The 57671-nt window shown below is 39.2% G+C and carries 59 protein-coding genes and 1 tRNA gene (2 of these 60 cut by a window edge); 57 read left to right on the top strand and 3 right to left on the bottom strand.

Features of this window, described 5'->3' with window-relative positions; genetic code table 11:
• The 45 genes from DX933_RS08765 to trxB all read left to right on the top strand — a co-directional run.
• Positions 1 to 1112, top strand: the 3' portion of a protein-coding gene (locus tag DX933_RS08765; protein ID WP_123316064.1) for a sensor histidine kinase. 31 nt of this gene lie to the left of the window's left edge; 1112 of the gene's 1143 nt are visible here — the last part of the coding sequence; the start codon falls outside the window, past its left edge; its stop codon occupies positions 1110 to 1112.
• Between the two features lie 148 nt (positions 1113 to 1260).
• Positions 1261 to 1953, top strand: a complete 693-nt coding sequence (locus DX933_RS08760; RefSeq protein ID WP_123316063.1) for a response regulator — start codon at positions 1261 to 1263, stop codon at positions 1951 to 1953.
• Between the two features lie 394 nt (positions 1954 to 2347).
• The gene (locus tag DX933_RS08755) at positions 2348 to 3190 is read left to right on the top strand and encodes a DegV family protein (protein WP_123316062.1); all 843 of its coding nucleotides are present in this window, start codon (positions 2348 to 2350) and stop codon (positions 3188 to 3190) included.
• A gap of 124 nt (positions 3191 to 3314) precedes the next feature.
• A complete protein-coding gene (locus tag DX933_RS08750) occupies positions 3315 to 4745 on the top strand; it encodes a DEAD/DEAH box helicase (protein ID WP_123316061.1) in 1431 nt (476 codons plus the stop codon).
• Between the two features lie 21 nt (positions 4746 to 4766).
• Positions 4767 to 5450: a ComF family protein gene (locus tag DX933_RS08745; protein WP_123316060.1), complete on the top strand. Its 684-nt coding sequence runs from the start codon at positions 4767 to 4769 to the stop codon at positions 5448 to 5450.
• A gap of 37 nt (positions 5451 to 5487) precedes the next feature.
• A complete protein-coding gene (locus DX933_RS08740) occupies positions 5488 to 5907 on the top strand; it encodes a TIGR03826 family flagellar region protein (RefSeq protein ID WP_123316059.1) in 420 nt (139 codons plus the stop codon).
• A 234-nt stretch (positions 5908 to 6141) separates the two neighbouring features.
• Positions 6142 to 6405, top strand: coding sequence for a flagellar biosynthesis anti-sigma factor FlgM (gene flgM / locus DX933_RS08735; RefSeq protein ID WP_123316058.1), 264 nt, complete (start codon positions 6142 to 6144; stop codon positions 6403 to 6405).
• 46 nt (positions 6406 to 6451) lie between these two features.
• Positions 6452 to 6943 (top strand): flagellar protein FlgN, encoded by a 492-nt coding sequence (locus DX933_RS08730; RefSeq protein WP_123316057.1) that lies wholly within the window; start codon positions 6452 to 6454, stop codon positions 6941 to 6943.
• A gap of 32 nt (positions 6944 to 6975) precedes the next feature.
• The gene (gene flgK / locus DX933_RS08725; RefSeq protein ID WP_190279466.1) at positions 6976 to 8430 is read left to right on the top strand and encodes a flagellar hook-associated protein FlgK; all 1455 of its coding nucleotides are present in this window, start codon (positions 6976 to 6978) and stop codon (positions 8428 to 8430) included.
• A gap of 8 nt (positions 8431 to 8438) precedes the next feature.
• Entirely contained in the window at positions 8439 to 9332 is an 894-nt protein-coding gene (gene flgL, locus DX933_RS08720; RefSeq protein ID WP_123316055.1) for a flagellar hook-associated protein FlgL, read from the top strand.
• Between the two features lie 58 nt (positions 9333 to 9390).
• The gene (locus DX933_RS08715) at positions 9391 to 9954 is read left to right on the top strand and encodes a DUF6470 family protein (protein WP_123316054.1); all 564 of its coding nucleotides are present in this window, start codon (positions 9391 to 9393) and stop codon (positions 9952 to 9954) included.
• Positions 9955 to 9976: 22 nt separating this feature from the next.
• Positions 9977 to 10426, top strand: a complete 450-nt coding sequence (fliW, locus tag DX933_RS08710) for a flagellar assembly protein FliW (RefSeq protein ID WP_123316053.1) — start codon at positions 9977 to 9979, stop codon at positions 10424 to 10426.
• Positions 10427 to 10430: 4 nt separating this feature from the next.
• Positions 10431 to 10673 (top strand): carbon storage regulator CsrA, encoded by a 243-nt coding sequence (gene csrA / locus DX933_RS08705; RefSeq protein ID WP_123316052.1) that lies wholly within the window; start codon positions 10431 to 10433, stop codon positions 10671 to 10673.
• A 69-nt stretch (positions 10674 to 10742) separates the two neighbouring features.
• Complete coding sequence (gene flaG / locus DX933_RS08700; protein WP_123316051.1) at positions 10743 to 11099, top strand: flagellar protein FlaG; 357 nt, start codon at positions 10743 to 10745, stop codon at positions 11097 to 11099.
• Positions 11100 to 11114: 15 nt separating this feature from the next.
• Complete coding sequence (locus DX933_RS08695; protein WP_123316050.1) at positions 11115 to 12587, top strand: flagellar hook-associated protein 2; 1473 nt, start codon at positions 11115 to 11117, stop codon at positions 12585 to 12587.
• A 47-nt stretch (positions 12588 to 12634) separates the two neighbouring features.
• Positions 12635 to 13033 carry a flagellar export chaperone FliS gene (gene fliS, locus DX933_RS08690; RefSeq protein ID WP_123316049.1) on the top strand — a complete coding sequence of 133 codons (399 nt, stop codon included), beginning with the start codon at positions 12635 to 12637 and terminating at the stop codon, positions 13031 to 13033.
• Positions 13033 to 13386, top strand: a complete 354-nt coding sequence (locus tag DX933_RS08685; RefSeq protein WP_123316048.1) for a flagellar protein FliT — start codon at positions 13033 to 13035, stop codon at positions 13384 to 13386. The genes fliS and DX933_RS08685 overlap by 1 nt, the downstream gene beginning before the upstream one ends.
• A gap of 317 nt (positions 13387 to 13703) precedes the next feature.
• Complete coding sequence (gene hpf / locus DX933_RS08680; RefSeq protein ID WP_123316047.1) at positions 13704 to 14261, top strand: ribosome hibernation-promoting factor, HPF/YfiA family; 558 nt, start codon at positions 13704 to 13706, stop codon at positions 14259 to 14261.
• A 300-nt stretch (positions 14262 to 14561) separates the two neighbouring features.
• Entirely contained in the window at positions 14562 to 14789 is a 228-nt protein-coding gene (locus DX933_RS08675) for a hypothetical protein (protein WP_123316046.1), read from the top strand.
• A 254-nt stretch (positions 14790 to 15043) separates the two neighbouring features.
• Positions 15044 to 17560, top strand: a complete 2517-nt coding sequence (gene secA, locus DX933_RS08670; protein ID WP_123316045.1) for a preprotein translocase subunit SecA — start codon at positions 15044 to 15046, stop codon at positions 17558 to 17560.
• Positions 17561 to 17640: 80 nt separating this feature from the next.
• Positions 17641 to 18742 (top strand): peptide chain release factor 2 gene (prfB, locus tag DX933_RS08665; RefSeq protein ID WP_123316044.1). Its coding sequence is split into 2 segments (ribosomal slippage): positions 17641 to 17712 and positions 17714 to 18742, totalling 1101 coding nucleotides; the frame shifts between segments, so codons are not numbered across the junction.
• 221 nt (positions 18743 to 18963) lie between these two features.
• The gene (cccB, locus tag DX933_RS08660; RefSeq protein ID WP_123316043.1) at positions 18964 to 19305 is read left to right on the top strand and encodes a cytochrome c551; all 342 of its coding nucleotides are present in this window, start codon (positions 18964 to 18966) and stop codon (positions 19303 to 19305) included.
• A gap of 389 nt (positions 19306 to 19694) precedes the next feature.
• Positions 19695 to 20381 carry a cell division ATP-binding protein FtsE gene (gene ftsE / locus DX933_RS08655; RefSeq protein WP_123316042.1) on the top strand — a complete coding sequence of 229 codons (687 nt, stop codon included), beginning with the start codon at positions 19695 to 19697 and terminating at the stop codon, positions 20379 to 20381.
• Positions 20371 to 21264 carry a permease-like cell division protein FtsX gene (ftsX, locus tag DX933_RS08650; protein ID WP_123316041.1) on the top strand — a complete coding sequence of 298 codons (894 nt, stop codon included), beginning with the start codon at positions 20371 to 20373 and terminating at the stop codon, positions 21262 to 21264. The genes ftsE and ftsX overlap by 11 nt, the downstream gene beginning before the upstream one ends.
• Before the next feature lie 56 nt (positions 21265 to 21320).
• The gene (locus DX933_RS08645; protein WP_123316040.1) at positions 21321 to 22781 is read left to right on the top strand and encodes a murein hydrolase activator EnvC family protein; all 1461 of its coding nucleotides are present in this window, start codon (positions 21321 to 21323) and stop codon (positions 22779 to 22781) included.
• A 204-nt stretch (positions 22782 to 22985) separates the two neighbouring features.
• Positions 22986 to 24452, top strand: coding sequence for a S41 family peptidase (locus DX933_RS08640; RefSeq protein WP_123316039.1), 1467 nt, complete (start codon positions 22986 to 22988; stop codon positions 24450 to 24452).
• A 399-nt stretch (positions 24453 to 24851) separates the two neighbouring features.
• Entirely contained in the window at positions 24852 to 26036 is a 1185-nt protein-coding gene (locus DX933_RS08635) for a PDZ domain-containing protein (protein WP_123316038.1), read from the top strand.
• Between the two features lie 675 nt (positions 26037 to 26711).
• Positions 26712 to 27236 carry a cupredoxin domain-containing protein gene (locus DX933_RS08630; RefSeq protein WP_123316037.1) on the top strand — a complete coding sequence of 175 codons (525 nt, stop codon included), beginning with the start codon at positions 26712 to 26714 and terminating at the stop codon, positions 27234 to 27236.
• Positions 27237 to 27251: 15 nt separating this feature from the next.
• Complete coding sequence (locus DX933_RS08625; RefSeq protein WP_223805924.1) at positions 27252 to 28730, top strand: cbb3-type cytochrome c oxidase subunit I; 1479 nt, start codon at positions 27252 to 27254, stop codon at positions 28728 to 28730.
• Positions 28711 to 29334, top strand: coding sequence for an SCO family protein (locus DX933_RS08620; protein WP_123316036.1), 624 nt, complete (start codon positions 28711 to 28713; stop codon positions 29332 to 29334). Before DX933_RS08625 ends, DX933_RS08620 begins: the two co-directional genes overlap by 20 nt.
• 13 nt (positions 29335 to 29347) lie before the next feature.
• Entirely contained in the window at positions 29348 to 29902 is a 555-nt protein-coding gene (locus DX933_RS08615; RefSeq protein WP_123316035.1) for a hypothetical protein, read from the top strand.
• A gap of 703 nt (positions 29903 to 30605) precedes the next feature.
• The gene (locus tag DX933_RS08610) at positions 30606 to 31637 is read left to right on the top strand and encodes a multicopper oxidase domain-containing protein (protein WP_123316310.1); all 1032 of its coding nucleotides are present in this window, start codon (positions 30606 to 30608) and stop codon (positions 31635 to 31637) included.
• 219 nt (positions 31638 to 31856) lie between these two features.
• The gene (uvrB, locus tag DX933_RS08605; protein ID WP_123316034.1) at positions 31857 to 33839 is read left to right on the top strand and encodes an excinuclease ABC subunit UvrB; all 1983 of its coding nucleotides are present in this window, start codon (positions 31857 to 31859) and stop codon (positions 33837 to 33839) included.
• 29 nt (positions 33840 to 33868) lie between these two features.
• On the top strand, positions 33869 to 36748 hold the full coding sequence (gene uvrA / locus DX933_RS08600; RefSeq protein WP_123316033.1) for an excinuclease ABC subunit UvrA: 2880 nt from the start codon (positions 33869 to 33871) through the stop codon (positions 36746 to 36748).
• A 172-nt stretch (positions 36749 to 36920) separates the two neighbouring features.
• The gene (locus DX933_RS08595; protein WP_123316032.1) at positions 36921 to 37274 is read left to right on the top strand and encodes a YojF family protein; all 354 of its coding nucleotides are present in this window, start codon (positions 36921 to 36923) and stop codon (positions 37272 to 37274) included.
• Positions 37275 to 37295: 21 nt separating this feature from the next.
• On the top strand, positions 37296 to 37982 hold the full coding sequence (bshB2, locus tag DX933_RS08590; protein ID WP_123316031.1) for a bacillithiol biosynthesis deacetylase BshB2: 687 nt from the start codon (positions 37296 to 37298) through the stop codon (positions 37980 to 37982).
• 125 nt (positions 37983 to 38107) lie between these two features.
• Positions 38108 to 38302, top strand: a complete 195-nt coding sequence (locus tag DX933_RS08585; protein ID WP_123316030.1) for a PspC domain-containing protein — start codon at positions 38108 to 38110, stop codon at positions 38300 to 38302.
• The gene (locus tag DX933_RS08580; RefSeq protein ID WP_123316029.1) at positions 38302 to 38661 is read left to right on the top strand and encodes a phage holin family protein; all 360 of its coding nucleotides are present in this window, start codon (positions 38302 to 38304) and stop codon (positions 38659 to 38661) included. Before DX933_RS08585 ends, DX933_RS08580 begins: the two co-directional genes overlap by 1 nt.
• A 172-nt stretch (positions 38662 to 38833) precedes the next feature.
• Positions 38834 to 39769, top strand: coding sequence for an HPr(Ser) kinase/phosphatase (gene hprK, locus DX933_RS08575; RefSeq protein WP_123316028.1), 936 nt, complete (start codon positions 38834 to 38836; stop codon positions 39767 to 39769).
• Between the two features lie 12 nt (positions 39770 to 39781).
• The gene (lgt, locus tag DX933_RS08570; protein WP_123316027.1) at positions 39782 to 40627 is read left to right on the top strand and encodes a prolipoprotein diacylglyceryl transferase; all 846 of its coding nucleotides are present in this window, start codon (positions 39782 to 39784) and stop codon (positions 40625 to 40627) included.
• Positions 40628 to 40658: 31 nt separating this feature from the next.
• Positions 40659 to 41300 (top strand): pyrophosphatase PpaX, encoded by a 642-nt coding sequence (gene ppaX / locus DX933_RS08565; protein ID WP_123316026.1) that lies wholly within the window; start codon positions 40659 to 40661, stop codon positions 41298 to 41300.
• Between the two features lie 39 nt (positions 41301 to 41339).
• Positions 41340 to 41876: an acyltransferase gene (locus DX933_RS08560; protein WP_123316025.1), complete on the top strand. Its 537-nt coding sequence runs from the start codon at positions 41340 to 41342 to the stop codon at positions 41874 to 41876.
• Positions 41877 to 42128: 252 nt separating this feature from the next.
• On the top strand, positions 42129 to 43787 hold the full coding sequence (locus tag DX933_RS08555) for a glycerol-3-phosphate dehydrogenase/oxidase (RefSeq protein ID WP_397316219.1): 1659 nt from the start codon (positions 42129 to 42131) through the stop codon (positions 43785 to 43787).
• A gap of 158 nt (positions 43788 to 43945) precedes the next feature.
• A complete protein-coding gene (locus DX933_RS08550) occupies positions 43946 to 44959 on the top strand; it encodes a tetratricopeptide repeat protein (protein ID WP_123316024.1) in 1014 nt (337 codons plus the stop codon).
• 129 nt (positions 44960 to 45088) lie between these two features.
• Positions 45089 to 46042, top strand: coding sequence for a thioredoxin-disulfide reductase (gene trxB, locus DX933_RS08545; RefSeq protein WP_123316023.1), 954 nt, complete (start codon positions 45089 to 45091; stop codon positions 46040 to 46042).
• Positions 46043 to 46248: 206 nt separating this feature from the next.
• Here the strand turns inward: trxB and DX933_RS18425 are convergent, their stop codons facing one another.
• On the bottom strand, positions 46249 to 46407 hold the full coding sequence (locus DX933_RS18425; RefSeq protein WP_190279465.1) for a hypothetical protein: 159 nt from the start codon (positions 46405 to 46407) through the stop codon (positions 46249 to 46251).
• Between the two features lie 34 nt (positions 46408 to 46441).
• Here DX933_RS18425 and DX933_RS08540 point away from each other — a divergent pair, with 34 nt between their 5' ends.
• The 5 genes from DX933_RS08540 to DX933_RS08520 all read left to right on the top strand — a co-directional run bounded on the left by DX933_RS08540 (position 46442) and on the right by DX933_RS08520 (position 50182).
• Entirely contained in the window at positions 46442 to 46906 is a 465-nt protein-coding gene (locus tag DX933_RS08540; RefSeq protein ID WP_123316308.1) for an NUDIX hydrolase, read from the top strand.
• 49 nt (positions 46907 to 46955) lie between these two features.
• Positions 46956 to 47846 (top strand): RNase adapter RapZ, encoded by an 891-nt coding sequence (gene rapZ, locus DX933_RS08535; protein ID WP_397316216.1) that lies wholly within the window; start codon positions 46956 to 46958, stop codon positions 47844 to 47846.
• A gap of 1 nt (position 47847) precedes the next feature.
• Complete coding sequence (locus DX933_RS08530; protein WP_123316021.1) at positions 47848 to 48801, top strand: gluconeogenesis factor YvcK family protein; 954 nt, start codon at positions 47848 to 47850, stop codon at positions 48799 to 48801.
• Between the two features lie 34 nt (positions 48802 to 48835).
• The gene (gene whiA / locus DX933_RS08525) at positions 48836 to 49783 is read left to right on the top strand and encodes a DNA-binding protein WhiA (RefSeq protein ID WP_123316020.1); all 948 of its coding nucleotides are present in this window, start codon (positions 48836 to 48838) and stop codon (positions 49781 to 49783) included.
• 132 nt (positions 49784 to 49915) lie between these two features.
• On the top strand, positions 49916 to 50182 hold the full coding sequence (locus DX933_RS08520; RefSeq protein WP_123316019.1) for an HPr family phosphocarrier protein: 267 nt from the start codon (positions 49916 to 49918) through the stop codon (positions 50180 to 50182).
• A gap of 199 nt (positions 50183 to 50381) precedes the next feature.
• Here DX933_RS08520 and clpP read toward each other — a convergent pair whose 3' ends face one another.
• Positions 50382 to 50969: an ATP-dependent Clp endopeptidase proteolytic subunit ClpP gene (clpP, locus tag DX933_RS08515; RefSeq protein ID WP_123316018.1), complete on the bottom strand. Its 588-nt coding sequence runs from the start codon at positions 50967 to 50969 to the stop codon at positions 50382 to 50384.
• Between the two features lie 436 nt (positions 50970 to 51405).
• Between clpP and DX933_RS08510 the strand changes: the two genes are divergently transcribed.
• Positions 51406 to 51479: transfer RNA gene (locus tag DX933_RS08510), tRNA-Arg, on the top strand.
• A 308-nt stretch (positions 51480 to 51787) separates the two neighbouring features.
• Complete coding sequence (locus DX933_RS08505) at positions 51788 to 52774, top strand: diaminopimelate dehydrogenase (protein WP_123316017.1); 987 nt, start codon at positions 51788 to 51790, stop codon at positions 52772 to 52774.
• 62 nt (positions 52775 to 52836) lie between these two features.
• Here the strand turns inward: DX933_RS08505 and DX933_RS08500 are convergent, their stop codons facing one another.
• Complete coding sequence (locus DX933_RS08500; RefSeq protein WP_223805923.1) at positions 52837 to 53373, bottom strand: shikimate kinase; 537 nt, start codon at positions 53371 to 53373, stop codon at positions 52837 to 52839.
• Between the two features lie 234 nt (positions 53374 to 53607).
• On the opposite strand from DX933_RS08500, the gene rpoN reads away from it, so the two are divergent.
• The 5 genes from rpoN to DX933_RS08475 form a co-directional block, all read left to right on the top strand.
• Positions 53608 to 54891 carry an RNA polymerase factor sigma-54 gene (gene rpoN, locus DX933_RS08495; protein WP_123316016.1) on the top strand — a complete coding sequence of 428 codons (1284 nt, stop codon included), beginning with the start codon at positions 53608 to 53610 and terminating at the stop codon, positions 54889 to 54891.
• 5 nt (positions 54892 to 54896) lie between these two features.
• Positions 54897 to 55145: a glutaredoxin family protein gene (locus tag DX933_RS08490; RefSeq protein ID WP_223805922.1), complete on the top strand. Its 249-nt coding sequence runs from the start codon at positions 54897 to 54899 to the stop codon at positions 55143 to 55145.
• A 249-nt stretch (positions 55146 to 55394) separates the two neighbouring features.
• Entirely contained in the window at positions 55395 to 56423 is a 1029-nt protein-coding gene (locus tag DX933_RS08485) for a sugar-binding transcriptional regulator (protein ID WP_123316015.1), read from the top strand.
• Between the two features lie 43 nt (positions 56424 to 56466).
• Positions 56467 to 57474: a type I glyceraldehyde-3-phosphate dehydrogenase gene (gene gap, locus DX933_RS08480; protein ID WP_123316014.1), complete on the top strand. Its 1008-nt coding sequence runs from the start codon at positions 56467 to 56469 to the stop codon at positions 57472 to 57474.
• Positions 57475 to 57637: 163 nt separating this feature from the next.
• A protein-coding gene (locus DX933_RS08475; RefSeq protein WP_123316013.1) for a phosphoglycerate kinase crosses the window boundary here: on the top strand, positions 57638 to 57671 show its beginning. It continues 1151 nt past the right edge of the window; the window shows 34 of its 1185 coding nt (coding positions 1-34); it begins with the start codon at positions 57638 to 57640; its stop codon lies beyond the right edge, outside the window.

Raw genomic sequence — 57671 nt, 5'->3', positions numbered from 1 at the left:
TGGATTATATTATTGATGAAATGGTAGAGGTAGTCGAAAAGAGTAAAGATGAAATATTCAATATAAGCGAAGAAGCTCGAGTGGAGCATGAAGAATTACGCCGTGAGCTTCGTGAGACAAAGGAAAGTGTCCTCGTGCATATTGATGAAGGCGATCAATTGGAGCAGCGTGTGCGCTATTCACGGCAACGGCTTTCAGAGGTCAGTAAATATTTTGACCGTTATTCTGAGCAGGAAATCCGTGAAGTATACGAAAGTACGCATGATATGCAGACAGAGCTTGCGATGCTGCGCCAGGAAGAAAAAAGTCTTCGCCTAAAACGGGACGAGCTGGAGAGAAGGATTCTTTCGCTTGGCCAGACAATTGAGCGTGCCAATGGCTTGGCAAGTAAAATCACTGTCATTTTAAATTATTTAAATGACGATTTTAAAAAGGTCAATGAGATGCTGGAAGAAGCGAAGGAAAAACAGGAGTTTGGTCTGAAAATCATTGAAGCTCAGGAAGAAGAGAGAAAGAAAATCTCTCGCGAAATTCATGATGGACCAGCCCAAATGCTAGCGAATATTTTATTACGATCGGAGTTGGTAGATCGAACATTCCGTGAAGGTAGCACTGACGATGCGTTAAAGGAAATTAAAAGCGTCCGAAAAATGATCCGTTCTTCCCTGTATGAGGTTAGAAGAATCATTTATGATTTGCGACCAATGGCATTGGATGATCTTGGCTTGCTTCCGACTATAAAACGGTACCTTGCAACAACTGAAGAATATAATCAAATCCGAATTGATTTTACTTCCATCGGGGAGGACAAACGTCTTTCGCAGCCATATGAGATTGCATTTTTCCGCCTTGTCCAAGAGGCAGTCCAAAATGCAGTCAAACATGCAGAGGCTTCACATATCCGAGTGAAATTGGAAATATACAAAGATCGTATTACCATGATTATTCAGGATAATGGCAAAGGCTTTGATCCAAAGCAAAAACGTGATAAATCTTTTGGGCTCATTGGTATGAGAGAACGCGTTGAGATGTTTGAAGGGAAACTGACAATTGATTCTGCAATTGGAAAAGGAACCCGAATTACAATCAAGGTACCATATAAACCAAATTAAGGGTATAATAAATAGAAAGTAATATGGTTGGCAACCAATTGTGTTTTACCATTGTTCAACACAAAAAAGAGATAAATAAAACAGCATGCATCTATCATAGCAATAGGTAACATTTGATCAGGAACAATATTTGGGAGGAACGGAGAAAATGAACACAACGAAGCCAATAAATATTATCTTAATCGATGACCATAAGCTATTTCGTGAAGGAGTCAAGCGTATCCTGGAATTTGAACCACAGTTTAATGTTGTCGCAGAGGGCGATGATGGCGCAGTAGCGAATAAGCTTGTAAAAGAATATAGTCCAGATGTTGTCTTAATGGATATCAATATGCCAAACATGAATGGTGTACAGGCAACAGCGGATTTGGTAAGACATTTTCCAAAAACGAGAGTCATTATATTATCTATTCATGACGACGAAAGTTATGTTACACATGCATTGAAAACTGGTGCACAGGGATACCTTCTGAAGGAAATGGATTCTGACTCCCTGATCGAAGCAATTCGAGTTGTCAGTGAAGGAGGTTCTTACCTGCATCCGAAGGTAACACATAATCTCGTGAAAGAATACCGTCGCTTGGCAGAGGAGAACATTACTAGTATTGCCGATAGTGGCGTTGAATTCCGTCGACCACTTCATTTGCTGACGAAACGTGAATGCGAAGTTTTACAGCTTTTGGCAGATGGTAAAAGTAACCGGGCTGTTGCAGAATCACTTTATATTAGTGAAAAAACAGTTAAAAATCATGTCAGTAATATTTTGCAAAAAATGAATGTAAATGATCGCACCCAAGCTGTAGTATCAGCAATTCGCAAGGGCTGGGTCGAAGTACTATAATATAGTGAAACTTCAATCCGTGGGGGTCATACAGCGGGTTAATCTGTGATAAAAAATGTGAAACGAAGTGTATGCGTACACGGGGCCACTGCGATTCATTGTTAGCATCATGCTGCAGTGCAAATCAATCGTGTAAATGCAAGTTGGATTTTGAAATGAATCCAACTTGCATTTTTTGCTTTTTCAACCTCCTATTCTATTGTGGATACCTTGGTTGTGATAAATGGCTATAGCGTCTTATATCGAGTAGAAACATACATATGCATGTCACCTATGACGGAAGATGCAGTTGAACCATATTTTGCAGGTGATTTTTCCAGTTCAATCATGTAGAATGATAGGATAAGAATAGAAGCTATTAACTTATATAGGAAAGAAGGGAGGGGACATGAATATGAAGGTTGCAGTGATGACGGATAGTACCGCTTATATCCCAAAGGAGCAACGGGATAAGCTTGGCATACATATGGTTCCCTTGAGTGTCGTATTTGGAGACAGTACATACGAGGAAGAAATTGATATAACTACGGATGAATTTTATGAGAAAATGAGAGATGAAAAGGAATTACCAAAAACCTCTCAACCATCAATCGGCTATATCACTTCAAAGCTGGAAGAGCTTGCTAAAGCCTATGATGCGGTTATTTCTATCCATTTATCAAGTGGGATTAGTGGCACGTATCAAGCAGTTATAAGTGCTGGAGACATGGTAGAAGGTATTGATGTATATGCCTATGATTCCGAAATAAGCTGTATGGCACAAGGCTTTTATGTGTTGGAGGCAGTTGCAATGGCTAATCAAGGCCATGCACCAGAAGAAATTATTGCTCGCTTGGATGAGATGAAAAAGAGCTTGCGCGCTTACTTTATGGTAGACGATTTATCTAATCTTCAAAAAGGTGGTCGTTTGAATAGCGCCCAAGCAATTGTAGGTAGTCTATTACAGGTAAAACCAATCCTCCATTTTGTTGATAAAGTTATCGTTCCATTTGAAAAAATTCGCACACGTAAAAAAGCGCTAAATCGTATTGTTGGCATGCTCGGTGATGATGCTGATGCTGGTCATGAACTACGAGTAGTCGTTATTCATGGGCATGATGAACCAGCAGCTATTGCTTTAAAAGAAGAGCTCATGGCAAAGTATACCAACCTAGAAGTTAGTATCAGTTATTTTGGCCCTGTTATTGGAACCCATCTTGGAGAAGGCGCCATTGGTGTATGCTGGTATAAAAAATAGCCCTTATATCATTTTAGAAGATTATACAAATCTTTAAATCATCTCTATTGCCACTAGTGTTTTTCTAGTGGCAGTATTTCCTTTCGTTCCCCCTAAACATACCTCATAAAAGGAGAGAATGGATATGCAGTCTATCAATCAGACAGTCCCCTCTTTCAACAAACCACTATCCACTGAACTATCTCGGCAATTTGCTGGAAAAAGATTATTACGGCAGGAAATTCAAGTAGAATCAACTGTATTTACACGACTGCTTGCAGAACAGCAATTTACCGCAACACCTTCCATGGTGCGACAGCAATGGAAATTAACATGCCAACGCTGTGGTAATCAGACCCCTCATTTAATTGGCAGGATGCCCTGTTTTCGTTGTCAATCAACGCACGCCTATTGTCGTAAATGTATTCATATGGGAAGGGTATCTGAATGTGAGGCCCTTTATATTTGGTCAGGAGAAATCCCTGGCTGGACAAAGCATGAAGACCCTTGCACATGGAAGGGGGAGCTAACCACACAGCAACAGCTGGCAGCAGATCGCATTGTTCAAGCTATTGACAACCAGGAAAAAGAGTTACTCGTCTATGCAGTATGTGGGGCTGGTAAAACAGAGATGTTATTTCCTGGTATTACCGCCGCACTCCAACGTGGTTGGCGCATTTGTATCGCTACGCCACGTGCGGATGTTGTTCGCGAATTAAAACCACGGTTGCAGACAGCCTATCACGATGTGTCGATTGAAGCACTATATGGCGGCAGTCCAGATCGTTCTGGCACAGCACAACTGCTGCTTGCAACCACCCATCAATTGCTGCGATTTTATCGGGCTTTTGATGTAATGATTATTGATGAAATAGATGCATTTCCCTACCACGCAGATGCATCACTTCCCTATGCCACGAAACATGCAATAACAAATCAGGCGACAACCATCTATTTAACAGCTACACCAAGGCCAAAGGATCAATCGCGTCTCAATAGAGGAAAGCTTCCTCATGTGTTCGTTCCTGTACGATACCATGGTCACCCTTTACCAGTACCCCAGTTGAAATTAGTTTGGTCATTAAAAAAACATATTCAGCATTTTACCATACCTAAAGAACTTTCAGATTGGTTAATTAACCGTAAACAGCCAAACCGCCAGCTCCTAATTTTTACACCAACTATTATGCTTGCCGAACGATTCTATACACCGATGGCTGCATTACTCCAGAATTTAGGGATAATAGAACACACAGAACAGCTTGCAACCGTACATGCTGAAGATCCTAATCGAACAGAGAAGGTACAGCAGTTCCGTAATAAAAAGCTACTCGTTTTGATTACAACAACTATCTTGGAAAGAGGGGTAACCTTTCCTTCTGTCGATGTGGCTATATTGGCTGCTGGTCATACGGTGTTTGACGAAGCGGCACTTGTACAAATAGCTGGACGAGCTGGTCGGAGTGGCGATGACCCAACAGGGGAAGTTATTTTCTTCCATGATGGGAAGACAGATGCAATGGTTCAGGCCATTCATTCCATCAAAAAAATGAATCATCGCGCAGGATTGGAATAATCGTGAAAAAGGAGGAAATACATGCATTGTTTATGGTGTCATGATTCAATCCTAGTGGAGGTAAGTTGGGGAAATGTATTCATGCCAAGTCGCAGGTCCCCTCTGTGTTCTGCTTGTACGAATAAACTGCAGCTGCTGGATGGAAGACGATGTGTTCGTTGTAGCAGGTATTCCAATCAAACTGTCTGTGGTGATTGTATATGGTGGAAAGATATCTTTCAGGATGAAGACCCGCTGGCCTGGAATTATTCTGTATACCATTATAATGATCCCATGAAAGAGATGATTAGCAGGTGGAAATACCGAGGGGATTATCTACTTGGCGAAGCCTTTCGATGGCCCTTTATAGATGCTTTTAAACAAAGCTTTTTAAAATGGGATAAAGCGGCAATACTTGTGCCTATCCCTCTTAGTGTGGTGCGTCATCGCGAACGAGGATTTAATCAAGCGGAAATGCTGACGGCTTTTTTGGATAGAAAGTCTGTGGCTTTGCTACAACGAAAAGATGGGGAAAAACAATCAAAAAAATCTCGACAAGATCGAATTTTTGCAGAAAACCCTTTTCGAATGAAAAAAACAATTAACAAACCAGTCATTCTTGTCGATGATATATATACAACAGGTGCGACCTTACGACATGCTGCGAATGTATTAAAGCAACAGGGCTGTCCAAAGGTTTGCGCATTCACACTCATTAGAGGATAAATGTTATGATGTATTTATCGAAAGGAAAGATTTATATATGGCTGAGTTAGCAAATTGTCCCCGCTGCGGCGCTGTTTTTGTTCAGATGATGCGTCCCATTTGTCAAAGCTGCTATCAGGCAGAAGAGAAGGATTTTCAAACAGTATATACTTTTTTGAAATCACATAAAAATAGAGAAGCAAGCTTGCAGGAAATAGCAGCGTCTACCGAGGTAGATGAATCCATTATTATTAAATTCATCCGCGAAAAACGCCTTAGAACATCTGAGTTTCCTGCACTTGGCTATCCATGTGAGCGATGTGGAACCTCCATTCAAACCGGTCATATTTGTGCGAATTGTTCAGATGAATTAAAAAGAGAACTCAAACATCACGAACGGGTTGAGGCGATCTCTTCAACAAGTAAAAAGCAGGAAAAACAGCCAATTTATTATACAATGGATCAATTTAAACAATAAACTTTATAAAATTGAAAACAAGTCGATAAAAGATAATAAGGCGAAAACGTTATGAATGGGGCAGTCACATGACTAGTGATTCACATCGCCAACAGATCATACAACATAGGTAAAATAATAGAATCTGGAGATGGGAACGAGGAATGCGGTCATTGACCATCAAACAGCATATTTATTGGATGACCATCAGGGATAGATGGTGATGCCCCATACTCAAAGAAAGGGTGAAGACCTTTGAAAATAAATGGTCCAAATCAAACGCATTTTAATCCGTATAACAATCAACTTCAAAAGCATGATCGTAAAGTGTCACAGTATAAGCAACAGGATCAGCTTGAGATTTCCAGTGAGGCAAAGGAATTGCAAGAAAGTGAGAAGCTGCATCCAAAAAGAGAAGCATATCTTCAGCAATTAAAAAAAGATATTCAAACCGGGAACTATGAGATTAATTATGAAAAAACAGCCCAAAAAATGATTGACTTTTGGTCGAAACAATAAAGAATAAATAGTCCAATCACGGACGTTCCATAAAGGGGAGAACCTTATGCAGTCCCTACAACTAATTAACGAATCAATTACTAATTTATGCACCATTCACGAAGAGCTATTACAGATTTCTGAACAAAAAACAGCGTATGTAAAAGAAGGAAACTTGGATAAGCTGCAGCAGATGCTTGGGCAGGAACGAAAGATAGTCCATGTACTGGAGTTAGCAGAAAGAAAACGCCAGGCAGCTGTTGAACAATGGTGTGCGGAGCAAAACTTGCCGGTTTCCGAGGGGAATATTACGACAATCCTTACACATATAGCAGACCATAAGATGCTTCAGGAGTTGGAGGAGCGGACCATTACCTTGTCAGAGCTTATCTTGAAAATTAAACAGCAGGAGCAGCTCAATCATATGCTGATTGCCCAATCGATGCAGTTTGTCCAATTTTCATTGGATCAGCTAAGTCCATCTATCTCCAAATTGAATTATGGTAGTGGAAAACAGACAGAAACAATGAAGCGATCTGTATTTGATTCGAAGGCATAATTGAAAAGAGCGATGAAAAAGGAGTAAGCATAATGAGCACATTCCACGGTTTAGAAATGGCCAAGCAGGCATTGTATGCCCAGCAGTCAGCACTATATACAACAGGACATAATATTGCCAATGCCAATACGGAAGGATATTCCAGACAGCGTGTTAATTTTGAAACGATGCCTGCTTATCCAAGCGGTTCCAGAAATCGTCCTCAATTACCTGGACAGATTGGTACTGGTGTCAAAACTGGTTCCATTGAGCGGATTCGTGATATGTTTTTAGACAATCAATTTCGTGCGGAAAATAGTAAAGCAGGCTATTGGGAGGCAAAATCAGAGGCATTATCTCGTATGGAGAACGTGCTAAATGAAACCAATGACAGTGGTCTAAGCAAGTCCATGGAGTTATTCTGGTCTTCCTTACAAGATTTAGCTGTCACTCCTGAAAACTCTGGTGCGCGTTCAGTCGTTGTTCAGAATGGTGTTGCCGTTGCTGAAACATTTAAGCATTTATCAGGCTCATTAAAAACCATTCAAAAAGATATTCAAAGTCAAATCGATGGTAAGATTAAAGATGCCAACTCACTTTTACGTGAAATTCATGCGATTAATGAGCAATTACAAAAGATTGAGCCCCATGGCTATTTAGCAAATGATTTATATGATGAAAGAGACCGTTTGGTTGATCAGCTTTCTACCATTGTAAATATACAAGTAACTTATACACCAAGCAGTGACCGTTCACCAAAAACGGCAGATGGTTTGGCAACAATTGAGTTAGTGGATGATAATGGTCAGCCTGTTGGTATTACGTTACTTCAGGGGAAGCCAGGTGATAATGAAGATCCCATTCATCCGCTTACATTGAATAAAGACACACATGCCGTTGAAATTGATGGACAGAAGCTACCAATGACAACAAATGGATCATTAAATGCACTCATTACTGCAAATGAAGTAGACTACCCTGAAATGCTGCAGAAACTAGATGACATGGCAGCTGCTTTTATATCTGCATTCAATGCCGTCCATGAAGCAGGATTTGGCATAGAAGGACAAACAGGAAATCCATTTTTTACTGGTACAAATGCTTCAGACATAGATGTGAGCCAAGCAATGAAAGACAACCCAGGTTTAGTTGCTGCTAGTGAAAATGGGAAAGCCGGCGATGGAAAAAATGCGTTAGCCCTATCCGGTGTTTTTGATCAATTGGATGTTGGACTTGGTGAAAAGGTATCGATCAAAGGATTTTATGAATCGGTTATAGGTGAGTTAGGTGTAAATGCCCGTGAGGCGAACCGGCAAACGAAAAATACAATGATTCTTCTATCTCAGGTTGATAATCAGCGGATGTCAGTTAGCGCTGTATCGTTGGACGAAGAAATGTCGAACATGATCAAGTTTCAGCATGCATTTAACGCTGCAGCTCGCAGTATGACAACCATTGATGAAATGCTGGACCGAATTATCAATAGTATGGGATTAGTAGGAAGGTAGGGTATATCATGCGTGTGACACAAAATATGTTAGCCAATAATATGCTTCGTAATATATCTAGTAGCTATTCCAAGTTAGGTAAATATATGGAGCAGTTAAATACAGGCAAGAAGGTGCATAAGCCATCAGATGATCCAGTGATTGTCATGAAAGGGATGAGCTATCGTTCAGAAGTATCCCGTATTGGCCAATATATGCGAAATACGGGTGAAGTGCATAATTGGATGGATAATAGTGATGCGGCATTGGATAAGGCAACTAAAACCTTACAAAAACTGCAGGAATTAGCGGTTCAAGCGAGCAATGATACATATGATGCGGAAGCACGGTCGAGTATTGCGGAAGAGGCTGCACAGTTGAAGGAGCATTTAATTAGTATTGCCAATACGAGTGTCAATGGAAAATATATCTTTAATGGCACGAATACAACTGAAAAGCCATATGATCCAGATGGTAATAAGCAAGATAGCTTTAATGCAGATACGGTGCTTATTGAAATCGCACCTGGTGTAACCTTAGAGGCCAATGTAAACGGTGACCGGGTCTTTGGTACCCCGGAAGGGACGGATGAAGGAAATGTATTTGAAGTGATAGATACATTCATCAACCGCTTAACCAATGAAGAAGGGGATATTAGTGCCAGTATTGAAGATTTGGAAGCCAGTCTAAATCAAGTAATTAATGCTAGAGCCGACTTAGGTGCGAGAATGAACAGACTTGATTTAATTGAGGATCGTTTGAGTGAACAGGAATTGGTCGCTACAAATATGATGTCGAAAAATGAAGACATTGATTATGAAAAGGTAATTACAGATTTAATCACGCAAGAAAGTATTCATCGTGCTGCATTGGCGGCAGGTTCAAAAATAATTCAACCATCACTACTGGATTTTCTACGTTAATTATTAACCCTGGCCCTAATGGAACCAGGGTTAACTTACGTAAAATGAGGTGTTCATAATGAATTTCCCGCAAATTCGTCTACAAACAGAACGCGCAATGATTGAAATAAGACAATTATCTGGTAAACAGGAGATTCAACAACCACCAGCCGTTTTAACGATGGAACAACCACGCGCAACGATGACAATGGAATCTGAACCGGCAACCTTAATGATTGACCAATCCAAGGCGTGGGAGGATATGAATTTATATGGCCCGTTAAAAAGCACTGCTAAGCAAGCCAGTGAAAGTAAGCAGGCAGTGTTGGACGGGATGGCAAGAAGAGCGGAACAGGGAAGTGCGTTAATGAAATTGGAGCAGGCAGGAAATCCGGTTGTTAGTCAAGCGATTCAAAATGGACATCGTTCCGAAAAACAAGTTGGGATTACCTTTATTCCGTCTGCATTTTCTGTGAAATTATCCAGCACTCCAGCTCAGCTTGACATCCGCGTCGAACCGAACCGACCAATTATCCAAGCAAAAACGAGCCCACCCAACATACAATATGAACGTGGAAAAGTAGATATTCGTATGAAGAATTATCAGCACCTTGATATATCATTTACAAATCTTTTAATTTAACACCATCGAAAGGGTGATAAACATGAATATTGAGACTAAATATTTAGGAACGGTAAAGGTAGAAAAGAAAGACATATTGCAATTTTCAAATGGAATACCGGGATTTCAACAGGAGAAGCAATTTGTTTTGCTTGGACTTCCCGGTAACCCACTGTTTCAAATTTTGCAATCGATCCAAACAGCTGATTTGGCATTTATTGTTGCTGACCCATATCATTTCTATCCGGAATATTCCTTTGAATTAGATGATAGCACTGTAGAAGCTTTACAAATCCAGTCACGAGAAGATGTGGTGGTGCTGTCTATTATTACATTGAAAGAGCCTTTTATGGATAGCACAATCAATTTAAAAGCCCCATTGATTATTAACCCAACCATCACATCTGGCAGGCAATACATATTGAATACCGATCACTATTCGATGAAAGCGTCTATTGCCCCAATGCGTAATACGATAGGGAAAGGGGAATGAAGATATGCTCGTACTTTCTAGAAAAAAGCAACAAGCAATCCAAATCGGTGATGATATAGAAATTACGGTAATTGCCATTGAAGGTGACCAGGTAAAGCTCGGTATTTCGGCACCAAAAACGACAGAGATACATCGGAAGGAAATTTATGTAGCCATTCAAGAACAAAATACAGAAGCGGCAAATCTTCAATTAGACATCATGAAAATCTTACAAACACAGGTAGATCAAGCTGAAGAAGATAAATAATGGAAAAAATTAAACAAAAGGTTCATTTGCTCCGATATAAGAAAAAAAGAGCAAGGGGCTGTAGGGCTTATGAGATTGGATCAGACCGCTGTGCATGCACAGACATCGATCACGAAAGATTCTATATCTACACTGGAGAATAGTACAAGAAATAGTGTACATCAGCAAGCAGCATTACTACAAGAACAAGGAAATAAAGTTCACAAAAGTGATGTAGAGACAGTTGTTAATAAAATCAATGAGTTTATTGAACCATTACGAACCAATTTGAAATTTCAATTTCATGAAAAGCTAAATGAATATTATGTCACTGTTGTTAATCCTTTAACGGATGAAGTGATCAAAGAAATACCTCCCAAGAAAATGCTCGATATGTACGCGGAAATGGCTGAGCTAATGGGAATTATGATTGATCAAAAGATTTAAGGAGCGTGTTTGTAGATGCGAATTGGTGGACTTGCATCAGGGATGGACATCGATGCTATTGTTGAGAAATTAATGTCTGCAGAAAGAATGCCATTGGATCGAATGCACCAGGATCGTACCCTGCTGGAATGGAAACGTGATGGATTTCGCGATATTAATAAAGCTTTATTTAAATTAGATGATTTAATGTTTGAAATGAAGCGAAGCAAAAATTATAATCCAAAAACAGCTGTATCTTCTCAAGAAAATGCTGTAACAGCGATTGCGGCAAGTGGCGTTCCAAAAGGTTCATATGATATAGAAGTGCAGCAATTAGCCAAAAACGCCATTAATTTCAGTGAACCATTAGGAATTGATCCGAAGCAGAAGCTGGGAGAAATCGATGGAATGCCATTAGGTGAATTTTCCTTTACAACCTTTGATGAAGATGGTAAGGAAAAAGTGCATACATTTGAAGTGACAGCAGAAGACACTTTAACAGATGTACTTAATCGAATTACAAGTGCAGATAATGATGTACGTGCGTTTTATGATACGCAATCTAAACGTGTCATACTGGAAACAACACGTACAGGTAAATATAACCCAGATGAAAATGGTAAGGAAATTGTGTTTGATGCGCAAGACAATGCATTTTTTTCGAACGTCCTGCAACTGGATGCAGCGAATGAAAAAGGCGGACAGAATGCCAAGTTTATTTACAATGGTGAATTGGAACTAGAATCCAAGGATAACGAATATCAATTAAATGGGATTACGTTTCAGTTTAAGAATGTAACAGAAGGAAATGCCACCATCACGATTGATCATGATGTGGACTCAACATTTGATTTAATTATGAACTTCGTGAATACGTATAATGAAGTTGTTGAAGTCATGAATAAATCACAGCAAGAGGAAAAATTTCGCGATTTCAAGCCATTGACAGATGCTCAAAAGAAAGAAATGAGCGAAGATGAAATTAAAAAATGGGAAGAAAAAGCAAAAAGCGGCTTATTACGCGGTGAATCTGCCATTTCCAATGGCCTATATGATATTCGTTCCAGCTGGTATTCAAAGGTGGATACAGGTGGAGCTTTTACAACTTTAACACAGGTTGGAATTCAAACCTCTAGTGCATACCGAGACGGCGGAAAGCTCGTTGTAAATGAAGAAAAACTGAAAGAAGCCTTACGTAATGATCCAGATAGTGTCCAAAAGTTATTCACCAATAATGCAAAGGACGGATCACGCGGGCTTATTAACCGATTAGAGGATTCCATTGATTCTACGATGAAAGCAATCGAAACGAAAGCTGGTAAGAGTACGAGTACATTGGAAAATTATACACTTGGGAAACAAATGAAGGATTTGAATGAACGAATTACAACTTTTGAAAAAAGACTTGTTCGATTAGAATCAAGATATTGGAGTCAGTTTACAGCAATGGAAAAGGCAATTTCAAATATGAACTCACAAGCAGATTATTTGATGTCACAATTCGGATAATACATGGTTAAAGACTTCAGTTACTGGCAGAGCGAGGAGTGAACAGATTGGCAGTTAATAAATTTGAAACCTACCAGAATAATGCGGTGAATACAGCATCAGGTGGAGAACTGACAATGATGCTTTATAATGGCTGTATGAAATTTATTAAACAAGCAATAAAAGATATGGAACAGAAGGATATTGAAAAAAAGAATGAACATATCCAAAAGGCACAACGAATTATACAGGAATTGATGATCACATTGGACCAAAAGGTTGAGCTTTCGAAACAAATGCTTCCGTTGTATGAATATATGTATCATCGATTAATGGAAGCGAATATAAATAACGATCCTTCGATGCTGGAAGAAGTACTTGCATATGTGGTTGAATTTCGTGACGTGTGGAAAGAAGTATTGCTCCAGTCTAGAACAAGCGGGTATACACAGGGTGCGCGTATCTAATGAATAGATTACAGCAGACGCTTGAAATCACCTTGCAACTGACAACTGTATTGGGTCAGGAAATCACACCGAAAAATCGTGAAGCCATTATTTTTGAAGTACATGAATTAATCGAAGCTCGAGCTGTTTCAATGGAGCAATTACAACCACCATTTTCGGAAGAAGAAACGAAAATAGGCAAAGAGCTTGTTACCATGAATTCAACCATCCAGGCGCAGCTGGAACAACTATTTTCTGAGTTAAAGGAAGAAATGCGTCAGGTAAAAAAACAAAAGAAATCAAATCGAAATTACACGAATCCTTATAAATCGGTGCAAGCATTAGATGGTATGTTTTTGGATAGCAAACAATAAGTGGATGTAAACAACAGTCTTCATAGAAAGGAAAAAGCATTTACTTTCTTTATGAAGGCTGTTTATTTAGGAAAAAATACCTAAGATGAACATGGAGAAAACAAGCGGTATGACTTGAAACAAGTGTCAGATAATAAATCATTTATCTTGTTGCTGTATCCGTTAATATGAAGGGGAATCACACGCCAATATGAGATGCAGAACACATTATAAGAAACGAATTGCCCAGATGTTTTTCGCCTTTTCGCTAGTTTAAACAAGATTTTTCTAGGGTAACATAGTATACTAAAGACATAACGCAAAGGGAGGACACTTTTATGGAATATAACATTCGCGGGGAGAATATTGAGGTAACGGATGCTATCCGGGAGTACACCGAAAAGAAGATTAATAAATTGGAACGGTATTTTGATACACCGCCAACTTCTGATGTACATGTCAATTTAAGTGTCTATAATGATGAACAGCAAATTGAGGTTACCATACCAATGACGAATTTGCTACTGCGTGGAGAGGTTCAGCACAATGACCTATATGCTGCCATTGACTTGGTAGTGGACAAGCTGGAGCGTCAAATCCGTAAATATAAAACGAAAGTAAATCGAAAATTTCGTCAGGATGGATCTCCAAAATACATTTTCGCAGAACTTGAAAAAGAAGCACAAAATCAAAAAATCCAAGAAGAAGAAAACGAAATTGAAATTGTACGTACGAAACGCTTTAATTTGAAGCCTATGGATTCTGAGGAAGCCATTTTACAAATGGATATGCTGGGGCATGCGTTCTTCGTATTTACAAATGCTATTTCTGGTGACACAAACGTTGTATATCGTCGTAAAGATGGAAGATACGGTTTGATTGAACCAAATAGTTAAACATCATAGAGGAAGCGATTTTTGGTTTACATCCAAAAATCGCTTTTTTTGTTTGATTAAAATCGTTTCGACATCATCCAACAGATCACTACGTCGAATAAAGTCGAACGAAACACCATATTTCATATTTGAATGCCGGTTGAATCATTAAAACAATGTAAAACGGTCATTTCAACCGATTTTATGTATAAATTTACTGGAATTATGTCGAAATGCATACCAAAATGCATAATTGGTAAATAGGCATAAAGAACTGATTATGGTATAAAAGGATTAGTAGCAGAACGGGAGGAATGTGTAATGAGTGAGCGGTCTTTTATTGGTCTTAAAGAACTGACAATGAAAATTCGTCAGCAGGAGGATACAATTGCACAGCTGGTTGATATTTTAGCATCAACAAATCAACGTGTATCTGAACTATCTAAACGGTTTACGGAAATTCAGCATTATGCTATTTCACCCCGTCGGATTTCCCCGGAACAAGATTCCTCTCGATCCACGTATTTAAGAAATAACCCCAATGATTAAGAGCAGCTCATCCCCGGGCTGCTCTTGCCTTTATTTCCACACCATTAGACGGCTTATTCAAGTTGTCAAGCACCTGCCACTAGTGTTATTATAAATGTTGGAATGCTATCTAGGGCTTCCATTTTTTAATAGAGGAACTTGTCTCTATGTTCAGCATTAAACATAGTCAACGATGTGCATAACAAGTGCATGAATGATGATTTTTGGCATAAAGCTGTTATAAAATTTTTTAGCTAGTTGAAGGAGCGTTAAAGATGGCAGGGATTTTAAAAAAGATATTTGGCGATGGTAATCAAAGACAACTCAATCGACTACAGAAAATTGTAGACGAAATTGAAGCTTTAGAACCCGAGATGGAAAAGCTTTCGGATGAACATATACAGAAAAAAACGACAGAATTTAAAGAACGGTATGCGAATGGGGAAAGCTTGGATGATTTACTCGTTGAAGCTTATGCGGTTGTACGTGAAGCCTCTAAACGTGTGTTAAACATGCGACCATTTCCCGTTCAGCTGGTAGGCGCTGTTGCGCTTCATGAAGGAAATATTGCTGAAATGAAAACAGGGGAAGGTAAAACATTAGCTTCCACCATGCCAGCTTATTTAAATGCCATTTCTGGTGATGGTGTTCATATTATTACCGTGAATGAATACTTGGCAGATCGTGACGCCAGTGAAATGGGTCAGTTATATGAGTTTTTAGGTTTAACTGTTGGACTAAATGGAAATGGATTGTCCAAAGAAGAAAAACGAGAAGCTTATCAGGCTGATATTACGTACGGTACTAACAATGAATTTGGTTTTGATTATTTACGGGACAATATGGTGCTTTACAAAGAACAAATGGTACAACGACCATTGAATTTTGCTATCATTGATGAGGTTGACTCTATTTTAATTGACGAAGCAAGGACACCATTAATTATTTCCGGATCTGCCCAAAAGTCAGCAGCACTTTATCAGCAAGCAAATGGTTTCGTGATCACATTAAATCGTGAAACAGATTATACGTACGATGAAAAGACAAAAGGTGTGCAGCTCACTGAAGAAGGAATTAATAAGGCAGAGAAATATTTCTCCATTGAAAACTTATATGATTTGAGTAATGTATCTTTAACCCATCATATTAACCAAGCCCTAAAAGCGCATGTGTCTATGCATCGCGATACAGATTATGTGATTGAAGAAGGCGAAGTAGTTATTGTTGACCAGTTTACAGGCCGTTTAATGAAGGGACGTCGTTATAGCGATGGGCTTCATCAGGCAATTGAAGCAAAAGAAGGCATGCAAATTCAAAATGAAAGCATGACACTTGCTTCCATTACCTTCCAGAACTTTTTCCGGATGTACAATAAACTAGCTGGTATGACAGGTACGGCAAAAACGGAAGAAGAAGAATTTCGTAACATTTACAATATGGATGTTATTGCAATACCGACGAATCGTCCGATTACGAGAGATGATAGGGCGGATATGATTTATAAATCCATGGACGGTAAATTCCGTGCGGTCGTGGAAACCATTAAAGAGAGACATCAATCTGGACAACCAGTGCTAGTCGGGACGGTTGCCGTTGAAACATCAGAATTAATTTCTAATTTGCTTAAAAAAGCTGGCTTACGCCATAATGTGTTAAACGCAAAAAACCATTATCGTGAAGCAGAAATTATTGAAAATGCGGGTCAGCCAGGTGCGATTACGATTGCTACAAACATGGCTGGTCGTGGTACAGACATTAAACTTGGTGAAGGTGTAAAAGAACTTGGTGGTCTTGCTGTAATTGGTACAGAGCGACATGAATCACGACGGATAGATAACCAGCTTCGTGGTCGTTCCGGACGTCAAGGAGACCCAGGACTTTCTCAGTTTTACTTGTCGATGGAAGACGAACTCATGCGTCGCTTTGGTTCAGATAATTTGAAAACGATGATGGAACGTCTTGGCATGGATGATACCCAACCAATTGAAAGTAAAATGGTTTCTCGTGCAGTTGAATCTGCCCAGAAGCGTGTGGAAGGAAATAACTTCGACGCCCGTAAAACGGTACTATCTTATGATGATGTACTACGGGAACAACGTGAAATTATTTATAAGCAGCGTTTCGAAGTCATTGACTCTGATGGGGATGATTTGCGCGAAATTATTATCCATATGATCACTTCAGCCCTGGAGCGGGTCGTTCATATGCATACACAGGATGATGATGAGGATAATTGGGATTTGCAGTCCATTGTCGATTATGCCCATGGTAACCTTGTCGAGACGGAAGATGTATCGATTGAATCACTACGGGGCAAAGAAGATGAAGAAATTGTTGCCTTTATCATGGATAAAGTAAATATGCGCTATGATGAGAAGGAAGAAGAACTGTCTGCGGAGCAGATGCGTGAATTTGAAAAAGTAATCTTGCTACGCACCGTGGATACAAAATGGATGGATCACATTGACCAGATGGATCAACTGCGTCAGGGAATTCATTTACGGGCCTATGGTCAAAACGATCCACTAAGTGAGTACCAAACAGAAGGCTTTGCAATGTTTGAAACGATGATTGCAAGTATAGAGGATGAAGTTGCTAAGTATATCATGAAAGCACAAATCCGTGAAAATCTGCAACGTCAAGAGGTAGTTAAAAATACACAAGCAGTTTCCGGCGGTGAAGAAAAAGAGAAAAAGAAACGGAAGCCATATGTAAGAAAGCATAATATCGGAAGAAATGACCCGTGTCCATGCGGTAGCGGTAAAAAGTTTAAAAACTGTCATGGCCAATAAGTTAGAAAAACACTCCCAAAGCGGGAGTGTTTTCATTGCTGTTCATAACATATAGTGAAAAAACATAAGAGGTGAATCATATGGAATTAGTTGAAATTAAAAGTGAACTCGATCAGATGAAGAAAAGAATTGAACAATTTAGGGGGTCTCTTTGACTTAGATCATAAATTAGCGCGCATCGCGGAGCTAGAGGAGCAAATGACGGCACCCGACTTTTGGGATGATCAACAGGCAGCCCAAACTGTAATTGATGAAGTAAATGGTTTAAAACATCAAGTTGGCGCTTTTCAGGAAATAGTTGAGAGCTATGATGATATCGAAGTATCTTATGAATTGGTGAAGGAAGAAAATGATCAGGAATTATTTGATGAACTTAACCAGGATATTGTAGGTTTACGCGAATCGATGAATGACTTTGAACTGCAAATGCTGCTTAGTGAGCCATATGATGCTAATAATGCTATTTTAGAGCTCCATCCAGGTGCTGGTGGTACAGAATCACAGGATTGGGCAAGTATTCTTCTCCGGATGTATCAACGTTGGAGTGAGGATAAAAACTTTAAGGTAGAAACCATGGATTATTTACCAGGTGATGAAGCTGGTGTGAAAAGTGTAACTTTACTTATTAAAGGACATAATGCATACGGTTATTTGAAGGCAGAGAAAGGTGTCCATCGCCTGGTACGTATTTCCCCATTTGATTCATCAGGACGCAGACATACTTCCTTTGTTTCTTGTGATGTAACGCCAGAAATGTCTGGAGACGTGGATATCGAAATCAAAAGTGAAGAAATAAAAATTGATACGTATCGTGCAAGTGGTGCTGGTGGACAGCATGTAAACACAACCGACTCCGCTGTACGAATTACCCATTTACCTACCAATACGGTAGTTACCTGTCAAAACGAAAGATCACAAATTAAGAACAGGGAATCTGCAATGAAAATGCTCAAGTCAAAGCTTTACCAGCTTGAAATTGAAAAACAACAGCAAGAATTAGCGGAAATTCGGGGAGAACAAAAGGAAATTGGCTGGGGAAGCCAAATACGTTCCTATGTGTTTCATCCTTATTCGATGGTAAAGGATCATCGAACCAATGTAGAAATCGGTAATGCCCAAGGCGTAGTGGATGGGGATTTAGATCCATTTATTGATGCATATCTACGTTCCAATATTCATTAATTTGTTATCAAGTAGACAAAAACACCTATAAACCCTATTACTACAGTGTTTATAGGGAAAATGAATTCATGAATTTGCCACAATTAGCTAAACCTTGATATGGCAGCTATTGGCAACAAAGTTCACCAAAATCTGGCATATCGATGTGTTTTATTTTCTAGTTGTTCGGGTATAATAGACATTGACAGCATTTTATTAATTTTGTTAGGGGGATTTAAAGTATGAAGAAATGGCTTCTAGCAATTGTATTCGGTTCTGTGCTCGTGCTTGGCGCGTGCGGAGGCGGCGACGATAGCGCTGACAAAGGAACAGATGACAATGCAGACAGTGGAACAGTGGATTCTTCAGGTGCTGAAGATATCTACAAAAGCAATTGTTCTTCTTGTCACGGACAAGATCTAGGTGGAGGCGCTGGTCCAGACCTAACTAAGGTTGGTTCAGACCATTCTGCTGACGAGATTGTAGATATTATCCACAACGGAACTGGTAGCATGCCAGCTCAAAAGCAAGTAAGTGACGAAGATGCTAAAACTTTGGCAGATTGGTTATCTGAAAAGAAATAAGCACGTTATAACGTGAACGAGGGTTTCATCGATTTTTCGATGACCCTCGTTTTGATTTTGATAAGAAAAATGCTGAACATCGATTGGAATTCCTCGAATGATTCACGTATTTATTGCCCCAATAAAATGATGTTTTCTCCAGACTTTTTACCGCCAATTCTTTCGACCGTTATTCCATTTTGCACCATTTATACCATATTAATAAAATGTAACAGATTGCGTTTATTTTCTATTGTCTGAAATACAATTGTAATAATTTTATGTCTAAAAATGATGTCGTTTAATGTTATAATGGGTTGTAATCGAGTGAAAAACGCGATTGCTTTTTACACAATAAGAAACAGACATCAAGAGGCAAGAACAATAATGTATAAAGGTGATAATAAATTATGATTGTGATGAAGGATATATTCAAAACGTACAACAACGGCGTAACGGCGCTGAATGGCGTAAATGTTGAGATAAAACAGGGTGAATTCGTTTACATAGTTGGACCGAGTGGTGCAGGAAAGTCGACTTTTATCCGGCTTATGTATCGGGAAGCGAAGCCAACAAGTGGTTCTATCATTATTAATGATATTGACCTTGGCGAGTTAAAGGAAAGGAAAGTACCAGAGCTGCGCAGACAGATTGGTGTTATATTTCAAGACTTTAAATTGCTTCCAAAACTATCAACCTATGAAAATGTTGCATTTGCACTTGAAGTAACTGAGGAACATCCACGCAATATCCGCAAACGTGTATTAGAAGTACTCGATTTAGTCGGGTTAAAGAATAAAGCAAGATCCTTTCCAAACGAATTATCCGGTGGGGAACAGCAACGTGTTTCCATCGCGAGAGCTATTGTTAACCATCCGAAAATTGTCATTGCTGATGAACCAACAGGTAACCTTGATCCGGAAACATCGTGGGGAATTATGCGTGTATTTGAAGAAATTAATTCTAGAGGAACGACCATCATTATGGCTACACACAGTAAAGAAATAGTTAATACCATTAAAAAACGTGTTATTGCAATTGAGGACGGATTAATTGTAAGAGACGAGCGCCGGGGTGATTACGGTTATGAAGCTTAGAACAATTAATCGTCATTTAAGAGAAGGTGTTAAAAATGTTTTCCGTAATGGCTGGATGTCCGTCGCATCCATTGGTGCCGTTACAGTAACCCTTATTTTAGTAGGTGCTTTTTTAACGCTTATTTTTAACTTGAACCAAATGGCAGAAAATGTAGAACAAGATGTTGAAATTAATACACTGATTGATTTGACCGTGAATAAAGAAGACATTTTAGAACTTGGTGATCAAATAAAAGCAATCGATGGTGTTGATTCCGTTCTGTTCTCTTCCAAGGATGATGAATTACAGAAGCTTATTACAAGCATGGGAGAACAAGGGAAATCTTGGGGATTATTTGAACAGGACAATCCATTGAATCATGTATATATTGTTCGGGCAAAGGATCCGAATCAAACGATGGCTATAGCGGAAAAGATTGAAGCAATGGATCATGTAGAGGAAGTAAACTACGGAAAAGATGTTGTCGAGCGGTTATTTGAGTTTAATAAGTATGCTAGAATCATAGGCTTGGTGCTTATTGGAGGATTAGTATTTACTGCAATTTTCCTCATTTCAAACACCATTAAGCTAACGATTATGGCAAGAAGCCGCGAAATTGGAATTATGAAGCTGGTTGGTGCAACAAATGGATTCATCAGATGGCCATTCTTTATTGAGGGAATGCTACTCGGTATTTTAGGGTCCATTTTACCAGTTACGGCAATCATGGCTGGTTATTATTATTTGATTACAAACGTTAGTCAGCATATTACGCTTCCGTTTGTGAAGCTGCTTCCATTTAATCCTTTTGCTTGGCAACTATCGCTTGCTATTGTAGGTGTCGGCGCATTGATTGGCATTTGGGGAAGTGTCATGAGTGTACGTAAATTCCTGAAGGTATAACGAACTGTAAGTGTCAATAGGGCGAAATATTTTTTGGGAAGGCAGGGAATAACGGAATGGAGAAAAAGTCTTTTGTAATTACACTTATTGGATTACTGGTCCTGACAATGGGGAGCCTATTTTCCAATGGAAGTCCAGTATTTGCTAAAACAATAGGTGATGTCGAGGATGAATTGAAAGATTTAGAGAAAGAACAAGATAATGTGCACGAAAAAAAGAGTGAAGTAGATACAGATAAGCAAGATACAGATAAAAAAATAGATAAAAACCTGAGTAAACAAGAAAATATCAAGCAAGAAATCACTTCTCTCGAGGAGAAATTGAATAAGACACAACAGTCTATTCAGTTTAAAGAAGGAGAAATAGACCAAACAAAGGATGAAATTAACGAATTAACGGCAACCATTAAGCAATTAAAGGAAGACATCATTGAGTTGCAGGACCGTATAGAAAAAAGAGATGCTTTATTAAAGGACAGGCTTCGCGCCATTCAAAAGAATGGCGGAAGCATGAAATACATAGAAGTTATCCTTGGGTCTAAAAGCTTCGGTGAATTTATTAGTCGCTCTTCGGCTGTAAATACAATTATGGATCAAGATAAAAACATTATGGAAATTCATGCGCAGGAAAAAGTAGATTTACAGGTTAAACAAGTTGATGTAGAAGCGAAGAAGATGGATGTGGAAAAGAAAAAGGTTGCCCTTGAAGACCAAAAAGGGGAGCTGGTTGCTTTGAAAAGCCAGTTGGACAAGCAAATGAGCAAAAAAGAAAGTTTGATTGTTCAATTGGAAGAAGAACATGACGAATTAGAGGATTACAAGTTAACATTGACTGAAGAACAAAAGATTTTAGATGAGCAAGCAGTTGCCATTCAAAAAGCAAAAGAATTAGCGCAGGCTGAAAAAGGAAAGCTGGAGCAATTAGCGAGAGAGAAAGCTGCCCGTGAAAAAGCTGCGAGAGAAAAGGAAGCGCGTGAAAGAGCAGAGCGTGAAAAAGAAAGACGCGACAATCAGAACAAAATAGCAGATGATGAAAATGGTGGAAACGATGAAGGAAATAATGATTCCGATGATGGATCAAATGATGATTCCGGTCCAATCTATGTCGAGAGTGATTTTATTTGGCCGGTTCAAGGTCGAGTGAGCAGTGGATTCGGCCCACGTATCCACCCGATTTCAGGTATTGTAGGTAAATTGCATACTGGTATTGATATTGCTGCTCCTTCAGGGAAATCAGTTAAGTCTGCTGCGATCGGTGTAGTTAGTTCAGCATCACATGGTTATAACGGCGGTTATGGTAACTTTATCATCGTAACACATGTTATTGGTGGTAAAACGTATTCCACATTATATGCACACCTTAGCCAGATTTACGTTTCAACTGGACAGGTTGTTCAGCAAGGAGCTTCAATAGGTGCGGTAGGAAGTACTGGAGATTCAACAGGACCACACCTGCACTTTGAAGTTCACCCTGGTGGATATAAAAACCCTGTTAATCCATTGGGGTATCTACCATAAACAAGCATAAACAAACCTAAAATTGCATAACGTAATAAAAAGCTAGAAATATAACGAGGCATTGCACTAAGGTGCGATGCCTGTTTTACTAAATAAACAGTATTTGGAGCTTTGTTATAGGTAGACAAATAGTCATATGGGCTGGAACATGTTATCATTTTACATATTGAAGTAGTTTCAATGACAAAGATAGAAGGTGAAGGAATGAAGTTAAACGGCAAGAAAACATTACTTATATTACTTGCTGCCTTGCTGTTAGGTTTTTTTGGAGCATATTGGGGAGTTCAAGTAGGGAATAAAAACGCGGCCGATGAGGGAACCAATCAGCAAGCAGCACAGCAGTCAAACAATGATAAACAAAATGATGCAGACAAACAACCTGATAACATGACTAAAATTGAACAGGCATATGCATTAATCAAGGAAAACTTCGTGGGAAATGCAGAAGACAAGCAGTTGGTTGAAGGGGCTATCCAAGGCATGCTGACATCATTGGAAGATCCATACAGCACGTATATGGATGTAGAAGCCATGAAGGAATTCAACGAACAGATTGAGTCCTCATTTGAAGGTATTGGAGCAGAGGTTAGCATGGTGAATGGAAAGGTAACCATCGTCACTCCAATTAAGGACTCACCAGCGGAAAAAGCGGGGCTTCGACCAAATGACCAGGTGTTAACCGTCGATGGAAAGAGCTTGGAAGGTATGGATTTAAATGAAGCTGTTAATTTAATTCGAGGTGAAAAAGGTTCAGAAGTTGTTTTGTCGATTCAACGTTCAGGAGCATCCAAACCTTTTGATGTGACGCTTGTACGCGATACGATACCAATTGAGACTGTCTATAGTGAAATGAATACAGATAACGGCAAGAAAACCGGTGTGATTGAAATTACGAACTTCTCTGAGCATACAGCTGAGGAATTCGCTGAACAATTAGAAAAACTGGAAAAGGACGGCATGGAAGGTTTGGTACTTGATGTTCGTGGAAATCCAGGTGGTCTATTAAATTCTGTAGAGGATATTTTGGAACATTTTATTCCAAAAGATGTGCCATATATCCAAATTGAAGATAAAAATGGACAAAAAGAAAAATATTATACAGATTTAAAAGAGAAGAAATCTTATCCAATTACCGTGTTAGTGAATGAAGGCAGTGCATCTGCATCAGAAATTTTAGCAGTGGCAATGAAGGAAATTGGTTATGATATTGTTGGAACGAAAAGTTTTGGAAAAGGTACCGTTCAGCAGCCAGTCCCAATGGGAGACGGAAGCACCATTAAGCTTACATTCTTTAAGTGGTTATCACCGAAAGGGAATTGGATCAATGAAAAAGGTGTGGAGCCAACGGTAAAGGTTGACCAGCCTGATTATTATTATGCAAATCCAATTCAAATCGAAAAACCATTAACATTTGACCATACCGGTGAAACGATAGAAAATGTCCAGCAGATGCTGACAGGACTTGGTTATAAGCCAGGAAGAACGGATGGTTATTTTGATAAGCAAACTGAAAATGCAGTAAAAGCTTTTCAAAAGGAAAATGAATTGAAACAAACTGGAGAAGTGGATGAAAAAACAGCTGGTCTCATGGAAACAAGGATTATCGAAAGAATCCGCAGTGGTGAAGATGACGAACAGCTTGTAAAAGCAGTAGAAGCATTATACAATTAATGAAGAAATCAGCCATGGAATCGATTAGATTTCCAATGGCTGATTTTTTTATCCTGATCCCTACTATATCCGTTTTCATGATAAATATGTAGCGTCACATGTTTATGGGAAAATGATATACGCAGACCAAAAATTTGAATTTGACTTCGGGTAGGCAGCCGTATAAACAACTTGCAACAACCTTGGAAATCTGCGCGTAACGCAATAAAGCGATGGATATTCTATAAAACGATATAAAATGTGGAACTTTGGAATTCTTCCACACATACGTGACTCAATCAAATATTGGGTGATTCGAGAATTTTTTTCGGATTTCAAGTATACTAGATACAATACAAAAAGTTACACCATTATAACATCAATCATTATAGATGATAATCAACTTGATGGGGTGGTCTTATGGCAGAAGCATGGTTGATAGAACTTGCAAAGGGAATTGGTAGATTATTTTTAAATCCGTTATTCTATTGGTCTTTCTTGCTTGTTATCTTAGCAGGAACAGTCCGGATCAAGCGAGAAAGACGTCACTTTGGATCTCGTGTGTATGATATTTTTGCCGAGTGGAAGGGAAATTGGCAGTTGTCCTTGTTACTTGGATTATTTATTTCTGTTTTATTTATTGGAATTGGATTTGTATTTACATATGAAACAATACTCATGTTAGGTATTATCACGATTTTACTTAGCATAACTAGACGTTTCACGTTACTATCTCCAAGCTATACAATTGGAATCACGTATTTATTACTGTTGTTGCTTCCTTTCGTGATGGAACAGCAAACGTTTTTCTCCAAAACATTTTTTTCGAATACAAATTTTATAGCACTAACCATTCTATTAGGATTATTGTTACTCATCGAGGCACAGTTTATAAGCCGAACGAAGAATCAGAACACCTTCCCGGAATTGGCGAAAGGAAAACGTGGAGGATGGATTGGGATTCATCGAATGAAGCGAATGGCAATTATCCCATTTTTCGTACTTATACCGTCTGGTTTGATCACGCCTTTTGCTGATTTTTGGCCGTTTTTTACAATTGGAGGCAATGAGTTTAGCCTTTTACTTGTACCATTTCTTATCGGTTTTGAATATAAAGCACGAACAACTTTACCACAGCAATCAGCAGCTGTAATTTCGCGTCATGTTTTATTATTGGGATTACTCGTTATTGCTTTAGCAATTGGCAGCATCTTTATTTCCTGGTTGTCATTGTTAGCTGTTATCATCGCAATTGTTGGTAGAGAGTTAATCAATTATCGGTATCGAATACAGGAAAAGGAAGATCAATCTTATTTTTCTCCTACAGCAAATGGTTTAAGGGTATTAGGGGTGGTTCCAGGTACTCCGGCAGACCGTCTGCAAATACTTGCAGGTGAAGTGATCACGAAGGTGAATGGCAATCGAATTCACCATGCAGCTGACTTTTATCAGGCTTTACAAACTACCGGATCCTTTTTTAAATTGGAAATACTAGATAAAGATAATGAAGTTCGTTTCGTACAAAGTGCATTATATGAAGGCGATCATCATGAACTGGGTATGATTTTTATTTCCGAACCGTATCGAATGAAATCTTCAGATTAAGGTTGATGGACGGCAGGTACATTGTTAAAATAATTAGCTGGATAGACGAACAATAATAGAAACAATCGACGCAGGGCAATCTATTAGTGTGAAGCTGTGCTGTATATGGAAGAAAAGAGGGACTACGAAAAAATTTAAAAAGTAAGTTGGGATTATATTGGAATCCAACTTGCTTTTTTAATCTATGATTCTGAGGTACATCCATTTCTTGAGCAAGAAGCGTGATTTGAACTACAAGAAGATTGAAATATATTTCAGGAGCATGACTAAATCATGTGCGTTATGTTTGATCCTATAATATTCGTATGACAACAAAATAGGACATTTTAAAAATGCCTGCAAGTACTGATATATCCCTTGTTTTTGTAATCAAATGTTGATAATTAGATATTTTTTTACTTTTGAAACCTGACAAAATTGTGAACGGTTTCTTTTTTTATGACTTCTTTTCCATGGTGTTTTATTTCGTACGATATGTCGCCATTATTTTACACTGTACACAGCGTAAATAAGGAGAATAGACCTGAGTCTTTTGTCGTGATTTTGCTCACTGGTGATAGTGAAAACCTTTTCTATAATTGAAAAGAACATGGGAGCAGCTGTCTGCAAGCATCGTAAACACTATCCCGTGTATTAAATGATAAAGCACGCCTGATGGGATGAGGAGGCCTGAAAATGATTCAAACAGTAGCATGGATTACAAGTTTATTCTTTATGTTAATGGTTGCCGCGGTATTTGGTGTTGTAGCTTTGAAATCAAAAGAGAGAAAAGATTATGAGCCAATTAAGAAAAAATGGTATAAGGCTCGTACATTTTATGGTATTTCATTAGTTGTACTAATGCTTGTATTGACTATTTATACGTTACGTGAACTTCCCTATAATCAGCCTGTGTATGGACAAGGGAAGGATCCAACCATTGTGGATGTGGAGGCATTGCAATTTGGATGGAATATAAGTCAAACAAGTTTCAAGGTTGGTGAACCAATTGAATTTGACGTAACGAGTGCGGATGTGAACCATGGTTTTGGAATCTATGATGAAGATATGAATCTAATTGCTCAAACGCAAGCAATGCCAGAATATGTAAACAAAGTGTATATCACTTTTGATGAACCTGGCACCTATGAAGTTCTATGTTTGGAATATTGTGGTTTAGCACATCATTTAATGATTGCAACCCTAGAAGTTACGGAATAATTTGGAGGTGGAGACATGGAGATGATACGAAAGAAAAGATCTGATAATTCCCTTATTGCTACGTATCTTGCAATTGGCGCGACTGTTGTTGGTGTCATGATGATTTTCGGAATTCTGATGTTACTTGCTCAAGGGGGCGTCCTGGAACTTCAGCCAGCTGCGTTTTATCAGTTTTTAACCATTCATGGTACTGGAATGATTGGGGCTGCTGCATTGGCAGGGGCAGCAGTCATGTGGTATTTTTTACGAAATTATGTTGATTTAAGCAAAAAGATTTTTGGTCTAAATTTATTGTTTTCCCTTATTGGAATCGTAATGGTTATTATTGGTGTGTTTTCTTTTGAATATGCAAGCTCATGGACCTTTTTATACCCATTACCAGCCCTTTCAGCAAATGCTTGGGGAACAATTGGTGCGCTACTTTATTTAGTTGGAATGCTCGTTCTTGGTGTAGGGTTTCTGCTCATGTATATCGACGTTGGCAGGGCCATTATTAAAAAATACGGCAGTCTGGGTAAAGGGCTTGGCTGGGACGTGATATCTGGGAAGAAGGCTGAAGCAGATGCCCCACCAGCGACAGTTGTGGCAAGTACGATGGTAACGATTGTTAACGTTACGGCGTTAACTGCCGGTGCCACAGTGTTAATTATGAATATAATTAACGTCATTAATCCGAGTTTCACATTTGATCCATTACTTGCAAAGAACCTCACCTATGCATTTGGCCATATTTTCGCTAACTCCATTATTTATATGGGTGTGATTGCAGTTTATGAGATCTTGCCACGATATACGAATCGTCCGTGGAAAGCGAATCGTATCTTTTTAATTGCTTGGACCATGTCAACATCATTCACGCTCGTTATTTATACACACCATATGTTGATGGATAGTGTTATGCCAAAATGGATGCTCATTATGGGGCAGATTTTATCCTATGCGAATGGATTGCCTGTATTGGTCATTACTGCATATGGCGCCTTGATGATTGTGTATAAATCAGGGATCAAGTGGGATATGGCTTCCGGGTTAATCTTTATCTCTATGTTTGGCTGGACAGTAGGTGTCGTCCCAGCGATAGTGGATGCAACAATTGTTGTGAACCATGTCATGCATAATACCAAGTGGGTTCCAGGCCATTTCCACATGTATATGGGGCTTGGAGCAGTAGTGATGATATTTGGATTTATGTATTTCTTATCGAAGGAGGATAGCAGTTTAAAGACAAATCTATTCGATCGCATTGCTTTAATTTGCTATACCCTATCCATTATCGGTGTAAGTGGAGGTTTCCTTGTTTCAGGGGCATTGAGTACACCAAGAAGATGGGCAACACATTTTCCTGATTGGATGGGACCCGCTGTGTTTGGAGCAGTTTCAGGTGTGCTAGCGGCTATTTCGGTTACGATTTTCGTTATTCACTTTATCCGCTACATGATGGTACGGAATAAAGGGAATGAAGGAAAGGTTTTCCATGAAAGAAAACTGGCATAATACAGCTGCCACTATACTCGTCATTATTTTTGGTGTACTGTTTCTTTATGCTACAACAGATGGTTTTCGCGCATTTACAGAAGAAAGTGCCAGGGTTCTTCGTTTATATGAAGAAAAGCCACAGTTTCCCTTATTGGAATTGGAAGACAGTAAAGGTAGGACCTACTCCTTTTCTGAATTTGAAGGGAAATATGTGATGTTAACGTTTATATATACGGCATGTACAGATGTTTGTCCTAAGCTTGAATTAAATTTAGCGCAGGTCTATGACCAAATACCATCGAAATATATGGGGAAGGATGTTGTTTTCCTCAGTATCAGCTTTGATCCAGAACGGGACGATGTGAAGACATTAGAAAAATATCAACAGTCATTTGATAGTGATGGCGAAACATGGCGAATGGCCAGGATTCAGGATGAGCAGGAATTAGAGCAGTTACTCGATCAATTTGGTGTGATTGTTATTCCTGATGGAACGGGTAATTTTTCACATAACTCGGCTTTCTATCTTGTAGACCCAAAAGGGAAGCTTGTTGAAGTGCTTGATTATAAAGAGCCAAATGCTGCAGCAGCGCTACTTACCGCCAGACTCGCCGAAAGATAGGAGAATGGTTATCATGCGACCAGGAATATTAGGTATCCTATTATACGGCATACTTCTACTTCCACCAATAATAGGATTATTAGAGGGACAAATGATCTTGCATATGCTCGTCCAACTGCCGTTACTTATCTTCTCAGGCTGGTTATGTGGAGCAGCAATTCTGCGTAGGATGCCAAACTATCGAGCGAAGTGGAATGGAAATGGGATTCCAGGTATTCTAGTCATTGTATTTATAACTACTTATTGGATGCTCCCAAGGGCGATGGATGAATCACTTGTCTTTTGGCAGGTAGAACTATTTAAATTTATTGGGCTTCCGTTTGCTGGTCTTTGTCTGCGTGATAGCTGGCCAAAAATAAAGCTTGTTGGTAAAAGCTTTTTATTTTTAAATTACCTATCTATGTTTGCGCTAATGGCCTGGTTATATATCGATGCACCGGTCCAAATATGTAATAATTATGCTGCCCAGGAACAACAGCTGCTCGGCTGGGGATTTTTGTTCATTACAGCTACTATGATTATCTACTTGGTGCAAATGGTATTCACGGATCAATCAGAATCGACATAAAAATGAACAGAACCTCTTATATGCCAAAAACATATAGGGGTTTTTTTTTATTTACAGATTAACTGGCTGTAAGACCCCCGCTACAAGCGTTTTTGTTGATCACAAGAATGGTAAACGGGGGATCAACAGCCAGTAAAGGCCTGATTGGTTCAACTAACAATCAGTGGGGAAAGAGCGAAAACCCCCACTGATTGAAGTTTCACTTTACATGGACAAAAAATCATTTTTCTCAGTTCATGTTTAGTTATCATCGACAAATAGAAGATACTTTTTTCATTTCTGTTATGTGATGTGCATAATTTGAAGGAAATGTTACAGCGCGAATATCATAAACCCTTACGTACCAAGTGTTTGAAGGGATAATTAAATATGTAAAATTCATTATACCTATATGTGAAGTAATTCACAATGATTAATCATATTTTAATTGTGACAAAACTGTTTATAATATTGATTTATTAATATATACAACGTATTTAAACCAGCAAAATTCAAATGAATTTATGTCAAACTTTGTTCATTAATGAACAGTTTTTAGTGACCTGGGTCACATGTGGTGATTTTACAGCAAGCTATACTTGATTTAAAGATAAGGAGAAGCCATTCAATCCAGCAGATAACAGTAACGGGGAGTATTGATTGAGTGGTTTAAGCAACCAGGCTTATCTTAAAATAATTATGGAGTGTGAGTAAGATGAGAAAAATGACTTTTAGACTCATTATTGTTTTAAGTACGTTTATCCTATTGTTATCTGCATGTGGCGTAAAAACGGATGATGGTGCGAAGCAGGCATCAGCGGATTCTGAAAAAACAACAGAGACAGCCAATGCCGGTAGTAAAGCACCCGAAGTAATTAAACCCCACGAAGGATTAAATCAAGAACCGGTACCGATTGAAATCGAAAGAGATGGAACAGATGTTTATGTTAAAATGACAACCCAAATTACTGACATTGAAATTGAACCAGGTTATATGTACAAAGCTTGGACATTTAATGGGGAAGCGCCTGGACCATTAATTGTTATTGAAGAAGGCGACACCTTACATGTTGAATTGGATAATATGGACCCAGCCATTCCGCATAGCATCGACTTGCATGCTGTTCATACCAATCCAGCAACAGGCTTTGCAGATGTAGAACCAAATGAACATGGCGCATTTTCATTCCCTGCAAGCAGTCCTGGTGTATTCATGTATCACTGTGCGACAGACCCTGTATTATCTCATATTGCAAATGGCATGCACGGTGTAATTATTGTAAAACCAAAGGACGGCTTCCCAACAGACGATGAAGTGGATCAAGAATATGTTGTTATTCAAAATGAATGGTATAAATACAATGATTTAGATGATATGACAAATGGAGTACCTTCTCAGGTTGTGTTTTCTACTAAAGCATTGCATGAAGGTCAGCCAAACACGAACGGTACAACAACTGCTGTAAAGGATGAGCCCCTAAAAGCCAAAGTTGGTGATAAGGTTCGTATCTATATTAATAATGTCGGACCAAATGAAGTGAGCTCTTTCCATGTCATTGGCACCATTATGGAGGATGTCTATTTAGACGGTAATCCTGCCAACCATTATAAAGGAATGCAAACCGTTATGCTGCCAGCAAGTGGTGGAGCGGTTGTAGAATTTACCTTGAAGGAAGCGGGCACATATCCATTTGTTACACACCAGTTTAACCATGCTACCAAAGGAGCAACTGGTATCATTGAAGTAACAGAGTAACAGATAAGAACAGGAAAGTATAAGCATTTGTCACAATACGGCACCCCGATTGTTAGCTATATATTAACAATTAGGGTGCTTTTTTATTTTGAACCTATATTCGTGAACAGGATAAGTTGATCACGTTAAGCAAAACAATCGAATATTTGTTCGTTTTTTGTTAAAATAGTTTTATGTCTATGTTACAATAAATGAAGAAAAAGATCGGAGGCTAGACCAGTGGGAAATCAGTTTGAATTGGTATCACAATATGAACCACAAGGTGATCAACCTCATGCCATTGAAGAGCTTGTGGAAAAGATATTGGCGGGGCAGCACCATCAAACACTACTTGGTGCAACCGGTACAGGTAAGACATTTACAGTATCCAATGTGGTGAAAGAAATTAATCGTCCTACATTGGTTATTGCACATAATAAAACGTTGGCTGGTCAGCTGTATAGTGAGTTTAAGGAATACTTTCCGAACAATGCGGTAGAGTATTTCGTTAGTTATTATGATTATTATCAGCCAGAGGCGTATGTACCATCAACAGATACTTTCATCGAAAAGGATGCAAGTATTAATGATGAAATAGATAAACTCCGACATTCAGCTACTTCTTCTTTATTTGAAAGAAGAGATGTACTGATTGTTGCTAGTGTTTCTTGTATTTATGGGTTAGGTAATCCGGAAGAATATAAAAGCCAGGTACTTTCACTGCGGATGGGTATGGAAAAAGATCGCGATCAGCTGCTACGTGAGTTGGTTGACATCCAATATGCAAGAAATGATATCAATTTCCAACGTGGTACATTTCGGGTTCGTGGTGACTCGGTAGAAATTATTCCTGCCTCAAGAGAAGAGCATTGTGTTCGAGTCGAATTTTTTGGCGATGAAATTGATCGAATTCGTGAGGTCGATGCGTTGACAGGAGAAATTATCGGAGATCGTGAGCATATTGCTATTTTTCCAGCATCACACTTTGTCACACGCGAAGAAAAGATGAAGCTGGCGATTGCAAATATCGAAAAAGAATTGGAAGAACGACTGAAGGTGCTGCATGAAGAAAATAAATTATTGGAAGCACAGCGTTTGGAACAACGGACGAATTATGACTTAGAGATGATGCAAGAAATGGGTTTTTGCTCTGGTATTGAAAACTACTCCAGACATTTGACATTGCGGGAGGCAGGAGCAACACCATATACCTTATTGGATTATTTTCCAGATGATTTTCTTGTTGTCGTAGATGAGTCCCATGTAACGCTTCCGCAAATACGCGGCATGTTTAATGGGGACCAGGCCAGGAAACAAGTATTGGTAGATCATGGTTTTCGTTTGCCTTCTGCGATGGATAACCGTCCGTTACGATTTGAAGAATTTGAAAAAGCTACCAATCAATTGATTTATGTTTCAGCAACTCCCGGTCCATATGAGCTCGAGCATACGCCGGAAATGACGGAACAAATTATCCGACCGACAGGATTATTGGATCCAGAAATTGATGTCCGGCCAATTGAAGGTCAGATAGATGATTTAATTTCCGAAATTAATCAGCGTATCGACCGACAAGAACGGGTATTGGTTACTACACTAACCAAGAAAATGTCAGAGGATTTAACAGATTATTTGAAAGAGATTGGCATGAAGGTGGCATACCTTCATTCGGAAATCAAGACATTGGAACGAATTGAAATCATTCGTGATCTGCGTGTCGGTAAATATGATGTGTTGGTAGGTATTAACTTGTTACGTGAAGGATTGGATATACCAGAGGTTTCTTTGGTAGCAATTCTTGATGCGGATAAGGAAGGCTTCCTGCGCTCCGAACGTTCGTTAATTCAAACAATGGGACGAGCTGCTCGTAATGAGAATGGTCAAGTTATTATGTATGCAGACCGGATTACGAATTCAATGCAAATTGCGATAGATGAAACAACACGCCGACGTGAAATCCAAATGGCGTACAACAAAAAACATGGCATTACCCCTACAACGATTAAGAAAGAAGTTCGTGATGTGATACGAGCAACAATCGCTGCAGAGGATTCGGAAGCGTATGATAAAAAGTCACCAAGCATCAGCAAGATGACGAAAAAGGAAAGAGAAAAGTTAATTGGTCAAATGGAAAAAGAAATGCGACAGGCCGCCAAATCGCTTGATTTCGAAAAGGCAGCCGAGCTTCGCGATATTATATTTGAATTGAAGGCCGAGGCTTAATCTATTCAATTGGAAGGAAGACAATTTTCATGCCGAGTAAATCAATTTATATACAAGGTGCACGCGCACATAATTTGAAAAATATCAATGTCACGATTCCAAAAAATAAACTGGTTGTCGTAACTGGACTTTCAGGATCAGGAAAGTCATCACTCGCTTTTGACACCATTTATGCCGAGGGACAGCGTCGGTATGTAGAATCTCTCTCTGCATATGCTAGACAATTTCTGGGACAAATGGATAAGCCGGATGTTGATGCCATAGAGGGCTTATCACCTGCTATTTCGATTGACCAAAAAACAACGAGTAAAAACCCGCGGTCGACAGTTGGTACGGTAACTGAAATTTATGATTACCTACGCCTGCTTTATGCCCGGGTAGGAAGACCGACCTGTCCAAAACATGGTATTGAGATTAGTTCACAAACCGTACAGCAAATGGTTGACCGGATTATGGAATATCCAGAACGTACGCGGTTGCAAATCTTGGCACCAGTCGTGTCCGGTAAAAAAGGTGAACATGTACAGGTATTAGAAAAATTGAAAAAAGAAGGATATATCCGTTTGCGGATTGATCAGGAAATGCGTGAAATCTCGGAGGATATCCAATTAGAGAAAAACAAAAAGCATTCCATCGAAGTTGTCGTGGATCGGATCATCGTTAAGAAAGATGTAGAAGGTCGGCTGAGTGATTCCCTGGAAACAGCACTTTCCCTTGGTGAAGGTAGTGTCATTGTAGATGTGATGGAGCACGAAGAACTTTTGTTTAGTGAACATCACGCTTGTCCCATTTGTGGTTTTTCTATTGGGGAATTAGAACCAAGGTTATTTTCCTTTAACAGCCCATTCGGCGCTTGTCCATCCTGTGATGGTCTCGGAACAAATTTGGAAGTAGATGTGGACTTGGTTATTCCAGATTGGGATTTATCTTTAAACGATCATGCCATTGCCGCTTGGAAACCAATCAGCTCGCAGTACTATCCACAGCTTTTAAAAAGTGTCTGTGATCATTATGATATTAATATGGATATTCCCGTAAAAGATTTGTCGAAAAAACAGATGGATATTATTTTATATGGAAGTGGAAAAGACAAGATTCATTTTCATTATGTGAATGATTTTGGCAATGTAAGAGACAATCATGTTGTATTTGAAGGGGTTGTCCCAAATATTGGCAGACGGTACAAGGAAACGTCATCCGATTTTATTCGGGAAACACTGGAGCATTATATGGCCACTAAAAACTGTCCAACCTGTAAAGGTTACCGTTTGAAAAAAGAAGCCCTTGCCGTTCGCATCAATGGCCGACATATTAGTGAGGTAACAGACTACTCCATTTCAGTTGCAAAAAACTTTTTTGCGACATTGGAATTAACTGAAAAAGAGGCAAATATAGCCCGACTCATTTTAAAAGAAATATCGAATCGTTTGGCGTTTCTTGAAAATGTCGGCTTGGATTATTTAAATCTTTCCAGAGCATCTGGAACGTTGTCTGGCGGGGAAGCACAACGTATTCGACTAGCTACCCAAATTGGTTCAGCTTTAACAGGTGTATTGTATGTATTGGATGAACCATCTATTGGATTACATCAACGAGATAATGATCGTCTCATTGGTACTTTAAAGCAAATGCGAGATCTTGATAACACATTAATTGTGGTAGAACATGATGAAGATACCATGCTTGCTGCGGATTGGTTAATCGACATTGGACCAGGTGCTGGTGCACATGGTGGGGAAATCATCGCAGAAGGTACTCCAAAGCAAGTGATGAAGAATAAAAAGTCACTAACAGGAAATTATTTATCTGGGAAGCAGTTTATTCCATTACCAGTCGAACGTCGTAAGGCTGATGGACGTTTCATCGAAGTAATTGGAGCGGAAGAAAATAACTTGAAAAAGGTTACTGCTAAATTTCCAATTGGACTGATGACGGTTGTAACAGGAGTTTCGGGATCCGGAAAGAGTACACTTGTGAATGAGATTTTATACAAATCATTGGCCAAGCATTTGTATCGTGGTTCAAAAAACTTACCAGGCCGTCATAAAGAAATCAAAGGGCTGGAGCATATTGAAAAGGTGATTGATATCGATCAATCGCCGATTGGCAGAACTCCACGGTCTAACCCGGCAACATATACAGGTGTCTTTGATGACATTCGTGATGTATTTGCTCAAACCAATGAAGCGAAAATTCGTGGCTATAAAAAAGGGCGCTTTAGCTTTAACGTCAAAGGTGGGCGTTGTGAAGCATGTAGAGGGGATGGCATTCTCAAGATAGAAATGCATTTCCTACCGGATGTTTATGTACCGTGTGAGGTATGTCATGGGAAACGATATAACCGTGAAACGCTCGAGGTGAAATATAAAGGTAAAAACATTGCAGAAGTACTAGATATGAATATTGAAGAAGCTTTAGCTTTCTTTGCTAATATCCCAAAAATCAAGCGGAAGCTACAAACTATTTTTGATGTAGGGCTAGGATATATTAAGCTGGGACAACCAGCGACGACCCTGTCTGGTGGAGAAGCACAACGGGTGAAACTAGCCAGTGAGCTTCATAAACGTTCCAATGGGAAAACCTTCTATATTTTAGATGAGCCGACGACTGGTCTTCATGTAGATGATATTATGCGTCTGCTACAGGTACTGCAGCGTTTGGTCGATAATGGTGACTCTGTTTTAATTATTGAGCATAATTTGGATGTCATTAAAACAGCTGATCATATCATTGATCTTGGACCCGAGGGCGGTGATCGTGGTGGGCAAATTATTGCTTCCGGCACACCAGAGGAAATTACCAAGGTTAAGAAATCATATACAGGCCAGTACCTGAAACCCGTGCTTGAAAGAGACAAGGATAGAATGAAAGATGAATTAACCAAAAAAGAACTAAAAGCAACTCAATAAAAGAAGACTGCTGACTGGTGGGATTTTAATAGAATCTAAAAATCCTACCAGTTTTTTTTTGTAAATTCCGGTTATTCACCTACTTTATGCATCCAAACATTCAATACATATTTTTTGACGGAGACCATCCAATTCTGTAATGTAAAAGAGAAGAAACAGGGAGGATTAGAACATGAAACCGATAGAAATTTCAACTGTACAGGAAAAATTAGACAGCTTTTTGCATCAAGAGGTTTACATCCATTTGGAAACGACGAATGGTGCGTATGCAAGCCATTTGAATGAAAAAGCGTATAATGTTGGAGCGTATGCTCGAAATATAAAGGTGCAATTTTCACAAGCGAAAATAGTTGGCGATAAACAAGTACATCGTGTTGGGCTAAAACTCGACATGGGTTGGATTTATGCAGAAGGATTAACACATTGGGAAATGCTTGAAGATGGTAAGCTCTTGATGGCCGGACACGACCGAGAAGGAAGATTAATGGTCGCATTGCAAATTAGTGAAACACCATTTAACTATTGAAATGAAAGGACTGATTAACATATGGAAAAGCATGTTGTTGTTATTTATCCACATCCAGATGATGAATCGTTTGGTGCAGCAGGAACAATTTCAAAATTCCGCGAGCAAGGAGTACCCGTAACGTATCTATGCGGAACATTGGGAGAAATGGGAAGAAATATGGGCTCCCCGCCATTCGCAAATCGGGAAACATTACCGGAAATTCGCAAACAGGAATTAGAAGCAGCTTGTCAGGTGTTAGATATGGACTTAAAACTACTGGGGTTAAGGGATAAAACGATTGAATATGAGGATCGTAAAGAAATAGCTGTAAAACTAAAAGCTATTTTAGAAGATATAGAACCAAGCCTTGTTATTACACATTATCCTGGTCATGCAGTGCATCCGGATCATAATGCGCTTGGTGCTGCGGCGGTCCTGGCGGTGGAAATGATGGCAGCGGATAAGCGACCTGTACTTTGGACCCAAGCAATTACTAATACATTCGTACAAGATTTGGGCGAGCCGGATGTGGTGCAAGATATTACAGCTTACTTTGATCGTAAAATAGAAGCGATATTTTGCCATCGATCACAGGCAGGCGGCATGATCAGTAAATGGACAGAAAATGAAACAGATGAAGAGGCTGCCAAAGCATTGATGCGAGAGCGCTTTGGAACAGAAAGATTTTTTACGTGGACAGCAGACAGAGCCGCCGCTGTTGAATAATAAATAGTTGGATGAAACCTTTGGCTGTTTGAAACGTATACTAGCAAGGGAATAGATATTTATATTGTATCGTTATTCACAATTATGAATGGATTAGATTATACGATAAAAAGGTGGGACACCATATGAAACGATTACATCGATCTAGAGAGAACCGTATGATTGCTGGAGTTCTCGGTGGCATAGGGGAGCATTTAAACATTGATCCAACACTTGTACGACTCATCTTCGTGATTGCATTATTGTCCAGCTTTGGGATCCTTACATTCGTTTATATATTGGCTGTAATCATTATTCCGAGTGAAGGGGATGTGTACTAATGTTTACGCGTTGGATTCTTTCGCTCATATTGAATGCTGTTGCATTGCTTGCCGTATCCATGTTGTTCGAGTCCTTTCATTTGGAAAGCTTTGGAACGGCATTGTTGGCAAGCTTTATCCTGTCGATATTAAATGTCATCGTTAAGCCAATTCTAGTCATTTTAACCTTACCAATCACCATTCTTTCTCTTGGGTTATTTTTATTTGTTATCAATGCCATTACCTTAATGCTAACCCAAGGAATCATTGGTTCAAGCTTTGTGATAGATGGGTTTGGTACAGCAGTGATTGCAGCGATTGTTATCTCGATTTTAAATTTGCTGCTGAATCAATTGGTCAAAGATACTATCCGTTCATAGTAAATGATTCTTCCGCCTGCAGGATTTCCTGCAGGTTTTTTATTTGGAAACATGTTGTTGGGTAAAGAAAGGAAAGCTGAATCCGTCCATTTATTAAATTCATTCTGATTCCAACCTAGTGAATAAATATGCTACAATTAGTAGCAGTTAAGTGGTAAAGGAGGGAACCGGAATGCCAACTGTAAGAACGAAGGATTTATTGGATAATTTTAATTTAAAACTTATTGCTGGCGAAGAAGGATTACATCGGGAAATTACAACAAGTGATATCTCTCGACCGGGTATTGAAATGACTGGGTTTTTTCAATTTTATCCAAGTGAAAGATTGCAGTTAATTGGTCGTACAGAAATGGCTTATTTTTTGGAATTGGATGAGGATAAAAGAAGGGACCGTGTACGCCGATTATTTACAGATATCACACCGGGTATCGTGATTACTCGTGGAATGGACGTTCCGAATGAGATGATTGAAGCAGCAAATGATGCTGGCGTTCCGATTTTACAATCGCCACGTAAAACGACTCGAGTAATCAGTCGATTGACTAATTATTTGGAAATAAAATTTGCACCGTCCACAGCAATTCATGGTGTCCTAGTAGATGTATATGGTGTTGGAGTTCTAATTACTGGGCAAAGTGGTGTTGGAAAAAGCGAAACAGCTCTAGAGCTTGTGAAGCGCGGTCATCGCTTAGTGGCAGATGACAGTGTTGAAATTCGTCAGGAAGATTATGACACGCTTATTGGCAATTCCCCACCGCTTATCGAGCATTTATTAGAAATTCGCGGTGTTGGTATTATTAATATTATGACATTATTTGGGGCAGGTTCTGTGCTTAGCTCCAAAAAAATCTCATTCATCATTCATTTGGAAATTTGGGATAAAATGAAGCAATATGATCGTCTTGGGTTGGATGAGGATACATTAAAAATTATGGATGTACATATTCCGAAAGCAACTATTCCGGTACGACCGGGACGTAACCTAGCTGTCATTATCGAGGTAGCAGCAATGAATTTCCGCTTAAAGAAAATGGGTGTCAATGCAGCGGAAGAATTTTCCGAGCGCTTGTCTGAGATGATTGAACAGGAAAAAGAGGATATGGAATAGGAGTGTTGATATTTGAGTTGTTCTGCCGAAGAATTAAATAGAGTCTTTTTTCAAATTGGTAATGTTCCTATCTATTGGTATGGCGTTATCATTGCTACGGGTGCATTTTTAGGTCTTTACATCGCTACGAAAGAGTCTGATCGTTTAGGGATGAAAAAAGACTTAATGATTGATCTCGTTGTATTTGCAATTCCGATTTCTATTATTTTTGCTAGAATTTATTATGTGATTTTTGAATGGGATCGCTATAAAGATGGCCCATGGACTGATGTTTTTGCGATTTGGGAAGGCGGTATTGCCATCCATGGTGCTTTAATTGGGGCTGTATTAACAGCCATTATTTTTGCACGTGTTAAAAAAGTTTCCTTTTGGCAATTAGCAGATATTGCTGCTCCCAGTTTGATTTTGGGACAGGCTATCGGGCGTTGGGGTAATTTCATGAACCAGGAGGCACATGGTGGACCGATTTCCGAAGCGGCTTATCAAAACTTCCATCAATACTTACCAGATTTTATTATGAATCAAATGTGTATTGATGGTGTCATGTATTACCCGACATTTTTATATGAGTCATTTTGGAATTTACTCGTATTCATCTTTTTACTCGTGCTGAGAAGAAAAAATCCATTACGTGGCGAGGTATTCCTCAGCTATGTCATGACCTATTCGGTTGGACGTTTCTTTATCGAAGGCATGCGGACGGATAGTCTGTATATTCACGGTACGAATATCCGAATGGCTCAGTTCATTTCTATTTTGATTATTGTAGGCGCAGCTGCATTATTGATTTATCGCCGTAAAACGGGAACAGCTGAGAAACATTATGATGGTAAGAAGCTAAGCAGAAAGAAGAAATAAAGGAAGGAAAAGGCTCGAAAGGAATGGAAATATGAAGAACATACAAACCATTTTATTTGATTTGGATGGTACGCTGTTAAATACGAATGAATTGATTATCCAATCTTTTATGCATACCTTTAATCAATATGAGTTGGATTTTACTCGGGAACAGATTGTGGAATTTAATGGGCCGCCTTTGGTCGAAACCTTTGAAAAGATTGATCCGGATCAAGCACAGGAAATGATAAAGGTATATCGGGATTTTAACCATGCCGAACATGAAACATATGTTACTGCATTTCCCGGCGTCATGGAAACATTGGAAAAACTGCAGGCACTTGATGTAAAAGTTGGTATCGTAACAACGAAGCTTCGTTATGCGGTAAATCTGGGGATGAACATTACAGGCTTGGATCAATATTTCGATACAGTCATCACATTGGAGGACGTTACCCATGCTAAACCACACCCAGAGCCAGTGTTAAAAGCAATGGAAGAATTAGGTGGAATAGCAGAAACAACGTTAATGATTGGAGATAATGCGCAAGATATTGAGGCTGGACAGCATGCTGGTGTACAGACAGCAGGAGTTGCCTGGTCACAGCGTGGTGCTGCTTATTTGGAGCAATTCAATCCCACCTATATGCTGCAGACCATGACTGATTTACTTGGTCTAGTGGATCAAAAGTAACACGAACATAATTGTTAAATGAAGTGTAGGAGTGACAGCATGCGCAAGACGAGACGTTATCCAGTGAAAAATGCTAATTCGCTTTGGCAAATATATCAGACGGTTTCCTTTTGGAAGGTTACCAAAAATTTTATTGTTATTCAGTTTGCTCGTTACACTCCTTTTTTACGAATGAAAAATTGGCTTTACCGCAGCTTTTTGCGCATGGAAGTTGGGGAGCAGACAGCCTTTGCTTTAATGGTCATGCCGGACGTTATGTTTCCGGAAGAAATCAAGGTAGGAACAAATAGTATTATCGGTTATAATACAACCATTTTGGCGCATGAGTATTTAATAGAAGAATACCGAATTGGTCCTGTTGAAATTGGCGACCGTGTGATGATAGGTGCCAATTCCACCATTTTACCTGGAGTGGTCATTGGTGATGATGCGATTGTATCCGCCGGCACCCTCGTACATAAAGATGTACCAGCAGGTAGCTTTGTCGGTGGAAACCCCATGCAACTCATCTATTCGAAAGAGGAAATGGATCAAAGACACCTGTTGGATCAACAAGACATTACACCGGAAGAATAAGCTGATCCCATTCGACAAACTAGCTAAAATGTAAGAGAATAAATCGATGGGCTATTGGCCTTTTCATTGAAATAGTTGCTCGCGCTGTGATATGATTTAATTAAAGGATATACATTTGGACGGAGACATGGAGAAGCCGCTGAATAACGTATGCTATCGAAGCATGTGTTTGTTCTGCGGTTTTTTTATGTAACGCCTTCTCAAACATGATGTGTTTTTTGAATTGAAATCACGAAACGGAGAGTGGTACCAATGATGGAAACAAATGAAGCCAGAAGACAAAACGTGTTTAAACAAATGAAAAAAGGGCCTTTGGACATTCTTGTCATTGGCGGTGGTATTACTGGTTCGGGAATTGCATTAGATGCTGCGTCACGTGGGTTAAAGACAGCTGTCCTGGAAATGCAGGATTTTGCTGCTGGAACATCCAGTCGATCAACGAAGCTTGTACATGGAGGACTTCGATACTTGAAGCAATTGGAAGTAAAACTAGTAGCCGAGGTGGGGAAAGAACGTGCCATTGTATATGAAAATGGTCCGCACATCACCACACCAGAGTGGATGCTATTGCCTTTTTATAAAGGGGGCACTTTTGGACCGTATTCCACGAACGTAGGTTTACGTGTATACGATTTTTTAGCAGGAGTGAAGAAGAAGGAACGTCGTGAAATGTTAAGCCCAACAGAAGCATTAGCTAAAGAGCCATTGATAAAACAAGATGAACTGAAGGGTGCTGGATATTATGTCGAATATAAGACAGACGATGCACGCTTAACCATTGAAGTACTTAAAAAAGCTGTCAGCCTTGGTGCACTTGCCGCTAATTATGCAAAAGTAGTCGACTTCATTTATGATCAATCTGACCAAGTTGCAGGTGTAATGGTGGAAAATAGATTGAATGGGGAAACACATAAAATGTATGCCAAAAAAATTATTAATGCAGCAGGTCCATGGGTGGATGAGCTACGTGAAGTTGACGGGTCAAAGGAAGGGAAAACGCTGCATTTAACCAAGGGTGTTCATTTGGTCTTTTCACAGGATGTGTTTCCATTACGTCAAGCGATTTATTTCGATACCCCTGATGGACGTATGCTGTTTGCCATTCCACGTGACAATAAAACATATGTAGGTACCACGGATACGGATTACACAGGAGATATTAGTCATCCGGTGGCAACTGTCAAAGATCGTGATTATATATTGGATGCCATTCATTATATTTTTCCTTCCGTGAAGGTAGACGCTTCAGATGTGGAGTCAAGCTGGGCAGGGGTACGCCCACTTATATCAGATGGAGAAGGAAAGAATCCTGGTGAAATATCAAGAAAGGATGAAATATTCATTTCCGATTCTGGACTTATCTCCATGGCTGGGGGAAAACTGACGGGTTACAGAAAAATGGCACAAGAAGCAGTGGATGTCGTTGTTCAGCAGTTAAAGGAAGAAACAAATATTCTTTATTCTAAGTCGGAAACGGAACATATCCCTGTTGCTGGTGGCGATGTCGGTGGTTCGAAAGGATTTACAGCTTTTGTACAACAACAAATCAAGATTGGTGAGAGCCTTGGTCTGGAAACAACCATCGCGGAAAAATTGGTGAAACGTTATGGATCAGAGGTTATCGAGCTCTTCCGATTGTATCAGGATAAGAAATCTGAAGCGGAGGCAGAAGGCATTGACCCAGTTGTATTAGCGGAGTTAAGCTATAGTATGGCATATGAATTTGTTCAAAAACCAGTGGACTTTTTTATTCGTCGAACTGGAGCCTTATTTTTTGACATTGATTGGGTGAAAAAACACCAGGAACCAGTTATACGCTATATGTCAAAAAAATTTAGCTGGAAACAATACGTTACGGATGCATATCAAAAAGAGCTTACCAAGCTATTAAAAGAAGCGCAATTCCAGTAAAAAAAGGTATCATTAAGATATTTTAAAATAAATACGCGGGAAAGCATGCTATTTTTATCAATTCGTATTATAATGGACAAAGTGATACCCACCGTTTTAGTATAAAAACTTGAAGCGGTGGGAAATCGTTATGCCATGAACTAAAACGGAGGATCATCATGCAGGGTTCAAATAGAGGTTTCAACAGGAAAAAACAACAGCATACAATCATTCCATTTATTCCTGATGGTGATTTTTATTTTACAAAGGGTGTAGAGGCATTTCAAAAGCACAAGTTTGAGTTGGCTTTGAAATGGTTGAAAAAGGCAGTTGAAATTGCTCCCGAAAATCCATTGTACTTATGTCAAATATCCATCATCTATACGGAAATTGGTTCCTTTCATAAAGCCAATCAATTATTAACCACCGCGCTTCAGTCTAGTGGTAACCAATATACAGACTGTTATTATTTGCTGGCAAATAATTATGCACATTTAGGTTTACTACAGGATGCGAAAAAATATGCATCCTCGTACTTAGAGCGAGAACCAGATGGCGACTTTCATGAAGAAGCGCAAGAGCTGCTGGATTATATCTCCTTTGATGAGGAAGACATGGAGACGGAATGGGAAATGGATGATGAGGATGAACTTCTCATTTACCAGGAAACCGTATTTTATTATATGGAAAATATGGAATGGGAAAAGGCACTTATTTTATTAGAGGAAATGCTCACACTATTTCCTGAGCATAAAACAACGAAACATGATTTAGCGTACGCGATGTTTTTCTCTGGTGAACAACAAGCAGCATTGGAAATGGAGTTGAAACTGCTTGCTGATAATCCAGATTCTTTATACAGCCATGTGAACTTAGCAATCTTTTACTATGAGCTTGGACAAATGTCTGCTTGTGAATTGCATATTCATACCTTAAGGAACGTATATCCATTGCATGAACAACAAAAGCTAAACATAGCAGTAGCTTTAGCGAGAACCGGAAACTTTCAGGAAGCAAATGCACGATTTAATCTCCTGAGAAAAGGCTCGATGCGTGGACATGCTTCGTATTACCGATGGTCCAGTAAAGCATTATACCGCGTTGGTGAACTTGGAAAATCATTGGCAATTTGGGAGGAAGGGTGTAGAAGACATCCCCAGTTATCTGCAGAAGAAGGACCTTGGGATAGCTGAGCAGATAATTAGACGGATATCAAATATTTTTATACGATTGATAAGGGTAATAAATAATCCAATGTTGGATGAAGACGTTACAATGATTGTAGACAATAGAGAAATCAATAAGAAAAAGGGGCGATTAATATGTCCGAAGAAAAAATTTACGATGTCATTATTGCAGGTGCTGGCCCAGCAGGCATGACCGCTGCTGTTTATGCCTCACGCGCAAATTTGGATACGTTGATGTTAGAAAGAGGTATTCCGGGTGGGCAAATGGCCAATACGGAGGATGTTGAAAACTATCCAGGATACGATCATATTCTTGGACCTGAACTATCTACTAAAATGTTCGATCATGCTCAGAAGTTTGGAGCGGAGTATGCTTATGGCGATATTAAAAGTGTAGAAGATCACGGTGATTTTAAAACCGTTTTTGCAGGTACAAAGGAATACAAAACAAGAACACTTATTATTGCAACTGGTGCACAGTACAAAAAATTGGGTATCGAAGGTGAAGAAGAACTTGCCGGCCGTGGTGTTTCATACTGCGCCGTATGTGATGGTGCGTTCTTTAAGGATAAAGAGCTCGTCGTAATTGGTGGCGGAGACTCTGCAGTTGAGGAAGGAATTTATTTAACACGTTTTGCAAGTAAAGTTACCATTATCCACCGTCGTGATGAATTACGTGCACAAAAAATCATTCAGGAACGTGCTTTTGACAATGAAAAGATTGACTTTGTTTGGAATACAGTTGTAGAAACAATTAATGGTCCAGATGGTAAGGTTTCCAGTGTGACACTAAAGAATACAAAAACAGGTGAGGAAACCGAATTTACAGCAAACGGTGTCTTCGTTTATATTGGAATGGTACCGCTAAGCGCACCTTTCCAATCCCTGGGTATTACCAATGAAGATGGATATATCCCAACAAATGAAAACATGGAGACTAAAGTTCCAGGGGTATTTGCTGCTGGAGATATCCGTGAAAAATCACTTCGACAAATTGTGACAGCGACAGGCGATGGCAGTATTGCAGCCGAAACTGCGCAAGCATATATTGAAGAACTAACAAGCAAGTTAAAAGCAGCAAATTCCTAAGCAGGAAAAATTCTTCTAAAGTAATTGCATCTTAACGTTGCTGTAACACGGAGGAAACATTTATGGGGTACAATGTATTTAACTAATTGACCCCCTTTTTAATAGATAGATTAGTTGATGGCACGGGCATGTATTGCTCGTGCATTTTTTTGTCCTTAAACGCTTGCTCGACAGGTTTCGCATTTTTTCCCATTACGATAAATGATTTATAAATGCGGATGGTACATTCGTAAGGAAATCCGTACAAGGAAAATTCCTTCAGATTCTATTTCCAATGGTATACGTTCGTTTCCTTGAAAAGTAAACCATATGCTTGTTGCTTTAATTTCTTTCATTGTATAATGAAGAGGAAGAGATGATATCATGACGATTTCTCCGATAGAAAGTGGTGAGAGATGCATGCAACGGGTAACAAACTGCATATTAATAAATAACGGCTCCATACTTCTATTAAAAAAACCGAGACGAGGCTGGTACGCAATCCCCGGTGGAAAGATGGAACAAGGGGAACTCGTGAAAGAAGCAGTCTTACGTGAATACTCGGAGGAGACGGGTTTACGTCTTGTCGAACCACAGCTATGCGGGATATTTACCTTTTCAATATATGAAGCAGATAAACTAATTCGAGAATGGATGATGTTTACGTTTCGTGCTACATCTTATGAAGGTGAGTTAATCCATGCATGTCCAGAGGGAGATTTAGAATGGGTTCCAATTGACAGCATTCCATCTTTACCAATGGCTGAAGGAGACCGTAGTATTTTTGAACATGTGCTACAGTCAGAACAAATCTTATATGGGAACTTTTCTTATACAACAGATGATAAACTGCTAGCAAGTAAATTGGATCCAGCTGGTAATTAATTCTTATCCCACATTACACATGCTATGGATTTGGAAAGGGGAAGTAATTTTGGCGGATAAAGAAAATGCTATTGAAACAAAATTAGTTATTATAACAGGTATGTCAGGAGCTGGTAAAACAGTTGCTGTTCAAAGCTTTGAGGATTTAGGGTATTATTGTGTGGATAATTTACCACCGACATTATTGCCTATTTTCCTTGAACTGATGAAAGACCGCACGAATAACATCGACAAAGTTGCCCTTGTTATGGACCTGCGGGGGCGTGAATTCTTTGATTCCTTATTTGAATCATTGGATGTGCTTGGTGATGAAGATTGGTTGGAAGAACATATTTTATTCCTGGATGCCAAGGATGAACAGTTAGTTAGTCGCTATAAAGAAACACGTCGTTCCCATCCATTGGCAGTAGGTGATTTGCCATTAAAAGGAATAAAGATGGAGCGGAAAATACTCGATGAATTACGTGGGCGGGCACAACGGATAATCGATACAACAAACTTAAAACCAAAAGAGCTCCGCGAGAAGATTATTGATGCGTATACAGAGGATACACAGGAGATTTTCTCGGTTAATATGCTTTCCTTTGGTTTTAAATATGGCATCCCGATTGATGCAGATCTTGTTTTTGATGTACGGTTTTTGCCTAATCCACATTATGTGGCACACTTACAGCCATTAACAGGATTGAATCCAGACGTATCTTCCTACGTATTTAAATGGTCTGATACGCAAAAGTTTAACGAAAAGGTACTTGATTTACTGGAGTTTATGCTTCCGCAATATAAGAAAGAGGGTAAATCACAGCTTGTGGTTGCCATTGGATGTACAGGTGGCCAGCATCGCTCTGTTGCATTGGCAGAGTATTTTGCTAAACAGTTGTCTGGAAACTATATTACCCATGTAAGTCACCGTGACATCGACAAGAGGAAGGGGCATTAATATGGGAATTCAAGAACCCCGTGTCGTTGTAATTGGTGGTGGAACCGGGATGCCAGTATTGCTGCGAGGACTAAAGGATCTTCCGATTGAACTAACCGCATTGGTAACGGTAGCCGATGATGGTGGGAGTACGGGACGATTGCGGGATGAAATGTCTATCCCCGCACCAGGTGATATTCGTAATGTGATTGCGGCATTATCTGATGTAGAACCAATGTTGATTGAATTATTCCAGCATCGTTTTGCTATTGATAATGGTTTGTCCGGTCATTCGATGGGCAACCTGCTGTTGGCTGCAATGACTTCTATCACCGGTGATTTTTATACTGGTGTGAAAGAAATTTCCCGTGTATTAAATGTAAGAGGAAAGATATATCCAATTTCCAATGAAAGTCTATCACTACATGCTGAAATGGATGATGGTGAAATTGTATCGGGTGAATCCAATATTCCACTATCACATAAGCATATTAAACGGGTCTTCCTAAGTCCGCAACCAGTACAACCCTTTCCAAATGCAATTCGTGCAATAGAAGAAGCGGATCTGATTGTCATATCTCCAGGTAGTCTCTATACAAGCATTATGCCTAATCTAATTATTCCACATATTGCTGACGCCATTAAGGCAGCTAAGTCCAAAGTTGTTTATGTCTGCAACGTCATGACCCAAGAAGGGGAAACGACTGGTTATACTGCTGCTGATCATATTCAAGCTATCTTTGATCATATTGGGAAGGATTCGGTCGATGCAATTGTCGTGCATAATGAACCAATCAAGCAATCGATTCGTGCGATATATGCTGAAGAGAATGCAGAGCCGGTGGAATATGATACCATTCGACTGATTGACATGGGGCTGGAAATAATTGAGGGAGATATAATTGACCATGGACGTAAAACACTGCGACACGATACAAATAAAATTGCGAATTTATTATTTTCCATGGTGCAATAAAGTGAAGAAGTAAAGTGGTAAAGGAGGGAAAAACATGTCCTTTGCTTCAGAAATAAAAAAAGAATTAACTGGAATAGAAACAGATGACTGTTGTATAAAGGCAGAATTAGCTGCCTTGGTTCGAATGAATGGCACCATTTCTTTGGCACAACAAGATTATATGCTCGATGTTCAGACTGAAAATGCTGCAATAGCAAGGCGTATTTATACGCTAATAAAATCTGCATATGATTTCCCGGTTGAATTACTTGTCCGAAGAAAAATGAAGTTAAAAAAAAATAATGTATATATCGTTCGAATGAAAAAGTTTGCAGCCAAAATGTTAGCAGATTTAGATATTCTACAAGAAAATTATACTTTTGTACGAAATGTTTCGGAGCAATACGTTGAAGATGATTGCTGTCGCCAAGCTTATTTAAGAGGTGCTTTTTTAGCTGGTGGATCAATTAATAATCCGGAAACATCTTCCTATCATTTGGAGATTTTTAATGTGCATGAGGAGCATACGAAGGCACTTTGTGATGTATTGAATCGATATGATCTTCGGGCGCGCATGCTAGAAAGACGGAATGGGTATATTGTTTATATTAAAGAAGCTGAAAAAATTACTGATTTTCTCAGTATCATTGGTGCACATAATGCATTGTTTAAATTTGAGGATGTTCGGATTGTACGTGATATGAGAAATTCTGTTAATCGTTTGGTGAATTGCGAAACAGCAAATTTAAATAAAACAATAGGTGCAGCTTTTCGTCAAATTGAAAATATTGAACTGATAGAAGAAACGGTTGGTCTTGATGCACTGCCCGAGAAACTTCGTGAAATGGCATTGCTGAGAAAAGCACATCAGGATGTTAGCTTAAAAGAGCTGGGAGAGCTGGTATCCGGTGGTAAAATTTCTAAATCAGGCGTAAATCATCGATTGAAAAAAATAGATGATTTCGCTGATAAAATTCGGCAAGGAGACTTGCAGTTTAAATAAAATAATTGTATGTTGGTTTTAACAACAAATGCGAATACTTCCGTTCTATAGCAATATAGAATGGGTTTTTTAGTATAAATTGACAACGCTTTCAATGCTGCCGGAAAACAATGACGGAGAGGATGGAGACCATTGATAGAACAGACCGTACAAGTAAAACTTGAAACCGGACTGCAGGCAAAACCAGCTGCACAATTTGTACAGCTGGCGAATGATTATGACGCCCATTTGGTACTGGAGAAGGATGGCAAACGCGTAAATGCCAAAAGTATTATGGGGCTGATGAGTCTTGCAATTGGTACAGGAGAATCGATAACAATACTCGCAGAAGGTAATGATGCAGAACGAGCGTCGGCAGATTTAATTGGATTCGTATTAGGAGAACGTGTTTTTGAATGATAAATACATGGTTTGGGCAACCAGCCATTTATTGACCTTCGTGTCTGATTGAAGAGGATTCTTGGAAATAACGGATGCTTATCGATGGTGGCAAACACGACTAGTTTGAACGGAGAAAGATTCTTCTTGACTATTTTAATCATTTTAAGAGAAAAATCCCAATTCAAGGCATATACCATGAATTGGGATTTGAATACTACTATTCTGGTTTGCGATCAAGTACTTTGTCGATTAAGCCGTAATCGACAGCAGATGCTGCTGTCATGAAGTTGTCGCGGTCTGTATCTCTGTCAATCACTTCAATTGGCTGACCTGTACGATCAGACAAGATTTTATTAATATTTTCACGCATTTGCAAAATACGTTTGGCGTGAATTTCGATGTCTGTTGCTTGACCTTGTGTACCGCCAAGTGGCTGGTGAATCATTACTTCACTATTCGGCAAGGCATAACGTTTTCCTTTTTCACCTGCTGCCAGTAGGAAGGCACCCATGGAAGCTGCCATACCTGTACAAATGGTTGAAACATCCGATTTAATAAATTGCATTGTATCATAAATTGCCATTCCCGCCGTAATCGACCCACCTGGTGAGTTAATGTACAGGGAAATATCTTTTCCTGGATCCTCTGCTTCTAAGAAAAGCAACTGTGCAACAATGGAGTTTGCGACATTGTCGTCAATTGCACTTCCGAGCATGATAATGCGGTCTTTTAATAAGCGAGAGTAGATATCATATGCACGTTCTCCGCGATTTGTTTGTTCAATAACGGTAGGTATTAAATTCATTTTTATTTCCTCCTTCTATACTATCATCCATTTGGATTTATCTTTATCATACCTTTATGGTCAATAAAGGTCAAACAAAAACAATTGCTATATATTACTTATTTTATCACAGATTAACTGGCTGTAAGCCCCCCACATCGATAATTTTTGTTAATCGCAAGAATTAGTAAGTGGGGGATCAACAGCCAGTAAAGGCCTGATTGGTTCAACTAACAATCAGTGGGGAAAGAGCGAAAACTCCCCATCAATCATTCTTGTTTATCGCAGATGTACGAAGAGTCATAGCCCTATGCCATAAATAATAAACAAACACTAGAAATCATACCTTCCATCTTTCCCTTTTTCTTTGAAAATAAACAGCTTACGAAAAAACACTTGTTTATAAATGCTGAACAGGTTATAATATCCTATGTGTCCTAGCTAGGAACATACATATGCGCTCGTAGCTCAGTCGGATAGAGCAATGGTTTCCGGTGCCATGTGTCGGGGGTTCGAATCCTCTCGAGCGCGCTTATTCATTAAAAAAAGGTATCAACGAGAATCATAGTCATTCTCGTTGATACCTTTTTGTTTTTTAGTCATTTTTTACTATCATGACCATCTGTCTAACCCGATTATAAGTTATAGGACATACAAAAAATGTGCACAGCTATAGAACTAGAAAAGGTCAATTCATGGTTTTAAAGAAGTATTTGAACAATCATTCGTTCTTTAGTTGCATTTGAATGAATGGGCATTTTAGGGTTAAAATGGGAGCAATCAAATGAATTAACAGTTATAATAGAATTTATATTTTTTTAAGGGAGAAGGGTGATTGCATGGAACAAAAGATTCGAATCGGAATTGTAGGCTATGGTAATCTCGGAAAAGGTGCGGAACTCGCAATATATCAAAATACGGATATGGAACTCGTTGGTATCTTTACAAGAAGAGATCCCGCATCCATTCAAACTGCTCATAAAGGGGTTGCAGTGTATCGTTATGAGGAAATGGATCAGTTTAAGGATGATATCGATGTGATGATTCTATGTGGTGGATCGGCATCGGATTTGCCGACGATGAGTCAGGAAATTGTTCAACAGTTTAATATCGTGGACAGTTTTGACAACCATGCAAAGATACCGGACCATATTGCTCGGGTGGAGGAGAAGGCTAAAGCAAGTGGAAAACTTGGCGTTGTTTCAGTTGGCTGGGATCCAGGTTTATTCTCTATGAACCGCTTATTAGGTGAAATTGTACTGCCAACCGCAAATACGTATACGTTCTGGGGAGAAGGTTTAAGCCAAGGACATTCTGAAGCAGTCCGCCGTGTACCAGGCGTGAAAGATGCGGTTCAATATACGGTTCCAGTACCTGAAGAGTTGGAAAAGGCCCGATCTGGCGAAGGAGCAAGTGCGAATGGAGCGGATCGGCATAAACGGGTTTGTTATGTAGTTGCAGAGGATGAAGATAAACAGGCTGACATAGAGCAAGCGATTAAAACAATGCCAGATTACTTTGAGCCGTATGATACGACGGTATACTTTATTACTGAGGATGAGCTGCAAACAAATCATAGCAAAATGAAACATGGTGGATTCGTTATTCATGCTGGAGAGACCAGTAAGGGAAATCAACAAACCATTGAATTTTCTCTAGCATTGGATAGTAACCCTGAATTTACAGCAAGTGTACTGGTGGCTTATGCACGTGCTGCTTATACATTAAATAAAGTCGGTGATACTGGAGCAAAAACAGCATTTGATATCCCGTTATCTGCATTAACCCACCGATCGTCAGCAGATATTTATCGCAGTCTTTTATAATAGATAAAGAAAGTGGATGATTGACAACTGTCAATGGATCCACTTTCTTTTTTAAAGGATATTTAATTTGTCAGCTGATGTAGGCTTTTGATAATATTTTGTGCTGCTTCATCTATTTGAAGGGTATCTACATTCACACGAATATGATAATCCGCGTAAACCTGTTGCCTTGCTTCATATAGGGCTTTGATTTCTTCAATTGATTTATTTTGTAGAATGGGACGGGTATCGATTATCTCGGGAATCCTTTCCTGCCAAGCATCCCAGCCCATCTCCAAGAAAATAACCAAGGCATTTTCCATACATTGCTGCTTTACCTCTTCCTGTAAAAATGCACCGCCACCAAGGGAAATTACCCTTCCAGGTGTTTGACAATGCTGGTTGATGAGTTCTTTTTCTTTGTTGCGAAATACAGCTTCGCCATACGTATCAAATATGGCTGTGGTTGCCATGTCAAATGTCTCTTCAATTTCTAGATCTATATCGATAAAGGGGCGTGACATTTGTTCAGCAAGTGCCTTCCCTATACTCGTTTTACCGACTCCCATGAAACCAATCAGGACAATACTTTTACCTATATGTATGCTTTGCTTCGACACGTTTCAATCCTCCCATGTATATCCAGTCATTTCTTATTTTATTTAGTATAACAGGAGTGATATGACGAGGGAATAAAAATGTATATCAGGTATAATCAGGTATCCTATTTTGCTAGCCTCTTTTAGAAGTCATTTCACCGTGGAAGTAATCATCAGTAATTCTACGTTAATTAAGGTGAGAAAAATACCCAAGTATGGCAAAATAGGAAGTGGATATGTAAGGGGGGCGGATAAATGGATACCAGGATGGTTCAGGAACAGCGATTAAGTCGGAAAATGAATCAATCATTATTACAATCCCTTCATATTTTACAATTTTCTTCATTGGAATTACTTGCGTATATAGAGCAAATTACAAAGGAAAATCCATTAATTGAAGAAATAGACTATGATCCTTACATCACTGATTATAAAGTGAATACAGAAGATGTACCTTCTGTTGGCGAAAGAAACAGTAAGGAAGAAACGATGTATGACAAACTAAAAAATCAGTTATATACACTTCGGCTAGATTCCACATTAAAAAGAGCAGTCTTATTTGGTATTGATTCTTTAAACGAGGATGGATATATAGAAATCGATTTAGATGAATGGGCAGAAAGATGTGGTCTTCCAATGCCACAAATTGAAGCTGCTTTAAAAGCAATCCAATCCTTAGAGCCAGCCGGAGTAGGGGCCCGCGATTTAAGTGAATGCATTTTGCTGCAATTGGATTTGGAACAGGAAAAACAAACCCTGGCGACAAATTTAATACATCATCATCTGGATTGGATTGCGGAAGAAGCGGTGGAAGCTATTGTTTCGTATTATGGTGTAGGGCGAAGTGAAGTAATGGCTATACTCACTGCTATTAAAAGCTGTCATCCCAAACCAGGCAGATTGTTAGCAAATCCAACAGCAGATTATATTATTCCTGAAGCGAATATTATAGAAGATCGTGGGGATTGGAAGATAGTATTTTATAAATGGAATCATCCAATTATACAAGTACGTAAAGCATATCAAGACTTTCAAGCGACAGATCCAGAAGCAATGGCGTATATCAAAGAAAAACGACAACAACTGGATTGGCTCTCCAAGTCGATTTCCCAGCGCGCAAGCACATTGGAACGTATTCTAAAAGAAATTGTGCGCTTGCAGCATTCTTTTTTTGAACATGGGCATTTTATGCTACAGCCCATGAAAATGCAGGATATTGCTCAAATATTAGACATGCATGTATCCACCATTAGTCGAGCTATTCGAGGCAAGCATGTACAAACACCCTATGGGGTCTTGCCAATTAAATTCTTTTTTCAATCAGGTATTAATAATCAAGCTGGAAAACAAACGGCAGCTTTTACAGTGAAACAACTCATTGCAGAATTGATTCAATATGAAGATAAGCAGCAGCCTTTATCTGACGAGTCAATAAAAAATAAATTAGGAAGTGAATTTGGGATTATACTTGCACGTCGAACGGTTATGAAATATCGTAAGCAATTAAACATTCCATCCTCCACAAAACGAAAGCGGTGATTAGCATGTTGAAGGTTATATTTTATACGAAGGAAATTTGTTCATTATGTGAAGATGCAAAGGCATTACTTTTAATGTTTCAGCATGAATATGGTTTTGAACTGGAAGAACGGGATATCTATTCAAAGGATGAGTGGTTAGAAGAATATCAATTGTTGATCCCTTTTGTTCAAATTAACGACACAAGTTTAAATTGTGAAGAATTGAATATGGAACGATTAGAACAAGCAATTATTCACAATTTGGAGGGCTAAACCACGCGCTCCAAAGCCTTTATACATATACGGACAAAAAAATGTCCCAGTCATATAAAAAAATGTTTAATTCAGTGAAAACCCGGGAACACTTTTATTGTAATCAGAAAGCCTGCTATTGCTTGTGAATTTACAATGATGTGGTATAATGAAATTGTAAATACAGCAGCGACAGCATTTTTTTACAGGCTTCGGGGCAAATAAGTTCCACCTGGGACTTTTAAGTTCCCATTGAAAGGGAGCTCGAACATGAGAGATTTAATTGATTTGCAGAAAAAATTATATCCGGATTTAATTGAAGTTATGCAGCAGCGATACACTGTACTTCATTATGTTGATTTATTTCAGCCCATTGGCAGAAGAGGACTAGTGGAGAACACGAAGCTATCGGAGCGCAGCATTCGAGGGGAAATAGATTTTCTGCAAAGCCAGGGCTTGATTGAAGTAACGTCCAGGGGCATGTATATTACAAAAGAGGGAAAGATAACCCTCGATAAGTTTGCTGTATTTAACAATGAAGTAATGGGCATTCGGGTTCTCGAAAGCCAGCTGAAAGAGAAGCTTCACATCAAGGAAGCAATAGTAATCCAAGGCAATAGCGACTTGGATGAATGGGTCAAACAGGAGATGGGCAAAGCATGTGTAACCGTGCTGCGAAAAATGGCAGCAGCAGGTGGAACCATTGCAGTAACAGGTGGTACGACAATGGCTGCAGTTGCAGATGTGATGACCCCACTAGATAAAAACGATGATTTACTATTTGTGCCTGCTCGTGGCGGTATGGATGAAAAAGTGGAATATCAAGCAAATACCATTGCCGCAACAATGGCCAAAAAAACAAATAGTGATTATCGATTACTCTATGTTCCTGATCCATTAAGTGAGGCTACATACCAAACACTTCTTCAGGAGCCTTCCATCAAGGAGAAATCCTGCATCATTAAAGGTGCTGCCATTATCGTGCACGGAATTGGTGACGCATTAACGATGGCCAAACGGCGCCGGACAACAACAACTGTAATTGAAAAGCTGGAAAAAAAACATGCAGTTAGTGAAGCGTTTGGATATTATTTCGACAAAGAAGGAAGGGTTGTTCACCAAGTAAGAACAATCGGAATTCAGTTGGAAGATTTAAAAGAAGATAAACATGTCATCACGATTGCAGGTGGTGCATCGAAGGGAGCCGCAATTGTTTCTTACTTTAAACAAGGTACGAGTGACCTGTTTATTACAGACGAGGCTGCCGCAAGAGAGATTTTAAGGGACAAACCCCTTTAAATATAGCTATTCCAAATTTTATTTATCATAGGAGGAAAAGAAAATGACAGTAAAAGTAGGAATTAATGGATTTGGCCGTATTGGACGTAATGTATTTCGCCAGGCTTTGAAAAATGATGCAGTTGAAGTAGTTGCAGTAAATGACTTAACAGATGCTGCAATGCTAGCACATCTATTAAAGTATGATTCTGTACACGGTACATTGGAGGAAGAAGTATCCGTAAATGGTTCCAATATCGTTGTTGCAGGTAAAGAAATTAAAGTATTGTCTGAACGCGATCCAGCTAACCTAGGTTGGGGCGAGCTTGGTGTAGATATTGTAATTGAATCTACTGGCCGCTTCGTAGACCGTGAAAGCTCTCAAAAGCATATTGACGCTGGTGCAAAGAAAGTTATTATCTCAGCACCTGCTAAAAATGAAGACTTAACGGTTGTAATGGGTGTAAATAATGATGCTTATAACCCAGCTGAACACCATATCGTTTCCAATGCTTCTTGTACGACAAACTGCTTGGCTCCATTTGCAAAAGTACTACATGATAACTTTGGAATCAAACGTGGTATGATGACAACTATCCATGCTTACACGAATGATCAGCAAATTCTTGATTTGCCACATAAAGATTATCGTCGTGCGCGTGCAGCAGCACAAAATATCATTCCAACAACGACAGGAGCAGCAAAAGCAGTTGCACTTGTATTACCTGAGTTAAAAGGTAAATTGAATGGTATGGCAGTACGTGTTCCAGTACCAGACGGTTCTGTTGTAGATTTGGTTGCTGAACTAGACTCCAATGTAACTGCAGAACAAGTGAATGAAGCATTCAAGAAAGCAGCTGAAGGCGACTTGAAAGGCGTTCTGGAATATAGTGAAGCACCATTAGTATCTTCTGACATCGTTGGAAATGTCCATTCTTCTATTTTAGATGGTCTATCTACAATGGTAATGGAAGATAACATGGTTAAAGTTGTATCTTGGTACGACAACGAAATGGGCTATTCTGCTCGTTGTATTGATTTAGCAGTATTTATGGATGAAAAAGGTCTATAATAGAAAGCATTTATAGGAGGAGGGGGTTGATCCTCCTCCTTTTTCCATGCTAATCTAACTGTTTTCAAAGATATTCTACTGTATAATGATTAATAAGTGAGCATAAAGGGAAACCCTAAATTGAATTACATATTGGCAGTATAAAATTCGGGAGGTTTGGAGCATGAATAAAAAATCAATAACGGACCTAGAACTAA

Source organism: Ornithinibacillus gellani, from assembly GCF_003730295.1.
Lineage (GTDB): Bacteria > Bacillota > Bacilli > Bacillales > Amphibacillaceae > Ornithinibacillus_A > Ornithinibacillus_A gellani.
Note: the sequence above shows the minus strand (reverse complement) of the source record. Positions and strands in the feature narration are given on the sequence as shown.

What these genes read in the sequence shown, in the direction of transcription:
- DX933_RS08490 (WP_223805922.1), top strand. Translation starts at nt 54,897, where the DNA reads ATGTTGAAGGTTATATTTTATACGAAGGAAATTTGTTCATTATGTGAA.
- DX933_RS08625 (WP_223805924.1), top strand. Translation starts at nt 27,252, where the DNA reads ATGGAGATGATACGAAAGAAAAGATCTGATAATTCCCTTATTGCTACG.
- flaG (WP_123316051.1), top strand. Translation starts at nt 10,743, where the DNA reads ATGAGATTGGATCAGACCGCTGTGCATGCACAGACATCGATCACGAAA.
- whiA (WP_123316020.1), top strand. Translation starts at nt 48,836, where the DNA reads ATGTCCTTTGCTTCAGAAATAAAAAAAGAATTAACTGGAATAGAAACA.
- DX933_RS08755 (WP_123316062.1), top strand. Translation starts at nt 2,348, where the DNA reads ATGAAGGTTGCAGTGATGACGGATAGTACCGCTTATATCCCAAAGGAG.
- DX933_RS08675 (WP_123316046.1), top strand. Translation starts at nt 14,562, where the DNA reads ATGAGTGAGCGGTCTTTTATTGGTCTTAAAGAACTGACAATGAAAATT.
- ftsX (WP_123316041.1), top strand. Translation starts at nt 20,371, where the DNA reads ATGAAGCTTAGAACAATTAATCGTCATTTAAGAGAAGGTGTTAAAAAT.
- clpP (WP_123316018.1), bottom strand. Translation starts at nt 50,969, where the DNA reads ATGAATTTAATACCTACCGTTATTGAACAAACAAATCGCGGAGAACGT.
- DX933_RS08505 (WP_123316017.1), top strand. Translation starts at nt 51,788, where the DNA reads ATGGAACAAAAGATTCGAATCGGAATTGTAGGCTATGGTAATCTCGGA.
- uvrA (WP_123316033.1), top strand. Translation starts at nt 33,869, where the DNA reads ATGCCGAGTAAATCAATTTATATACAAGGTGCACGCGCACATAATTTG.
- DX933_RS08695 (WP_123316050.1), top strand. Translation starts at nt 11,115, where the DNA reads ATGCGAATTGGTGGACTTGCATCAGGGATGGACATCGATGCTATTGTT.
- secA (WP_123316045.1), top strand. Translation starts at nt 15,044, where the DNA reads ATGGCAGGGATTTTAAAAAAGATATTTGGCGATGGTAATCAAAGACAA.
- DX933_RS08610 (WP_123316310.1), top strand. Translation starts at nt 30,606, where the DNA reads ATGACTTTTAGACTCATTATTGTTTTAAGTACGTTTATCCTATTGTTA.
- DX933_RS08630 (WP_123316037.1), top strand. Translation starts at nt 26,712, where the DNA reads ATGATTCAAACAGTAGCATGGATTACAAGTTTATTCTTTATGTTAATG.
- DX933_RS08550 (WP_123316024.1), top strand. Translation starts at nt 43,946, where the DNA reads ATGCAGGGTTCAAATAGAGGTTTCAACAGGAAAAAACAACAGCATACA.
- DX933_RS08585 (WP_123316030.1), top strand. Translation starts at nt 38,108, where the DNA reads ATGAAACGATTACATCGATCTAGAGAGAACCGTATGATTGCTGGAGTT.
- DX933_RS08595 (WP_123316032.1), top strand. Translation starts at nt 36,921, where the DNA reads ATGAAACCGATAGAAATTTCAACTGTACAGGAAAAATTAGACAGCTTT.
- hpf (WP_123316047.1), top strand. Translation starts at nt 13,704, where the DNA reads ATGGAATATAACATTCGCGGGGAGAATATTGAGGTAACGGATGCTATC.
- DX933_RS08615 (WP_123316035.1), top strand. Translation starts at nt 29,348, where the DNA reads ATGCGACCAGGAATATTAGGTATCCTATTATACGGCATACTTCTACTT.
- csrA (WP_123316052.1), top strand. Translation starts at nt 10,431, where the DNA reads ATGCTCGTACTTTCTAGAAAAAAGCAACAAGCAATCCAAATCGGTGAT.
- cccB (WP_123316043.1), top strand. Translation starts at nt 18,964, where the DNA reads ATGAAGAAATGGCTTCTAGCAATTGTATTCGGTTCTGTGCTCGTGCTT.
- DX933_RS08540 (WP_123316308.1), top strand. Translation starts at nt 46,442, where the DNA reads ATGCAACGGGTAACAAACTGCATATTAATAAATAACGGCTCCATACTT.
- DX933_RS08715 (WP_123316054.1), top strand. Translation starts at nt 9,391, where the DNA reads ATGAATTTCCCGCAAATTCGTCTACAAACAGAACGCGCAATGATTGAA.
- flgK (WP_190279466.1), top strand. Translation starts at nt 6,976, where the DNA reads ATGAGCACATTCCACGGTTTAGAAATGGCCAAGCAGGCATTGTATGCC.
- DX933_RS08580 (WP_123316029.1), top strand. Translation starts at nt 38,302, where the DNA reads ATGTTTACGCGTTGGATTCTTTCGCTCATATTGAATGCTGTTGCATTG.
- DX933_RS08685 (WP_123316048.1), top strand. Translation starts at nt 13,033, where the DNA reads ATGAATAGATTACAGCAGACGCTTGAAATCACCTTGCAACTGACAACT.
- bshB2 (WP_123316031.1), top strand. Translation starts at nt 37,296, where the DNA reads ATGGAAAAGCATGTTGTTGTTATTTATCCACATCCAGATGATGAATCG.
- DX933_RS08730 (WP_123316057.1), top strand. Translation starts at nt 6,452, where the DNA reads ATGCAGTCCCTACAACTAATTAACGAATCAATTACTAATTTATGCACC.
- ftsE (WP_123316042.1), top strand. Translation starts at nt 19,695, where the DNA reads ATGATTGTGATGAAGGATATATTCAAAACGTACAACAACGGCGTAACG.
- DX933_RS08635 (WP_123316038.1), top strand. Translation starts at nt 24,852, where the DNA reads ATGGCAGAAGCATGGTTGATAGAACTTGCAAAGGGAATTGGTAGATTA.
- DX933_RS08740 (WP_123316059.1), top strand. Translation starts at nt 5,488, where the DNA reads ATGGCTGAGTTAGCAAATTGTCCCCGCTGCGGCGCTGTTTTTGTTCAG.
- ppaX (WP_123316026.1), top strand. Translation starts at nt 40,659, where the DNA reads ATGAAGAACATACAAACCATTTTATTTGATTTGGATGGTACGCTGTTA.
- DX933_RS08485 (WP_123316015.1), top strand. Translation starts at nt 55,395, where the DNA reads ATGAGAGATTTAATTGATTTGCAGAAAAAATTATATCCGGATTTAATT.
- DX933_RS18425 (WP_190279465.1), bottom strand. Translation starts at nt 46,407, where the DNA reads ATGATATCATCTCTTCCTCTTCATTATACAATGAAAGAAATTAAAGCA.
- DX933_RS08620 (WP_123316036.1), top strand. Translation starts at nt 28,711, where the DNA reads ATGAAAGAAAACTGGCATAATACAGCTGCCACTATACTCGTCATTATT.
- hprK (WP_123316028.1), top strand. Translation starts at nt 38,834, where the DNA reads ATGCCAACTGTAAGAACGAAGGATTTATTGGATAATTTTAATTTAAAA.
- DX933_RS08745 (WP_123316060.1), top strand. Translation starts at nt 4,767, where the DNA reads ATGCATTGTTTATGGTGTCATGATTCAATCCTAGTGGAGGTAAGTTGG.
- trxB (WP_123316023.1), top strand. Translation starts at nt 45,089, where the DNA reads ATGTCCGAAGAAAAAATTTACGATGTCATTATTGCAGGTGCTGGCCCA.
- rpoN (WP_123316016.1), top strand. Translation starts at nt 53,608, where the DNA reads ATGGATACCAGGATGGTTCAGGAACAGCGATTAAGTCGGAAAATGAAT.
- DX933_RS08750 (WP_123316061.1), top strand. Translation starts at nt 3,315, where the DNA reads ATGCAGTCTATCAATCAGACAGTCCCCTCTTTCAACAAACCACTATCC.
- flgL (WP_123316055.1), top strand. Translation starts at nt 8,439, where the DNA reads ATGCGTGTGACACAAAATATGTTAGCCAATAATATGCTTCGTAATATA.
- gap (WP_123316014.1), top strand. Translation starts at nt 56,467, where the DNA reads ATGACAGTAAAAGTAGGAATTAATGGATTTGGCCGTATTGGACGTAAT.
- DX933_RS08560 (WP_123316025.1), top strand. Translation starts at nt 41,340, where the DNA reads ATGCGCAAGACGAGACGTTATCCAGTGAAAAATGCTAATTCGCTTTGG.
- DX933_RS08640 (WP_123316039.1), top strand. Translation starts at nt 22,986, where the DNA reads ATGAAGTTAAACGGCAAGAAAACATTACTTATATTACTTGCTGCCTTG.
- DX933_RS08555 (WP_397316219.1), top strand. Translation starts at nt 42,129, where the DNA reads ATGATGGAAACAAATGAAGCCAGAAGACAAAACGTGTTTAAACAAATG.
- DX933_RS08645 (WP_123316040.1), top strand. Translation starts at nt 21,321, where the DNA reads ATGGAGAAAAAGTCTTTTGTAATTACACTTATTGGATTACTGGTCCTG.
- DX933_RS08530 (WP_123316021.1), top strand. Translation starts at nt 47,848, where the DNA reads ATGGGAATTCAAGAACCCCGTGTCGTTGTAATTGGTGGTGGAACCGGG.
- fliW (WP_123316053.1), top strand. Translation starts at nt 9,977, where the DNA reads ATGAATATTGAGACTAAATATTTAGGAACGGTAAAGGTAGAAAAGAAA.
- DX933_RS08760 (WP_123316063.1), top strand. Translation starts at nt 1,261, where the DNA reads ATGAACACAACGAAGCCAATAAATATTATCTTAATCGATGACCATAAG.